This window comes from Amycolatopsis sp. WAC 01376 (assembly GCF_003947415.1).
Classification (GTDB): Bacteria; Actinomycetota; Actinomycetes; order Mycobacteriales; family Pseudonocardiaceae; genus Amycolatopsis.
Window position 1 is genome coordinate 400,164 of record NZ_QHKL01000007.1, and the last position, 57,671, is coordinate 457,834.

At 69.1% G+C, this 57,671-nt stretch carries 42 protein-coding genes and 1 pseudogene (1 of these 43 only partly in view); 26 read left to right on the forward strand and 17 right to left on the reverse strand.

Going from position 1 to position 57,671, the window contains the following annotated elements; genetic code table 11:
* The first annotated feature begins 41 nt into the window (after positions 1 to 41).
* From DMH03_RS32370 to DMH03_RS32400, 7 genes are all read left to right on the forward strand, one after another.
* Complete coding sequence (locus DMH03_RS32370) at positions 42 to 488, forward strand: hypothetical protein (protein WP_125795775.1); 447 nt, start codon at positions 42 to 44, stop codon at positions 486 to 488.
* A gap of 85 nt (positions 489 to 573) precedes the next feature.
* Positions 574 to 1,800: an amidohydrolase family protein gene (locus DMH03_RS32375; protein ID WP_199749104.1), complete on the forward strand. Its 1,227-nt coding sequence runs from the start codon at positions 574 to 576 to the stop codon at positions 1,798 to 1,800.
* 95 nt (positions 1,801 to 1,895) lie between these two features.
* The gene (locus DMH03_RS32380; RefSeq protein ID WP_125795776.1) at positions 1,896 to 2,144 is read left to right on the forward strand and encodes a phosphopantetheine-binding protein; all 249 of its coding nucleotides are present in this window, start codon (positions 1,896 to 1,898) and stop codon (positions 2,142 to 2,144) included.
* Positions 2,141 to 3,697: an amino acid adenylation domain-containing protein gene (locus DMH03_RS32385; RefSeq protein WP_125795777.1), complete on the forward strand. Its 1,557-nt coding sequence runs from the start codon at positions 2,141 to 2,143 to the stop codon at positions 3,695 to 3,697. The genes DMH03_RS32380 and DMH03_RS32385 overlap by 4 nt, the downstream gene beginning before the upstream one ends.
* Positions 3,698 to 3,717: 20 nt before the next feature.
* A complete protein-coding gene (locus tag DMH03_RS32390) occupies positions 3,718 to 6,135 on the forward strand; it encodes a condensation domain-containing protein (protein WP_125795778.1) in 2,418 nt (805 codons plus the stop codon).
* Between the two features lie 13 nt (positions 6,136 to 6,148).
* Positions 6,149 to 7,438 carry an MFS transporter gene (locus tag DMH03_RS32395; RefSeq protein ID WP_199749105.1) on the forward strand — a complete coding sequence of 430 codons (1,290 nt, stop codon included), beginning with the start codon at positions 6,149 to 6,151 and terminating at the stop codon, positions 7,436 to 7,438.
* Positions 7,435 to 8,973 (forward strand): amino acid adenylation domain-containing protein, encoded by a 1,539-nt coding sequence (locus DMH03_RS32400; protein ID WP_370311004.1) that lies wholly within the window; start codon positions 7,435 to 7,437, stop codon positions 8,971 to 8,973. Before DMH03_RS32395 ends, DMH03_RS32400 begins: the two co-directional genes overlap by 4 nt.
* Before the next feature lie 184 nt (positions 8,974 to 9,157).
* On the opposite strand, the gene DMH03_RS32405 is transcribed toward DMH03_RS32400, so the two are convergent.
* From DMH03_RS32405 to DMH03_RS32415, 3 genes are read right to left on the reverse strand one after another with little or no spacing between them, the layout of a single operon-like run.
* A complete protein-coding gene (locus tag DMH03_RS32405; protein WP_199749106.1) occupies positions 9,158 to 10,270 on the reverse strand; it encodes an acyl carrier protein in 1,113 nt (370 codons plus the stop codon).
* A complete protein-coding gene (locus tag DMH03_RS32410; protein WP_125795780.1) occupies positions 10,267 to 10,995 on the reverse strand; it encodes an alpha/beta fold hydrolase in 729 nt (242 codons plus the stop codon). The genes DMH03_RS32405 and DMH03_RS32410 overlap by 4 nt, the downstream gene beginning before the upstream one ends.
* A complete protein-coding gene (locus tag DMH03_RS32415; RefSeq protein WP_125795781.1) occupies positions 10,992 to 14,126 on the reverse strand; it encodes an amino acid adenylation domain-containing protein in 3,135 nt (1,044 codons plus the stop codon). Before DMH03_RS32415 ends, DMH03_RS32410 begins: the two co-directional genes overlap by 4 nt.
* Before the next feature lie 119 nt (positions 14,127 to 14,245).
* Between DMH03_RS32415 and proB the strand changes: the two genes are divergently transcribed.
* The 11 genes from proB (at position 14,246) to DMH03_RS32470 (ending at position 31,285) form a co-directional block, all read left to right on the forward strand.
* On the forward strand, positions 14,246 to 15,358 hold the full coding sequence (gene proB, locus DMH03_RS32420) for a glutamate 5-kinase (RefSeq protein ID WP_158633140.1): 1,113 nt from the start codon (positions 14,246 to 14,248) through the stop codon (positions 15,356 to 15,358).
* Entirely contained in the window at positions 15,349 to 16,599 is a 1,251-nt protein-coding gene (locus tag DMH03_RS32425; RefSeq protein ID WP_125795783.1) for a glutamate-5-semialdehyde dehydrogenase, read from the forward strand. The genes proB and DMH03_RS32425 overlap by 10 nt, the downstream gene beginning before the upstream one ends.
* A gap of 13 nt (positions 16,600 to 16,612) precedes the next feature.
* A complete protein-coding gene (locus DMH03_RS32430) occupies positions 16,613 to 17,782 on the forward strand; it encodes a pyridoxal phosphate-dependent aminotransferase (protein WP_125795784.1) in 1,170 nt (389 codons plus the stop codon).
* Positions 17,783 to 18,437: 655 nt separating this feature from the next.
* Positions 18,438 to 19,238, forward strand: a complete 801-nt coding sequence (locus tag DMH03_RS42455; protein WP_199749107.1) for a VOC family protein — start codon at positions 18,438 to 18,440, stop codon at positions 19,236 to 19,238.
* A 218-nt stretch (positions 19,239 to 19,456) separates the two neighbouring features.
* On the forward strand, positions 19,457 to 20,023 hold the full coding sequence (locus DMH03_RS32440) for a DUF5987 family protein (RefSeq protein ID WP_125795785.1): 567 nt from the start codon (positions 19,457 to 19,459) through the stop codon (positions 20,021 to 20,023).
* Positions 20,020 to 21,615: a GMC family oxidoreductase N-terminal domain-containing protein gene (locus tag DMH03_RS32445; protein ID WP_125795786.1), complete on the forward strand. Its 1,596-nt coding sequence runs from the start codon at positions 20,020 to 20,022 to the stop codon at positions 21,613 to 21,615. The genes DMH03_RS32440 and DMH03_RS32445 overlap by 4 nt, the downstream gene beginning before the upstream one ends.
* A gap of 117 nt (positions 21,616 to 21,732) precedes the next feature.
* Positions 21,733 to 22,677 (forward strand): carboxymuconolactone decarboxylase family protein, encoded by a 945-nt coding sequence (locus DMH03_RS32450; protein WP_199749108.1) that lies wholly within the window; start codon positions 21,733 to 21,735, stop codon positions 22,675 to 22,677.
* Positions 22,674 to 23,489, forward strand: coding sequence for a TIGR03084 family metal-binding protein (locus DMH03_RS32455; RefSeq protein WP_125795788.1), 816 nt, complete (start codon positions 22,674 to 22,676; stop codon positions 23,487 to 23,489). The genes DMH03_RS32450 and DMH03_RS32455 overlap by 4 nt, the downstream gene beginning before the upstream one ends.
* 29 nt (positions 23,490 to 23,518) lie before the next feature.
* A complete protein-coding gene (locus DMH03_RS32460) occupies positions 23,519 to 29,284 on the forward strand; it encodes a type I polyketide synthase (RefSeq protein ID WP_125795789.1) in 5,766 nt (1,921 codons plus the stop codon).
* A gap of 7 nt (positions 29,285 to 29,291) precedes the next feature.
* Positions 29,292 to 29,726, forward strand: a complete 435-nt coding sequence (locus DMH03_RS32465) for a thioesterase family protein (RefSeq protein WP_125795790.1) — start codon at positions 29,292 to 29,294, stop codon at positions 29,724 to 29,726.
* 23 nt (positions 29,727 to 29,749) lie between these two features.
* Entirely contained in the window at positions 29,750 to 31,285 is a 1,536-nt protein-coding gene (locus DMH03_RS32470) for an acyl-CoA carboxylase subunit beta (RefSeq protein ID WP_370311010.1), read from the forward strand.
* Positions 31,286 to 31,301: 16 nt separating this feature from the next.
* Here the strand turns inward: DMH03_RS32470 and DMH03_RS32475 are convergent, their stop codons facing one another.
* From DMH03_RS32475 to DMH03_RS32500, 6 genes and pseudogenes are all read right to left on the reverse strand, one after another.
* A complete protein-coding gene (locus DMH03_RS32475) occupies positions 31,302 to 32,636 on the reverse strand; it encodes a cytochrome P450 (RefSeq protein ID WP_125795791.1) in 1,335 nt (444 codons plus the stop codon).
* Positions 32,633 to 33,628 (reverse strand): enediyne biosynthesis protein, encoded by a 996-nt coding sequence (locus tag DMH03_RS32480; RefSeq protein ID WP_233611755.1) that lies wholly within the window; start codon positions 33,626 to 33,628, stop codon positions 32,633 to 32,635. The genes DMH03_RS32475 and DMH03_RS32480 overlap by 4 nt, the downstream gene beginning before the upstream one ends.
* 4 nt (positions 33,629 to 33,632) lie before the next feature.
* Entirely contained in the window at positions 33,633 to 35,603 is a 1,971-nt protein-coding gene (locus DMH03_RS32485) for a CRTAC1 family protein (protein WP_370311005.1), read from the reverse strand.
* Positions 35,604 to 35,606: 3 nt separating this feature from the next.
* Positions 35,607 to 36,578 (reverse strand): DUF1702 family protein, encoded by a 972-nt coding sequence (locus DMH03_RS32490; protein ID WP_125795792.1) that lies wholly within the window; start codon positions 36,576 to 36,578, stop codon positions 35,607 to 35,609.
* A gap of 26 nt (positions 36,579 to 36,604) precedes the next feature.
* Positions 36,605 to 37,431, reverse strand: a pseudogene (locus DMH03_RS32495) (DUF1702 family protein).
* Between the two features lie 100 nt (positions 37,432 to 37,531).
* Complete coding sequence (locus DMH03_RS32500; RefSeq protein ID WP_125795793.1) at positions 37,532 to 38,872, reverse strand: aspartate aminotransferase family protein; 1,341 nt, start codon at positions 38,870 to 38,872, stop codon at positions 37,532 to 37,534.
* Between the two features lie 261 nt (positions 38,873 to 39,133).
* Between DMH03_RS32500 and DMH03_RS32505 the strand changes: the two genes are divergently transcribed.
* On the forward strand, positions 39,134 to 40,267 hold the full coding sequence (locus tag DMH03_RS32505) for an epoxide hydrolase family protein (protein WP_125795794.1): 1,134 nt from the start codon (positions 39,134 to 39,136) through the stop codon (positions 40,265 to 40,267).
* 9 nt (positions 40,268 to 40,276) lie between these two features.
* On the opposite strand, the gene DMH03_RS32510 is transcribed toward DMH03_RS32505, so the two are convergent.
* The 5 genes from DMH03_RS32510 to DMH03_RS32530 form a co-directional block, all read right to left on the reverse strand.
* The gene (locus tag DMH03_RS32510; RefSeq protein ID WP_125795795.1) at positions 40,277 to 41,851 is read right to left on the reverse strand and encodes a GMC family oxidoreductase; all 1,575 of its coding nucleotides are present in this window, start codon (positions 41,849 to 41,851) and stop codon (positions 40,277 to 40,279) included.
* Between the two features lie 24 nt (positions 41,852 to 41,875).
* Complete coding sequence (locus DMH03_RS32515) at positions 41,876 to 44,764, reverse strand: arabinosyltransferase domain-containing protein (protein WP_125795796.1); 2,889 nt, start codon at positions 44,762 to 44,764, stop codon at positions 41,876 to 41,878.
* Between the two features lie 7 nt (positions 44,765 to 44,771).
* Positions 44,772 to 45,143, reverse strand: coding sequence for a VOC family protein (locus DMH03_RS32520; RefSeq protein ID WP_125795797.1), 372 nt, complete (start codon positions 45,141 to 45,143; stop codon positions 44,772 to 44,774).
* Between the two features lie 75 nt (positions 45,144 to 45,218).
* Complete coding sequence (locus tag DMH03_RS32525; RefSeq protein ID WP_125795798.1) at positions 45,219 to 46,241, reverse strand: alcohol dehydrogenase catalytic domain-containing protein; 1,023 nt, start codon at positions 46,239 to 46,241, stop codon at positions 45,219 to 45,221.
* 8 nt (positions 46,242 to 46,249) lie between these two features.
* Complete coding sequence (locus tag DMH03_RS32530) at positions 46,250 to 47,431, reverse strand: acyl-CoA dehydrogenase family protein (RefSeq protein ID WP_305021791.1); 1,182 nt, start codon at positions 47,429 to 47,431, stop codon at positions 46,250 to 46,252.
* A 224-nt stretch (positions 47,432 to 47,655) separates the two neighbouring features.
* Here DMH03_RS32530 and DMH03_RS32535 point away from each other — a divergent pair, with 224 nt between their 5' ends.
* Both DMH03_RS32535 and DMH03_RS32540 read left to right on the forward strand, forming a co-directional pair.
* Entirely contained in the window at positions 47,656 to 48,096 is a 441-nt protein-coding gene (locus DMH03_RS32535; protein ID WP_125795800.1) for an SgcJ/EcaC family oxidoreductase, read from the forward strand.
* A 24-nt stretch (positions 48,097 to 48,120) separates the two neighbouring features.
* Positions 48,121 to 49,503, forward strand: a complete 1,383-nt coding sequence (locus tag DMH03_RS32540) for an NAD(P)/FAD-dependent oxidoreductase (protein WP_125795801.1) — start codon at positions 48,121 to 48,123, stop codon at positions 49,501 to 49,503.
* A gap of 59 nt (positions 49,504 to 49,562) precedes the next feature.
* Here DMH03_RS32540 and DMH03_RS32545 read toward each other — a convergent pair whose 3' ends face one another.
* Positions 49,563 to 50,324, reverse strand: a complete 762-nt coding sequence (locus DMH03_RS32545; RefSeq protein WP_233611758.1) for a helix-turn-helix domain-containing protein — start codon at positions 50,322 to 50,324, stop codon at positions 49,563 to 49,565.
* A 488-nt stretch (positions 50,325 to 50,812) separates the two neighbouring features.
* On the reverse strand, positions 50,813 to 51,694 hold the full coding sequence (locus DMH03_RS32550; protein WP_233611759.1) for a hypothetical protein: 882 nt from the start codon (positions 51,692 to 51,694) through the stop codon (positions 50,813 to 50,815).
* Positions 51,695 to 51,995: 301 nt separating this feature from the next.
* Here DMH03_RS32550 and DMH03_RS32555 point away from each other — a divergent pair, with 301 nt between their 5' ends.
* The 5 genes from DMH03_RS32555 (at position 51,996) to DMH03_RS32575 (ending at position 56,536) form a co-directional block, all read left to right on the forward strand.
* Complete coding sequence (locus tag DMH03_RS32555) at positions 51,996 to 52,616, forward strand: LuxR C-terminal-related transcriptional regulator (RefSeq protein WP_125795803.1); 621 nt, start codon at positions 51,996 to 51,998, stop codon at positions 52,614 to 52,616.
* A 189-nt stretch (positions 52,617 to 52,805) separates the two neighbouring features.
* The gene (locus DMH03_RS32560) at positions 52,806 to 53,255 is read left to right on the forward strand and encodes an enediyne antibiotic chromoprotein (protein WP_125795804.1); all 450 of its coding nucleotides are present in this window, start codon (positions 52,806 to 52,808) and stop codon (positions 53,253 to 53,255) included.
* 274 nt (positions 53,256 to 53,529) lie between these two features.
* Positions 53,530 to 54,321: a sugar phosphate nucleotidyltransferase gene (locus tag DMH03_RS32565; RefSeq protein WP_255431271.1), complete on the forward strand. Its 792-nt coding sequence runs from the start codon at positions 53,530 to 53,532 to the stop codon at positions 54,319 to 54,321.
* A complete protein-coding gene (locus DMH03_RS32570) occupies positions 54,318 to 55,388 on the forward strand; it encodes a glycosyltransferase family 4 protein (protein ID WP_125795806.1) in 1,071 nt (356 codons plus the stop codon). The genes DMH03_RS32565 and DMH03_RS32570 overlap by 4 nt, the downstream gene beginning before the upstream one ends.
* Positions 55,385 to 56,536 carry a DegT/DnrJ/EryC1/StrS aminotransferase family protein gene (locus tag DMH03_RS32575; protein WP_199749110.1) on the forward strand — a complete coding sequence of 384 codons (1,152 nt, stop codon included), beginning with the start codon at positions 55,385 to 55,387 and terminating at the stop codon, positions 56,534 to 56,536. The genes DMH03_RS32570 and DMH03_RS32575 overlap by 4 nt, the downstream gene beginning before the upstream one ends.
* An 11-nt stretch (positions 56,537 to 56,547) precedes the next feature.
* Here the strand turns inward: DMH03_RS32575 and DMH03_RS32580 are convergent, their stop codons facing one another.
* A protein-coding gene (locus DMH03_RS32580) for an aldehyde dehydrogenase family protein (RefSeq protein ID WP_125795807.1) crosses the window boundary here: on the reverse strand, positions 56,548 to 57,671 show its 3' portion. Its footprint extends 262 nt past the window's final position; 1,124 of the gene's 1,386 nt are visible here — the last part of the coding sequence; the start codon falls outside the window, past its right edge — the gene reads right to left on this strand; the stop codon is at positions 56,548 to 56,550.

Sequence of the window (57,671 nt, forward strand, 5' to 3'; positions counted from 1 at the left end):
ACGGGCGCGGATGCCTCCTGATCGCGTGATACCGTTTCGGCATGGGCGAATTCGATTTCCTCGTAGGCTCGTGGAATGTCCTCAACCGCCGTCTGACAAAGCGGCTGGCCGGTAGCGACGATTGGGTGGAATTCACGGCACCCGCGAAGAGTTGGAGCCTTTTCGAAGGAAACGCGAATGTCGACGAAATCGTTTTTCCCGACGGTGTGCGGGGACTGACCCTGCGGTTGTTCGACCCAGTGGCCCGGAAGTGGTCGCTGAACTGGTCGAGCAGCGACGTCGGGCGACTCTTCCCGCCTGTCATCGGCGAGTTCACCGACGGGCGCGGCGTCTTCTACGGCGAGGACACCGAGGGTGAAACGCCGGTGCGGGTCCGGTTCATCTGGTCGGACGTCACCGAGAATTCGGCCCGCTGGGAACAGGCCTTCTCGATCGACGATGGTGAGAGCTGGGAGGTCAACTGGATCATGACCTTCACCCGTTCCTGACGATCATATTTCCGCGAGCGGCGATCCACGGTGCGCAATCGTCGCCGCGTGACCGAACCGGCCGCGGTCTGCTTCTCTGGCCCGCATGCAGCAACGCATCGAAGCCTCCCAACTGATTCCCGGACGCGGCACGCCGATCATCGACGGTGTCGTGATCGTCGAGGGCGACCGGATCCGCTACGCCGGTCCGCGTGACGGGGCGCCGGCCACACCCGGCGCCGACGTCACCCGCGGGCATACCGTGATGCCCGGAATGTGGGACTGTCACGGGCATTTCATGGGCCTGCGCAGTGCGGACCTGCACGATCTGATGCACGAGCCGATCGCCTTGCGGTCGGCTCGGTGCGTGTCGGACCTGCGGGCCTGCCTCGACTCGGGCTTCACCTCCATCCGCGAGGTCGGCGGTCTCGGCATCCACTTGGTCCGCGCGGTCGCCGAGGGCACCATCGAGGGACCGACGATCTACAGCGCGGGCACGGCCTTGTCGACCACCGGTGGACACGGCGACGTGCACGGCTTCCCTGTCCCGTGGATCAACGACTTCGGCCACCTCGGCGGCGAGTTGAGGCTTGCCGACGGGCCCGCCGAGTGCGCGCGGGCCGCCCGTGAACAGCTGCGCAACAACGCGAAGCTGATCAAGGTGTTCGCCTCCGGCGGGGTTCTGTCCGAAGTGGACCATCCGCACCATCAGCAGTTCACCGACGCCGAACTGGCCGCGATCGTCGAGGTGGCGGGACAGGCCGAGCGGGTGGTCGCGGCGCACTGTCACGGCAAGGCGGGCATCATGGCCGCGCTGAAGGCGGGTGTGCACACCATCGAGCACGGCACCTATCTCGACGAGGAAGCCGCCGCGGCGATGCGCGAGACCGGCGCGATCCTGGTCCCCACCCGCACGATCATGCACCTGCTGCTCACCAGCGATCTGCTTCCCGCCTACGCCAAGCGAAAGCTGGAAGAGGTGGCCGGGCGGCATCTCGACGCGATCGCCTTGGCCCGCGAGGCGGGCGTCACCATCGCGCTGGGCACCGACCTCGCCATGACCGGCCCCGACCGGCCCACCCAATGGGGGAAGGGCGGCATCGAGCTTTCGCTGATGGTGAAGAGCGGTGCCACCCCGCTGGAGGCGATCGAGATGGCCACGGCCACCGCACCCGCCACCCTCGGACCGCAGGCGCCGCGCTCCGGACAGCTGCTGGCCGGCTACGACGCGGACGTGCTCCTGCTGGACGCGGATCCGGTGCTGGACATCGACGTCCTCGCCGATCCGGCCCACGTGACCGACGTCTGGAAGTCCGGCCGTCAGGTGAAGTGAAGGCAACAACGGTAGTAGAACCCGAGTACATCGAGACAACAACCGCGGCGGCGATGGTCTCGGTGACGAAGCCCCGGCTCCATGGAGAAATGCCCATGAGTGACACGATTGTCGATTTCGACGCCATCATCACGCGATATGCGACCTTCACCTTCGACGACTCGACGCCCTTGCTCGACGCGGGGCTGGAATCGCTGGCCTTGCTGCGTCTCGCGGTCGACGTGGCGGGTGACGACGACGCCGAGATCGACGCCACCCGGCTGGTCGATCTGCACACGGTCGCCGATCTGAAGCGCTGGCTGGCCGATCTGGCCGCGGTCGGCCAGGACGGGGGCGCGCGATGACGACCCGCAGACTCTTCGACTGGTTCGACGATTCGGTGGCGGTTCACGGTTCCTCGACGGCGATCGAGGTCGCCGGGCTCACGTTGACCTACGACGAACTGCGGGCCGCCGTCGAGCGGATGGCGGTGCGCCTGGTGTCGGCTGCGGGCAGACGACCGGAGCGGGTCGGCCTGCTGACCTCGCGCAGCCTCGCGAGCTACGTGGGCTACCTGGCGATCCAGCGGGTCGGCGCGGCCGTGGTGCCGCTCAACCAGGGTGCGCCGGTCGCGAGGAACCTGGCGATCACCAAGGACGCCGGCCTGGATGTGACGATCGTCGACGACACGTCCGCCAAGCAGTTGCCGGAGTACCCGCGGCAGTCGGGCATCCCGATCGTCGACCTGACCGGTGACCGGTGGCGTGGCCTGCTGGACGGCGACGAGCCGCTGCCCGAGATCGGTTCCGGCGACGGGGACGTCGCCTACATCATCTACACCTCCGGCTCGACGGGGAGCCCGAAAGGTGTGCCGGTGACGCACGAATGTGTGTCCTCGTTGCTGGAGGACAACATCCGCCGGTTCGGCTTCACCGACGACTGCCGGGTTTCGCAGACCTTCGAGCTCTTCTTCGACGGTTCGATCGTCGAGCTCTTCGCCACCTGGGGGACCGGCGCGACGTTGTGCGTCCCGCAGCACAGCGAAGTGTTCGCGCCGGTGCGCTTCGTCAACGAGAAGCGGCTCACGCACTGGCTTTCGGTGCCGTCGATCATCTCGTTCGCACGCAGGCTGCGGGCCCTCGCCCCGGGCAGTATGCCGAACCTGCGCCGGGGGATGTTCGGCGGCGAACCGCTGAACCTCGAACAGGTCGAGGTGTGGCGGGCCGCCGCCCCCAACGCGACCATCCACAACTGTTACGGGCCGACGGAACTGACCGTCATCTGCACCGGATACGAGGTGCCCGCCGCGCGCGCCGACTGGCCGGTCACCTCGAACCGTTCCATGCCGATCGGTGAGCTCTTCCCGCATCTGGACTATGTGCTGCTCGACGAGGAGCTCCGGGAATGCGAGGACGGCGAGCTGTGCGTGCGCGGCCCGCAGCGCTTCCCCGGCTACCTGGACTCCGACGACAACGCCGGGCGCTTCCTTGCCTTCGACGGCGAGCAGGGCACGGTCTACGACGGTGCCGAGCCGCTGACCCCCGGGCACTGGTATCGCACCGGCGACCGGGTGCGCCGCGAGAGCGGTGAGCTGGTCCATCTCGGCCGTGTCGACGACCAGATCAAGGTCCGGGGCAACCGGGTCGAACTGGGCGAGATCGAGTCGGCGCTGCGACGGCATCCGTCGATCGCCGAGGTGGTCGTGGTGGCGCTCACCGCCGCCGACGGCGAGGTGGACCTGCACGCCGTCTACGCGGGCGATCCCGTGGACGAGAAGGAGTTCGTCCGCCTGCTCGAGGACCTCCCGGTCTACATGCGCCCGAGGGGTTACCACCAGCGCGACAGCATCCCGTTGGCCGCCAACGGGAAGGTCGATCGCAAAGGGTTGACCGAAGAGATCCTGCCGATCGTCCGCTGAACACCGGAAAGGAATTCCCGTTGAACGCTCCCGTCGCGACGGACACCGGCATGTTCCCGGCCAGTGCCCTCATGGAGATGCTGTGGTGGATCCATCAGAGGGCCAGGAACAAGTCCGTCTACAACCAGACCTGGCCGCTGAAAGCCGACCGGCCGCTGGACTTCGACGCCCTGCGGGTCGCCTGGCAGGCCGTGGTGGACCGCTACGAGGCGATGCGTGCGAGCCTGCACCACCGTGACGGCGCGATCATGGTGTCCATTGTGGACCATGTCGACGTCGAACCGCAGTGGATCGCGATCGAGGATCCCGGCTCCGTGCCGGTGGAGCCCCTGCTCAGGTCGATCGCGGGGGAGATCCAGGAGCGGCCGCTCGCGCTGGACGTCGCGCCGGCGGCACGGCTGGTGGCGGTGACCGTCGGAGATCAGTACGAGTTGCTGGTCACCGTCCACCACGCCCTCGTCGACGGATGGGGGATGCAGCTGCTGATGGACGACTTCGCCAAGGCGTACGCGGCGGCTGTCGCGGGTGAGGAGCCGGATTTCGGTGCCGAGCCCCCGGTGTCGTTCCGGGAGCACATCCTCGCCTCGAACGCGGCCCGCACCGACGGCCGCTGGGACGCGAGCCTGAAGTACTGGCGAGAGAAGCTCGACGGCGCGGTGACCACGACCCTGGTCGCCGACCGGCACACCTACACCGGTACCGGCAACAAGGGCGGGATGGTGCGGTTCGTCTTCAGCAAGGAGGCCGTCGACGGCATCGGCGAACTCGCGAAGCGGTACTTCACCACACCGTTCAGCGTGCTGTTCGCCGCGTTCCAGACGGTGCTCGCCCGTGGCGGCGCCGGACCGGAGGTGTGCACGGGCCTGGTCAGCGCCAACCGTATGACGCCACAGGACCAGGCGCTGGTCGGGTATCTGGCCAACGTCCTGGTGACCAGGACCGTCATCGAGGACGGCGACTCGTTCGGCACGGTGGTCGAGCGGGTCCGTGACGGCATGTGGGACAGCCTCGCCCATCAGACCGTGCCGTTCTCCCTGGTGTACGGCGCGCTCACCGAATCGGCGCAGGCCAGGCTGCGGGACGCGATCCCGCTCCTGGTCACCTGGTACGGATCGATCGGTGTCGGGCTGCGCCTCGGCGACGTCTCGCTGAAGCTGCAACGAGCGCCGAACCGAGCCGCGCGCACCGACCTCGGGTTCGGGGTGTTCGACTTCGAGGGCGAGTACGTCGTCGAGTCCGAGTACAACGTCGGCCGGTTCGACCACTCGACGGCGCGGCGCCTGTTCCAGGACATCGACCGGGTCCTCGCGGAGGGTGGACTCGATCCGGAGCTGCCGGTGGGCACCATCGAGGTCGGATCCAGGACCGCGCCCGCCTATCTGGAACACACCATCACGACGGCCGAACCGGACACCACGGAGATGCCTGAGTCCGCGGCGCTCGACCAGGTCCGCAGGGTCTGGACGGAGGTGCTCGGCACTCCACCGGCCGGAGCGGACGAAGACTTTTTCGCCACCGGCGGCCGGTCGCTCAAGGTCGTGCAGTTCGCGTCGGCCATCGAGTCCGAAAGCGGCGTGACGCTGGACATCACCGGGTGGCTCACCGAGCCGACCCCGCGGCGGGCGGCCGAGCAGCTCGACGGCGGCCCCGGCGCCGACGACGGCAGCACTCTGGTCGTCCTGCGGGAAGGCGGTGGCCCGCATCTGCATCTGCTGCCCGGCGCGGGCGGCAGCGTGCGGGACTATCACGAGCTGGTGGCCGAACTTCCGCCGGACTGGCTGGTCACGGCGTCGCAGGAGCGCACGCCGCTGGACTCGATACCGGCGATGGCGGCGAGGTTCCGCGCCGATCTCGATGCCGAGGACCTGCACCCTGATCTGCTCGGTGGCTGGTCGATGGGCGGGCAGATCGCGTTCGAGATGGCGGCGACCGGTCGGGGCGCCCCGCCGCCGGTGGTGCTGCTCGACTCGACACCTCCGGTCCGGCACGGCATCGCCCCCGAGGTGCGGGACGCCGTGGTGTACGAGGTCTTCTCCGAGAACATGGCCGCGACGTTCGGCGCGACCCTCGACGGCACGCCTGCCCGGACCACGCCGGGGGATCCCGAGCTGGCGATGCGGGTGCTGGCCGCCCGGCTGGCCACGGCGAGCGGGCAACCGGTGTCGGTGCCGATGCTCCTCGAGCGCTGGACGACGTTCAACCGGCACACCGACGCGGTCGGCTCGTACCTCAACGAACGGCCGCTCGCGGTTCCCGCGCTGCTCGTCCGGGCGGAGCTGGCCGAGCACCAGGTGGAGCAGTGGACGACGCAGTTCACCGCACCGCCGCGCCTGATCCGGGTCGAGGCCGACCACTACGGCATCCTCCGGGCCCCGGTGATCGCGGAGATCGCCGTCGAAATCGTGCGACTCCGTGCCACCGCAACACAATCAGTGTGACCTTGGAGGAGCTGTGTCCGAGCGACCCTCGACCGTTCCCGCCGTCGCGACCGAGCCCCGGCCGTCGCAGCGGCGCAACGAGTGGCTGCTGATCTCGTTCACCGGGACGACCAACACCGCGGACGCCGTGATGCGGGTGGCGCTTCCGTTGCTGGCCACCACGGTCACCGATTCACCGGCGTTGATCGCCGCGGTGGCGATCATGCTGACCCTGCCGTGGCTGGTGACCGCACTGCACATCGGCGTGCTCGTGGACCGCAAAAACCGGCGCTCGCTGATGGTGGGGGCCGAATTCGCCAGGATGGCCGCGATGGCGGTGATGCTCACCGCGGTCGCGGCGGGCTTCGTCAACCTGCCGCTGATCCTCGCCGTGGCCCTGGTACTGGGTGTCGCCGAGGTGGTCGCGCAGCTGTCCGCGATGTCGATCATCCCGACGGTGACGCCGAAGAGCCGATGGCAGTCGCTGAACGCGCGGCTCACCGCGACCGAATACGTCACGTTCAGTTTCGTGGGCGCGCCGATCGGCGGATTCCTCGTCGCCGCCGGATTCGCCGTGGCGCTGGGCGCGAGCGGCGCGGTGTACCTGTTCGGCGCGGTGCTGCTGACCATGCTGGCCGGCGACTTCGCGGTGAAGCAGGCCAAGGAGCGCCGTCCGGCAAGGGTGGAGATCCGCGAAGGTCTGTCGTTCCTGTGGCAGCACCGGTTGCTGCGGACGATGGCCGCGCTGATCACGGGCATGGCGGGCTGCTGGGCCGCGTGGTACGCGCTCATCCCGGCGTACGCGGTCGGCGGGCCGCTCGGTCTCACGCCCGCGCAGTACGGATTCCTGCTGACCAGCCTCGGCGCCGGTGGAGTGCTCGGCACGGTCCTGGTCGGCCCGGTCAACCGGTTGATCGGCAGACGCTGGGCGATGTTCGTCGACATCATCGGCACGGTGCTGATGGTCGGGGTGCCCGCGGTGGTGCCCGGCACGCCCGCCAGTGTCTGGCCGGTCGGTGTCGCCGCGTTCTTCGCGGGCGTCGGCGGGACGATGTGGACGGTGAACTCCCGCGTGATCAGCCAGTCTCTGGTGCCCAACGAGCTGCTGGGCCGGTTCAGCGCGGCGAGCAGGCTGCTGTCCTGGGGCATGCTCCCGGTGTCGGCGGCGATCGCGGGCGGTCTCGCGGAGCTGTTCGGCTTTCAGGTCGCGTTCGGGGTCTTCGCGGTCGTCTGCCTGCTGATGATCTACCCCTTCCTGAGGGTGATCACGGCCGCCGCGATCGCCGAGGTCGACTCCCCGGCCGGGGAAAGTGGCGGCAAGTGATCGATCCACAAGGGACGATGTACGGCTGGTTCCTCGACACCGTCCGGAGATGCCCTGACGCGACGGCCATCGAGGTCCGTGAGGACGCGCTGAGTTACAGCGAGCTCCGGCTGCTCGTGGACAGGCTGGCGGCCGGGCTGGTGCGGGCGGCGGGCAGGCGCCCGCACGCGGTCGGGCTGCTGGCCGCCCGCAGCCTCGCCACCTACGCCGGTTATCTCGCGGCACTACGACTCGGTTCGGTCGTCGTCCCGCTCAACCCGAAGTTCCCGGCCGACCGCAACCGGACGATCTGCGCGGCGGCCGGGGTGGACGTGGTCGTGGTCGACGAGGCGGACGCGTCGGAGGTGGTGGACGGCACGGGCGCCGTCGCGCTGCCCCTGCTCGGCGATTGGCCCGAGCGGCTGCCCGAGCCGTGGAACCCGTCCTACGACGGCGATCCCGACGCCGTGGCGTACCTGCTGTTCACGTCCGGCTCGACCGGAACCCCCAAGGGCGTGCCGATCCGGCACCGCAACGTGGCCGGCTACCTGGCGCACTGCGTCGAGCGTTACGCGGTCGCGCCCGGCTGCCGGCTCTCCCAGACCTTCGACCTGACCTTCGACCCCTCGGTGTTCGACCTGTTCGTCGCGTGGAGTACCGGCGCGACCCTGGTGGTGCCCTCCGACGCGGAGGTGCTCACCCCGGCCCGGTTCGTCACCGGCAAGCGGATCACCCACTGGTACTCGGTGCCGTCCGTGGTCTCACTCGCCGGTCGGCTGCGCGGGCTGCGCCCCGGCGCGATGCCGGAGCTGCGCTGGAGCGTTTTCGCCGGCGAGCAGCTGACCGTGGAGCAGGCAAGGGCCTGGGCCGCCGCGGCACCGAACAGCGTGCTGGAGAACGCCTACGGTCCCACCGAGCTCACCGTCACGGTCACCGCGTACCGGCTGCCCGCCGATCCCGGGTCGTGGCCGGACACCTCGAACGGCACCGTGCCGATCGGCCGGGTGCACGACGCGCTCGACGCGGTGCTGGTCACCGAGGACGGCCGCGCGGGCGAGGACGGCGAGTTGTGCGTCCGCGGCGGACAGCGCTTCGACGGCTACCTCGACCCCGCCGACGACCACGGCCGGTTCTTCCGCGGCGAAACGTCGTTCGTCGTGGCCGACGGCGCGCCGCGGGACGGCGATTGGTACCGCACCGGAGACCGGGTCCGGCGGGAACACGGCGAACTCGTCCACATCGGACGGTTGGACGATCAGGTCAAGATCCGCGGTTACCGTATCGAACTGGGCGAGATCGAGGCCGTGCTGCGGAAGCATCCGGGAGTGCGGGACGCCGTGGTGATCGCCGTTCCGGCGCGCGGGCAGACCGTGCTGCATGCGCTGCACACCGGCGACCCGGTCGACGCGGGCGAGCTGACCGCCGCCGTCGCTCGCCGTCTCCCCGAGTACATGGTCCCGGCCGCGGTGCACCACGTCGATGTCCTGCCCGTCAACGCGAGCGGCAAGATCGACCGTCGCCGCCTCGCCGCGGAGGTGACCGACGCCGCGCGGTGACCTCCGCGTTTCGGCACCTGATTGCGTTCTTTGCCCTGCTCGTTACCCGCTCGGAAGTCCGTGAGGGCCTCCTTCACTACCTTCAGGGTCGGTAAGGAGGCCCTCACGACCTTGTGCTGAGCTGCGCTGGTGCTTGGGGACGTAACTCGCGTGTTGGGAGGCGGTCCGTCTCTGATCACGCGAGTTACGTCCCTGGGCACGCTCGTCGCGCGAAGGTCGCGCACAGCGAGTCGATGTCCTGCAACGCCTGAGGGGTCAGGTCTTCGTCGCCGAGTACCACCGCCAGCCGTGTCTCGACCCGTTCGATGATGTCGACCAGCCCGAAGGAGTTGTAGTTGGGGAGCTCGCGCAACGTGGTGGCTGCGCGCACGGTGGGCTCGTCGATCCTCAGCACGTCCTGGATCGCGGCGAACACCGCGGCGCGGGCGGTGTGCCGGGCGGCGAGCCGGGCCGCGATGGCGACGTCTTCGTGGAGCAGGAGGCCGAGGTCATCGAGCACGGCGGTGCCGGGGGCACCAGTACGGGATCGGCGCGAGGCCACATAGCTTTTCGAGGCGAGGGTGAGCCAAGCCTTGGCGTGCTCGTCGACCTCGGGGCTCGGCCGGTCGTGCCGGGCGAGCCAGGCACCGTGAAGCAGGCGCGAGCGGCCCAGCAGCCAGATGTCGAGTACCAGGCCGTCGCTGTGGTCCGCCGCGAGATAGGCGTCGATGGCGGGGACGGCGTCGGCCATCGCCCTGGCGTTGACCGCGAGGACGTCGGGCTGCTCGGCGACCGGTTCGGCGGTGAACCGCAAGGCGGTGGCCGTGGGCAGCATGGCGTCCAGTTCGCCGGGGGAGAGCCGCCACACGCCAGGACGGCACGGACCCCACGGCGTCTCGTCGTGATAGGCGTCGACCACCGTGTCCGATGTGGACAGAAGGAACGTGTGCTCGGTGTGGCGGCGGCCGGCATACGGCGTCCACGTCAGGCCGTGCGCGTCGGCGATCACGTACAGCGGGCCGGTTTCGTCGGCCAGCGCCCGCAGCCGGGCGCCGTCGATCCCGTCCCAGCGTCGCTCCACCCGCAGGCCCAGCGTCTCGTGCGCGGCGGCCAGCCGGTAGGGCAATGAGGCGGCCACCCTCGGCCCCGGCTCGAGATCGAACCGCAGCGGGGCGCCGAGCGACAGGTGCGCGCCCGCCTCGCCGTGCCGGTCGGCCAGCACGGCGAGGTTGGCCTGCAGGCAGTCCAGCGCGTCCGCCCGCACCGTCTCCAGCAGCGGCGACCAGAGCCGGTCGTACGTCTCGGCCAGGGAGGTCACGATTCCCGCTCCAGGCCGAGGAACGCGTCGACCTCACCGGTGAGCCGGTCCAGGTGCCGCGGTTCGAACACGTCGTAGTGGCCCGCGTCCAGGGTCGCGGTCCGCAGGTCCGGCGCGAGCTCACACCACCGTCGCAGCGCGACGGTCCGGCCGGAGATGCCGTCGTCGGCGTCCCGGCACATCAGCAGCAGCGCCCGCCCGGGATACTCGCGTTCGGCGGCATACCCGGCGAGCGCGTGCGCCTGTGCCCGGAAGGTGCGCTCCACCCTGGCGACGGTGTGTTCGTCCGGCCGGGGACCGAGGCCGCCCACGATGAGCTTCCTGATCCGTTCGTCGTCCTCGGCCGAGGCGTGGCGGGGCAGCGGCGAACTGTCCACGATCACCAGATCCGGCCGCGCCCCCCGATCGGCCAGCCGCACGCACATCTCCCAGCCGACGGTGCCGCCCAGCGACCAGCCGAACACCAGCGCCGGGGAGCGGTCGCCGAGCGCCGACAGGGCGGACTCGGCCATCGCCGCGATGCTGTCCTCCGGCGGTTCCCCGGGTACCAGCCCGGCCGCGCGCACGGCGTAGACGCTGTAGTGACGGCCGAGGTGGGAAGCCAGTCGCAAGTACGGGTTCAGCCCGCCGCCCGCGCCGGGCAGCATCACGCATACCGGTCGATCCTTGCGGCGTACCAGGGTGACCAGCCTGCTCGGCGGCTCTTCGCGTACGGGCTCGTTCATTGCCGGACCAGCGCTGCCAGCGTCGCCACGGTCGGCGAGCGGAAGAACTCGACCAGCTGCACGGCCACTCCGTACCGCTCCTGCACCTGGCCCACGACGGTGAAGATGTTCAGCGAGTGCGCGCCGTACTCCAGCACCGGGCGGTCCCGCTCGACCTGGGGTACGCCGAGCACCTCGGCCCAGATGTCTGCCAGCTCCCGCTCGAGGTCGTCGGCGTACTCGGCGGCGGGTGCGGGCTCCACCGCTCGCTGGGCGCTGAGCTGTTCGGCCAGCGCCACCAGCGCGGCCCGGTCGGTCTTGCCGCTGCGGGAAGTCGGTACGGACTCGATGTCGACGATCTCCACCGGTGCCATGTACGACGGCAGCCGCTCGGTGAGCGCGGCCCGGACCTGTTCGTGGTCCGGCGCGGCGCCGGGCTCGGGCAGTAGGAAGAGCAACGGGCGTCGATCGATCCCGTCACCGCGCACCGCGGCCACCGCCTGACGCACGTCGGGCAACCCGGTCGCCACGGCTTCCAGCTCGCCGAGCTCCACCCGATAGCCGCGGATCTTGACCTGGGTGTCATTCCTGCCGAGGAAGATCAGCGCACCGTTTTCGTCGCGCACCACGTGATCGCCGGTGTGGTAGGCCGTCTCGCCCGGGGTGAAACCGTCGGGCAGGAACCGTTCGGCGGTGCGCTCCGGGTCGTTGACGTAACCCTCCGCGGGCGAGTGACCGCCGAGCAGCAGCTCGCCGGGGACCCCCGCCGGCGCGAGATGACCGGTTTCGTCGACGACGTACGCGGTCACGTTCGGCAGCGGCAAGCCGATCGGGACGTGGCGTGACCACGACGGGTCGGCCGCGGTCAGCCGCCAGGTGGTCGCGGCGTTGGTCTCGGTCGGCCCGTAATGGTTGACCAGTGTGCACTGTGGATGGTCGGTGAAGAACGCGCGGATCTCCTCGTCCACCAGCAATTGCTCGCCCGACACGCACAGGTATCGCAGCGACGGCAGGTGCGTCCGCACGGACTGCACGAACGGGCGCAGCGCCGCCACCGGAAGGTAGAGATGGGTCACCTCGGTGTCGGCGACCCGGCGCACCAGCTCGGGGAAGTCGCGCCGGTCGGCGGGCTCCCGCGACACGACGGTCGCCCCGGCCAGCAGCGTGGGCAGGATCTCCTGGAACGACACGTCGAAACCGGCGGGCGCGTACTGCAGGAACCGGCTGTCCGCGGTCATGTCCAGCGCGGAGATCTGCCAGGCGGCGAGATTGAGCAGCGGCCGGTGGCCCATGAGCACGCCCTTGGGCAGCCCGGTCGAGCCGGACGTGAACATCACGTAGACCGGAGAGTCCGCCGTCGCGACTGCCGCGCTTTCCACATCGGACTCGAATGCGGCGGCCGGAGCGACTTCGACCCCGTGCAGGGTGACACCGGAGCCGATCACCACCCGGCAGCGGGACTGCCGCACCATGTACGACAACCGGTCGGCGGGCAGGCTCGACTCCAGCGGCAGGTAGGTCGCGCCACGCCGCAGGATCGCCAGTATCGACGTGACGGTCTCGCTGAGGGAGTCCAGCCGCAGCCCGACGACGTCTCCCTGGCCGACCCCGCGATCGGCGAGCCCGGAGGCGATGCGCTCGGCGGTACGGGAAAGCTCGGCGTAGGTGAGCGTGCGGCCGGGTTCGGTGACCGCGACGGCGTCCGGAGTCCGGCGCGCGGTCTCGGCGAACCACTCGTACAGGGTCGGCGACGGCACCTGCGCCGGATACCCGTCATGGCGCCTGCTTCGCACGGCCGAGGCGTCGTCGAACAGTTCGGCGAGGGTGAGCGTGCCGTCGGCCACCGTCCGGCGCAGCGCGGTCCGCATCGAGTTCAGCAGCCCGTCGGCGACCGCGGGCGGGATCAGCTCGCTGTCGTACTCCAGTTCGAGCAGCCACCGGCCGTCGACCAGGGTGGCACCCAGCCACAGGTCGAACTTGGCGGTGCCGTTGCCCGGCTCGTACGCGCCGACCACCGCGCCGGTCCCGGTCGCCGGGTCGAACGTGTCCTGCATGGCGAGCATGCAGGAGAACAGGGGGTTGCGGTCGCTCGGCCGGTCCGGCTGCACCTGTGCCACCAGCTGGTTGAACGGGACGTCCACCGCGGAGCGGCAGTGGTCCACCGCGGCGCGGACGGTCTTGTCGAGGTGTTCGTCGACGGTGCGCGTCCAGTCCACGTCGACGGTGACGGGCAACGTGTTGACGAAGAATCCGCACAGGTCGTACGAGCCGATCGTGCGCCGCGCGGTGAACGGGCTGCCGATCAGCACCCGCGTCACGCCGCCGTGCCGCGCCAGCACCGTGCCGTACACCGCGGAGAACACCACGAACGGGCTGACCCCGAGCCGTTTACAGGTGGCCTGGAACCGCTCTGACTCGGTTTCGCCGAGGGTCCACGAGATCCGCTGTCCGGCGAACTCCGTCCGGTGTGGACGGTCGGGTCGCGGGTACAGCACGAGCGGCGGGACTTCGCGCAGCCGTTCGGCCCAGGTGGTGACCTGTTCGGCCGTCCGCGCCGAACCCGCGGCCCGGTTCTGCGCGTTGAGTTCCTTCACCAGCGCGGCTTCCCGGCTCACCCGCAGCGTTTCCACGTCCATCGGGCCCGCCAGGGCGCGGTCGAGGTCGCGCACGATCGGGCCCATGGAAACCCCGTCGCCGACCAGATGGTGGCCGCAGATCAGGATCGCCGCGGCACTGTCGTCGGTGGCGCGCACGAAACCGAACCGGTGCACCGGTCCGGTCGTCAGATCGAACGGCGCGCGGCCGATGTCCCTGCCCAGCGCGGCGAGTGTGGCGGCGTATTCGGCGGGCGGCACGGAGATCGACTCCAGTGGCAACTCGTCCGCGGTGGGCGGAGGCCGCAGCACGGCGTGCATCTCCGGATGCAGCCGGAACACCTGGCGCAGCGCCGGCTGAACGGTGACCAGGGCGACCAGCGCCCGGGTCACCGTCTCGGCCAGCGGGCCGGCGCATTTGGCCGGATCGAGGTCGAATTGGATGACCTGGTTGTAGATCTGCTTCGTCGGCACCAGGCTGTCCACCACCAGCAGTCCCTTCTGGGACTCGGTGAGGTGGAGTGTCGCCGTGTCGGCCAGCCGGAGTTCTGCTGTCATGCCGAGAGCGTCGCCGGATCCGATGTACCGCCGATGTTCCGGCGATGCAACCGTGCGGAACACCGGCGGCGTATCGCGAGCACATCGGCAGTACATCGACGGCGGTGAGCATCTGCCGCATGTCGACCAACAGCTTGCCCGTCACCGCGCCGCCGACCGAGGACCTGGCGCCGCAGGGGGGCCGGGTGGTGCTCAAGATAGGCACGTCCTCGCTGCTCACGGACGGCAGGCTGGACGCGGTCAAACTCGACAGGCTGTGCGAGATCGTCCACAGAGGACTCATCGCGGGCCTGCACCCGGTGCTGCTCGCTTCCGGGGCCATCGCGATCGGCCGCGGCAGGCATCCCGCGCTGGCCGTGGACGATCCGGCGGCGTTGCAGGTGTCCGCCGCGCTCGGCCAATCTCGGCTGTACTCGGCCGTCGAGGCCGCGTTCGCCGAACGCGGCGTGCAGACCGGGCAGCTGCTGCTCACCCCGCCCGACCTGGTCGAGGACGAGCGGAGCGGAGGTGTCGGGCACACCTTGCACACCATGCTGGCGCTGGGCATGGTGCCGGTGGTCAACGAGAACGACGCGCTCGGCGTGCGCAACAACGACGTGCTCGCCGCGCTGCTCGGCGGCTACCTCCAGGCCGAGCTGCTGCTGTTGCTGACCAACGTGCCCGGTCTCTACGACAGCAACCCGAAGCTGGCCCCCGGCGCCCGGCACATCGAGGAGGTGCCGGTGCTGACGGCCGAGACCGAACGGCAGGCCGGCGGCGCGATCGGAGACGGCGGCACCGGCGGCATGGTGATGAAGCTCGGCGCGTGCTGGATCGCCACGTTCAGCGGGGTTCGCACGGTCATCGCGGAGAGCGCGGATCCCGACGTGCTGGTCGCCGCGCACTGTGGCCGTCCCGCGGGCACGGTGTTCCACCCGCGCGCGGTCACCGGCGCGACTCCCGGCATCGGAACGCTCTGGCGCGCGTTCCGGACCCCGCCGGTCGGGGCGTTGCACTGCACCCCGGCGGGCCGGGAGGTCGTCGTCCGCGGTGAAACCGTGTGCCACCACCACGTCGCCGCCGTCCACGGCACCGTCGCGCCCGGCGACGTGGTCGACATCTGTGACCAGCACGGGCGGCCGCTCGCCCGTGGCCCGCTGAGCCGCGCCGTCGAGCCCGGCCGCCCGCCGACCGCACCCGTTGTCGACGGTGGCGACTACGTACCGATCATGGAGGATCTGCCATGTCAGTGACCGACGTCTGCCGCGCCGCGGCCGAGGCGTGGACCGAGATCAAAGGGCTGACCACCGCGCGCAAGAACGCGCTGCTGCTGGACATGGCCGTCGCGATCGAGGAGCACCGGGACCGGATCGTCACGGCCAACGAGACGGACGTGGCCGCCGCCCGCGACAACGGCGTCTCGGCCACGCTGGTCGATCGCTTGACCCTGACCGAGCGGCGGATGGCGGGTCTGGTCTCGGCCATCCGGACCATCGCCGACCTGCCCGATCCGGTCGGCCAGGTGGTCGAGGGCTGGACAAGGCCCAACGGCCTGCTGATCGAGCGGGTCCGCGAGCCGATCGGGGTGGTCGCGGTGATCTACGAGGCACGGCCCAACGTCACCGCCGAAGTCGCCGCGCTCTGCCTGAAGTCGGGCAACTGCGCCGTACTGCGTGGCTCCTCGATGGCCATGGCGACGAACACGGCGATCATGGCCGCGCTGGACAGCGCGATCGCCCGGCACGCCGACGTGCCAGCCGGTGCGGTCCAGCTCGTCACCGACCCGTCTCATGACGCCGCTCGGGAACTGATGCGCGCCAAGGAGTTCGTCGACCTGCTGGTGCCACGCGGTGGGCCGGAGCTGATCGAGTCCGTCGAGCGCAACGCCACCGTTCCCACGGTGATCGACGGCGCGGGCAACTGCCACGTCTACATCGACCGGTCGGCGGACCTGGAGATGGCCACGGCGGTCACGGTCAATGCCAAGACCTCCCGGCCCAGCGTGTGCAACGCCATGGAAACCCTGCTGGTGCACGAGGAACTCGCCCGGGACTGGCTGCCCGACGTACTCGACGAGCTGTCGGCCGCGGGTGTGGAGATCCGCGGCGACGCGACCGTCCGCGAGGTCTGGCCCAAGGCGGTGGCCGCGCGCGAGGAGGACTGGGGCACCGAGTACCTCGACCTGGTGCTGGCCGTGCGGGTGGTGCCGGACGTGGGTGCGGCGATCGCGCATATCGACCGGTGGGGCACCTCCAACGCCGAGGCGATCGTCGCACGGGACATCGACGTGGCCCGCCGATTCGCCCGCGAGGTGGACTCCGGCAGCGTGTTCGTGAACACCTCGACCCGTTACTCCGACGGCGGCGAGTTCGGCTACGGCGTCGAGATCGGCGTGTCCACGCAGAAACTGCATATCCGCGGTCCGATCGGGCTGACCGCGCTGACCACCGTGAAGAACGTCGTCTGGGGTACCGGACAGACGAGGATCGTGTAGGGGAGCGAGTCCAGTGTCCACTGTCCGAACCGCGTCGCCGATCCGTCCGTCGTCCCTTGTGGACAATGCGGCGCAGGCGCTGTCCATCAAGTACAACAACCTGGTCTACGAGCTGAGCGCGGCCGGGCAGGACATCATCACGCTCTCGCTCGGCGAGGCGTTCTTCGACCTGCCGCTGCCCCGGTTCGACGACCTGGCCGGGCACGGCCTGCATCACTACTCGCACTCCCGTGGGCTGCCGGAGCTGCGGCAGCGGCTGGCCGGATACTGGGCCGGCTTCGACCTCCCGGTCGACCCGGACACCGAGATCGTCGTCACCGCCGGCTCGAAGGTGGCGATCTACATGGTGTTGCTGGCGCTGCTCGAGCCGGGGGACGAGGTGATCGTCCCGGAGCCGTTCTGGCTGAGCTACCCCGAGCAGGTGCGGCTCTGCCGCGGCGTTCCGGTGCTGGTGCCGCACGACGTGAGCGTGTTCGACTTCGGCCGTTACGTCACGCCGCGCACCAGGGCCATCGTGATCAACAACCCGAACAACCCGTCCGGCCGGGTGCACACCGACGCCGAGCTGGAGTTCGTGCACGATCTGGCGGACGCGCGGGGCCTGGTGGTGATCGCCGACGAGGCGTACCACGAGTTCGTGCCGGCGGAGACCCCGTTCCGGGCATGCGGCTCGTTCGACCCGGAGCTGCGGCACACCGTCACGGTCAACTCGATGTCCAAGAACTACGGGGTTTCCGGCTGGCGGATCGGCTACGTCATCGCGCATCGCACGCTGATCGACCAGGTGCTGAAGATCAACCAGCACCTGATCACCTGCGCGCCGACGATCCTGTCCTGGTATCTCGCCGAACACTTCGACGACATCCTGGACATCACCCGTCCGCAGATCCGCCGCGTCGTGGATCTGCGCCGCGAGGTCGCGGGCCAGCTCGCGGACATCGGCATCGAAACCCTGCCCGGCTCGGCGACGTTCTACCTCTTCGCTTCCCTCGGCAGGTCCACTTTGGACTCGATGGAGTTCGCCACCCGGCTGCTGCGGGAAAGCGCGGTCAGCGTGGTGGCGGGCATCGCCTACGGTGAGTCGTGCGACCGGCACATCCGCATCTCCGTGGGCACGGAGTCGCCGTACCGGGTGGCACGGGGCATCGCCGAGATCCGGAACCTGATCGACGCCACGAGCTGACCAGCGCGGGACAGGGGCGTTCGAAGCTCGCACCCGAGCTCTTGGGTCCAGTAGGAGACGCCGCCTTCCGGAACAAGGCCTCGGCTCGCGTCGCGTCGTAGAATCTTCGAACACGCCCCCACGCAGCTGCGCTCGCGGGCTCCACTGCTCCAACTACGGGTGGCAAATCACCGCGAGCGTCTGCGGGAGCTGAAGCCCGATGTAGCAGACCGTGCAGACCTTCAGGGCGAACCCGAGGCCCGAATGGGCCCTCGGCGTTTGCCGATCAGCCTGCGGTCTCCGTCGTCGAGCAAGAAGAACCGCTCCACGCTCCAGGTGACTTATTGAGGGGTAAGGCAAATGTGTCGTGGCGCGGGGGCAGTGTCGCTTCTGCGGGGGCGTTCTCCTGGTAGTGAGGGCCTCTTTGCCTACTCTGACAGTAGTGAAGGAGGCTTTCGCTACCGTGGGATGTGATCCCTGGTGACAGTGGGACGGCTGTGACCTTGGCGGCCGGTCGTGAATCGTGACTCGCGTGCCTGGATGCCGCACCCGGGTGTGCGGAGTCTGAACACGCGAGATCCGGGTCTGAGCACGCGTGTGCGGTGTCGCGTCACCCAGCCCGACTTTGCGGCTACCCTTTGTAAAAGCGGATAAAGGGACCAGGTGAGGAGATCGAATGGCTCTGTCGGACGCGGTCGTGGAGACAAGGCTGCCTGCGAAGGATCTTGATCGCGCGAGGGTCTGGTATGCGGAGAAGCTCGGTTTGGAAGCCGTTGACGAACGCCCCGGCGGTCTGCGCTATCGCTGCGGACCGACGGTGTTCTGCCTGTTCGCTTCCAGGGGTGCCTCCGAGGGTTCTTTCACTCAGTTGGCGTTCGAGGTCGACGATATCGAGGCGGAGGTCGCCGAGTTGCGCGCGCGGGGTGTCGAATTCGAGGAGTACGATTTTCCGGGCTTCCGCACGGTAAACGGGATCATCGACCTCGACGACAACTATCCGAGCCGAGGGGCGGGAGAACGGGGAGCGTTCTTTCGCGACAGCGAGGGCAACATGCTCTCGCTCGGCCAGCCCGTCGGAGCCTCGACGCCGGCATCGGCGGTACCGGCGCTGCGGGGCACGAGTGTCCTGCTCGGCAGTGCCGATCCCTTGTCACTGCGTGGTTTCTACGAGCGCGTGTTCGGGCGTGAACCGGTCGAAGGCTGGCTCCAGCTGGGCAGTATCGGTCTGCTCGTAGACGGCCGGGACGATGTGGCCACCCGGACCACGGAGCCCGGCCGAGTCCTGCTCACCTTCGATACCGACGACGCGAAGACGTTGGCGGACCGGCTTCGGGCGGCAGGTGCGCCGGTGGTCAGTGAGCTGGAGGAACGGGAGGACGGCCTGTTCTGCACGTTCGAAGATCCGGACGGGAACTACGTTCAGGTAATCCAGCTGAACGAGAGCTATTTCGCGCGGATCGGCGCCAGAGAAATCTGACCGCATTCGAAAGCTGTTTTTCCGGCTGCCGACGCCGGCATGGCAATTCCGCCATGCCGGCGTCGGGGAATGTGGCCGAATTGCCCTTCCAGGTTGCCGACAGCGTGGTCGGGAGGGGAAGCGCGAAGCCCAAGGCAACAACGAAGGTGTCGCCGTCCGAGACGGACTGATGTGCTGTTGACGCGTTGATCGGCGGCACTCTCGGCGGAAGGAACTTCATGCCAGGCGACGGGGTGAGCGAAGACGAGCAGACGATGATCCTGGAGGCGTTCGCCGACACGATCCTGCCTGGAGCGAAGCGGTCACCCGGCGACCGGGCGATCGCCGGAGTGTCAGCGACACCGGGTGCGGTGGCCGCGGGAGCGCTGACGCTGCTGTGCACACCTGCCACCGGGGTGACCGCGGGCCTGGAGTTCCTCGTACCGGCCCTCAACCGCCATGCGGAGGAACATGCCGTCGCGAACGGCTGGACGCTCGACGAGACCGTCCCGGCGTTTGTCGCGCTCGACTTCGAGCAGCGTTGCTCACTGGTGCTGGACTTGACAGCCCCTGGTAACCCCGAAAGGGACGGCTGGGTGGCGCTCGCGTTGTTCTGCAACATGGCCTACGACAGCGCCGCGCATCTGCCGACGGCTGAAGCGGTGGCGTCGGGGCATCCCGGTCTGCGGGCGATGGGGTGGGCCGCACCCGACATGGACGGGCTCTGGCGGTTCCACGACTACTCCTACCGGCGCGCGGTCGCCGACCTCCATCCGGGTACCGATCGATCCGGGAACCCGGCATGAGCGTCGAGGAAGAGACCGATGTGGTGGTCGTGGGAAGCGGTTTCGGTGGAGCGATCCCCGCATACCACCTCGCCGCCGGCGGGGCCAGGGTCGTGGTACTCGAACGTGGTCCTTGGCTGGACAGCGACGATTTCGAGCATGACTTCCTGCTCGGCTCGTCCTACACCCGGATCTTCGACTTCGTCGTGGGCGACGGGATGAGCGTGCTCGGCGGCAACTGTGTCGGCGGCGGCAGCGTCGTGTATTTCGCGGCGATGCCGCGCGCGCCGCGGTTCGTCTTCGAGAGGCAGGGCTCGCTTGCACGCAGGCTGTGGCCGTCGGACGTCACCCGGGACTCCCTGGAACCGTGGTACGACCGTGTCGCCGAGGCACTGCCGGTCACCACACAGACGTGGAACGACGTTTCCTACGCGGGTGGTCTGTGGGGCGCCGCCTGTCGGCACGCCGGACGCACGGCGAACCCCACACCGGTCGCCATCGACACCGGCACCTGCACCAACTGCAACTGGATGATGGCGGGCTGCCGGTTCGACGCGAAGCGGAGCCTGCTGACCAACTACCTGCCCGCCGCGGTCGCGCACGGAGCCGAGATCCGTCCCCTGCACGAGGTCCAGAAGCTGGTCCGCGACGGCGACCGCTTCCGGGTGCACTACGACCTCGTCGACGGCGAGGACTACCGGGTGCATCCGGAGCGTGGGGTCATCACGGCCAAACTCGTGGTGCTGGCCGCGGGGGCGGGTGCGACACCCGTGATCCTTCAGCGTTCCGAGGCGGCGCTCGGTGGTCTGCCGTCCGCGGTGGGCCGGTATTTTTCCGGCAACGGCGAGAGGTTGAACACCGCTGTCATCGACGAGGATCGGGTTCGGGAGGTTCTCGGGCTGAGCCGGGACGCGGAGACCGCGTACCGGGCCAACCAGATCGGCAAGGGACCGACAGTCGCCGCTTGGGACCGGCTGGACGCGGAACGACCGGAGTTCACCCGCTACTCGTTGGAGCAGCTGTACTTCCCGCCCGGGCTCGGCACCATCCTCGCCCAGGTTCCCGGTGCGCGGTCGCCGACCTGGTTCGGCCTGCACAAAAAGGAGATGCTCGAACGCTGGCAGTCCTGGCTCACGATCTTCCTGATGACCGAGGACGACAATGAGGGCGTTTTCGGTGCACCTCCCGAAACCGGTAACGCGTACCGGATCTCCCAGCAGATGCTCGGACGCGGAAGCCTGCGCTACGAGCCGACGGCGAACACCAAACGTGGCTGGGACCTTGCCGACGCCGACGTCAAGAACATCCTGGAACGGGACGGTCTGGCGAAGGTGGCGCCTTGGACCAACGACGTCGTCGGCGCCTACACCGTCCATCCGTTGGCTTCCTGCCGCCTGGGTGACGACCCGGAGACGTCGGCCCTGACCTCGGGGCACGAGCTCAGGGGGCAACCGGGCATCTTCGTCACCGACGGTTCGGCGGTTCCCGCCGCGCTGACGGTCAACCCGGCGATGACCATCGCCGCGCTGGCCGAGCGGGCCGTGCCGGGGCTGGTCGACGCCGCACGGGCACGGGATATCCCCGTCACCTACGGCGCGCCGCTGCCCGGCTGAATCACCTCATCGAAGAAGGGGGATCCGATGCGTCATGCCCTTGGCAGGGTTGTCAGTCGTCGGGCACTGGGCGGGCTCCGGCACGTCCGCGTCGTCAGGGAGGATTCGGCAAGCGGTTTGACGGCACGGGTGTACGCGCAGGCGCGGCAGGACCTCGGCATGGTGGCGCCGCCGCTCGCGCTGCATTCCGGCCAGCCGAAACTGCTGGCGGCGTGCTGGACGATGCTGCGGGAAACGCTGGTGGTGCCTGGCGAGTCCGGTCGTGCGGTCAAGGAGGCTGTCGCCGCGGCGGTCTCTTCGGCGAACGGCTGCCCGTACTGCGTCGAGGTGCACGAGTCCGTCCTGAATGGACTGAAGGATGCCTCGCCGAGCGTCGCCGCGGCTACAGCCTGGGGACGTACCTGCGTCGATGCCTCGACCGTCGCACCGCTGCCGGCGCCCAACCGGCAGACCGGGGAAGTCGTCGGGGTCGCAGTGACGTTCGGCTACCTCAATCGGATGGCGAACATCTTCCTCCCTTCTTCGCCGGTACCCGCGCAAACCCCTGGCGCGGCCCGGAAATACGTGCGCGGGACGCTGGGGTGGATGCTCCGCGGCACAGTCGGCGACGTGACGGCGGGCCGGTCTGTCGACTTGCTTCCCCCGGCCCGTCCGACAGCGGACGTCCTGTCCTGGGCCGGCGGAGCGCGCGAGGTGTCCGACGCGTTCGCACGGGCCTCGGCGGAGATCGAGCGAGCGGCTGATCCGGCGGTGCCGCCCGCGGTACGCGCCGCGGTACGGGAAGTACTCGAAGGCTGGACAGGCGGGCCACCTGGGCCGGGTCGCGGCTGGATGGACCCCGTCGTCGCCGAGCTGCCACCGGCCGATCGCGCCGCCGGGAAGCTGGCCCTGCTCACGGCACTCGCGTCATACCGGATCGACGACGACGTGGTCGAGGAGTACCGGCGGGACGCTCCCGGGGACGAGGCCTTGCTGAGCCTCACCTCCTGGGTCGCACTGACGGCGGCCCGACGCACCGGGGAATGGATGACCGCCACGAGCCCGGAGGGATCGCGGGAATGACCGAGATACCGAAGAACGCCGGCCCGATCATCAAGGGACTCATCGCGGACGCCGCCGAGTTCGATGAGCTCGTAGCCGGGCTGCCCGAACAGAGTTGGTTGCTGCCGACGCCGGCGCCCGGCTGGACGATCCGGGACCAGGTCGCGCACGTGTCGTTCGTCTTCCGGCTCGCCGGACTCGCCGCCGCGGACGCCGCGGCGTTCCAGGCGGCGACCGCGAAGCTCGACGGGGGCTTCTCCGCGACGGTGAACGCCGCCCTCGCCGACTATGCCGGACACACCGTCGAGGAGTTGTCCGCCCGGTGGCGGTCCGAACGGGACACCGCGATCCGCGCACTGACGACGGTTCCACCCGGCCGGACCGTGCCGTGGCTGGTCGACCCGCTGCCGCCGGACGTACTCGCCTGTGCGGGGATGATGGAGCTTTTCGGCCACGGGCAGGACATCGCCGACACCCTCGGTATCCGGCGGCGGCGGACCGACCGGCTCCGGTATCTGGCCGGATTCGGTGTGCGTACCTGGGAGTTCGGCTACCGGGCACGCGGGCTGACGCCGCCGGAGTCCGGATTCCACTTCGAGCTGATCGCCCCGTCCGGCGCGGTATGGGAGTTCGGTCCCGACGAGACCGACCAGCGGATCACCGGCCCCGCGGAGGACTTCTGCCTCCTGGTCACGAGGCGCCGACACCGGGACGACCTGGAACTGGTCGCCTCCGGCGCCGACGCGGACCACTGGCTCGACATCGCACAGGCCTACCGCGGGCCGGCCGGACCAGGACGCGAGCCCGGTCAGTTCAGCGGCCGTCCGAGTTGAGCCGGGACCACCAGAGGAGTGCGGACAGGATGAGTGGGGAAAGAATCTCGATAGTGGGCATCGGCCTGACCTATCCCGACGCCGGTTCGCCCACCGAGTTCTGGGAGAACGTCCTGGGTGGCAGGCGGGCGTTCCGCGAGATCCCGCCGGAACGGCTCGACCCGGACGACTACTGGGCCGCCGATCCCGCCGCGCCGGACCGCCACTACGCCCGCCGAGCGGCCGTGTTGCGTGACTTCGAGTTCGACCGCGTGCGATACCGGGTCGCCGGCAGCACCTTCCGCTCGACCGATCTGACCCACTGGCTCGCACTCGACGTGGCGGCACGGGCACTGGAGGACGCAGGCTTCCCCGGCGGGGCAGGCCTGCCCAGGTCCACGACCGGCGTGATACTGGGCAACAGTCTCACCGGGGAGTTCTCCCGTGCGAACGTGCTTCGGCTGCGATGGCCCTACGTACGCCGCACGGTGGCCGCGGCGCTGTCGGCCGACGGCTGGGACGGCGGTGCCGTCGCCACGTTCCTGCACAAGCTCGAAGCCGGCTACAAGGCGCCGTTCCCGGAGATCGACGAGGACTCCCTCGCGGGAGGACTGGCCAACACCATCGCCGGACGGATCTGCAATCACTTCGACCTGGCAGGCGGCGGTTTCGTCGTCGACGGGGCGTGCTCGTCGTCCTTGCTGTCCGTTGCGACCGCTGCGAACGCGCTTGCCGTCGGAGACCTCGACGTCGCGCTCGTCGGTGGCGTCGACCTGTCCATCGACCCGTTCGAGGTGATCGGCTTCGCCAAGACCGGCGCGCTGGCCACCGGCGAAATGGTCGTCTACGACCGGGGCTCGAACGGGTTCTGGCCTGGCGAGGGCTGCGGGATCGTCGTGCTGATGCGTGAACGCGACGCGGTCGCGGAGGGACGGCGGATCTACGCCTCGCTCACCGGGTGGGGTGTCTCCTCGGACGGTAAAGGCGGGCTCACCCGGCCCGAAGCGGCCGGTCATCGGCTCGCGCTTTCCCGGGCCTACGAACGTGCCGGCTACGGAACCGAGACGGTGTCCCTCTTCGAAGGGCATGGCACCGGTACCGCCGTCGGTGACGCGACGGAGATCGAGGTCCTCTCCGGTGCCCACCGCGCGGCCGGTCCGGCCACCCGGCCGGCGGCGCTCGGCACGATCAAGGGCAACATCGGGCATACGAAGGCCGCGGCCGGCGTCGCCGGGTTGATCAAGGCCTCGCTGGCCGTCCACCACCAGGTGATCCCTCCGGCGACCGGGCATCGCGATCCGCATCCGTTGCTGCTGGAGGCTGAAGCCGGCGTGTATGTACCGGTCGAAGCCCGGCCCTGGCCGGAGAACGTCCCCATGCGCGCAGGCGTGTCGGCGATGGGGTTCGGAGGCATCAACTCGCACGTCACCCTCGAACAGGGACCGGGCGTGCACTGGCGCGGTGAGGTCGACGAACGCACCCGTGCCATGGTGGACGGCAGGCAGGACGCCGAGCTACTGCTGTTCGACGCCGACGACCAAGCCGAGCTGCGCACCCGCGTGGACCGGTTGGCCGCCCAGGCCACGCGTTGGGCGGAGGGTGAACTCGCCGACGTCGCGGGCACCCTTGCCGCCGGTCTGTCCGGACGTCGCCTGCGGGCCGCCGTCGTCGCGAGCGGACCTCAGGACGCCGCGCGAGCGCTGGCCCGGCTGCGTGACCGGCTCGACGACCGGCGCAGGGTGATCGAGGACGACGTCTTCCTCGACGACGGAACGCGCGCGCCGCGCATCGCGTATCTGTTCCCCGGCCAGGGGTCCGGGAGGGGCGGCAGGGGAGCCATCGTCCGGCGGTTCGCGTCGGCCCGGCGAATCATGGCGGACGCGGCGCTGCCCGAGAACGGCGACCAGGTGGCCACCGAGGTGGCGCAACCTCGCATCGTCGCCGGTTCGCTGGCGACGATGGAGGTGTTGCGCGAGCTCGGAATCGAGGCCGAGGTCGCTGCGGGGCACAGTCTCGGCGAATTGACCGCGTTGTCTTGGGGCGGCTCGGTAGGGGCGCGGACGGTCCTCGACCTCGCCACCCTGCGGGGCAGGGTGATGGCCGACGCGAGCGAAGGTGACGGAGCGATGGCTGGCCTGGCGACCACACCCGACCGCACCGAACGGCTCATGGCGGGATCGGGCACGGTCATCGCCGGTTACAACGGACCTGAGCAGACGGTCGTCTCCGGTCCTTCGGCGGGGGTGGCGCTGGTCTGCGCCCGTGCCCGCGCCGCAGGGGTGACGGCGATTGCCATCAGGGTCTCGCACGCGTTCCACTCGCCCGCTGTCGAGCCGGCGGCCCGAGCGCTGGCCCGGCAGCTCGCCGAGGTGCGGTTCGGGAAGCTCGACCGGCCGGTCGTCTCTACCGTCACCGGCGAGTACCTGTCCGCCGACACCGACTTGCGTGTGCTGCTGCGGGACCAGGTGGTGCTGCCGGTGCGGTTCGACGAAGCCGCGCGTAAGGCCGTCGCCGGTTGCGATCTCGTGGTCGAGGTCGGTCCAGGGCAGGTCCTCACCGGACTCGTGAAACAGATCGCGCCGGAGACGCCGGTGCTGCCGACGGATTCGGACGGCCGGTCGCTCGCGCCACTGCTGCGGGTGATCGGTGCGGCATACGTGCTCGGCGCACCGGTCGAGGTACCCGCCCTGTTCACGGGCCGCGTGGTTCGGCCGTTCCCGCTCGACCGGGATCCGGTGTTCCTGGCGAGCCCGTGCGAGCAGGCGCCATCGATCGACATCGAGCCGGTGGTGCCGGGCCTCCCGCCCTCATCGGCGGTGCCGTCCGACGGCGAAGCCAGCCAGGGCGGCACGCTGGACGTGCTGCGGAAGCTCGCCGCCGAACGCGTCGAGCTTCCGCTGGAGATCGTGACCGCCGAAACACATCCGCTGGACGACCTCCATCTGAGTTCCATCACCGTCGGGCAGCTCGTCAACGACGTCACGCGATCGCTGGGCCGCCCGCCGCTGGACGGCGTTCCCGGTGTCGCCACCGCCAGGCTGGGCGAGCTCGCGGAGCTGATCGACGACCTCGCGGCGACCGACGCCGACGGGCACGGTCGGCAGGCGGACGAGGTGGCCGGCGTCGGCCCGTGGGTACGGGCGTTCGAGGTGCGTCACGTCGAGGCTCCTCGCCCCGACACCGTCAGTCATGGTCGCGGCCCTGGCGGCTGGACGGTTTTCGCCTCCTCGGACAGTCCACTGGCGGAGCCCCTGCGCGCGGCCCTGGTCGCCGCGCAGCTTGGTGACGGCGTCCTGCTGTGCCTTCCCGCCGCCGGCGGGGTACAGGTCGACCTGTACCTCGCCGCCGCGAAGGCGGTGCTCGCCGCGGAAACGACCCGGTTCGTCGTTGTGCAGCATGGTCGGGGTGCGGCTGGGCTGGCGAAGTGCCTCCACTTGGAACAACCCGCCAGCCCGACCACGATCGTCGAACTTCCCGATGTCATGCCGCCAGGAAGCGAGACAGTGGCCACGGTGGTGGCCGAAGTGGCTTCGACCACCGGGTTCACCGAAGTGCGGTACGACACCGACGGCACCCGCACGGTTCCGGTGCTGTCCGGCGTCGCCGGCGCCGGTTCGGCGAACCCGCCTCTGGGACCGGGCGACGTCCTGCTCGTGACCGGGGGCGGAAAGGGCATCACCGCGGAATGCGCGTTGGCCATGGCGAAAGACCACGAGGTGGCCTTGGCGATCGTGGGGCGAGGTGACCCCGCGACCGACCCCGAGCTGTCCGGGAATCTGCGGCGGATGGCCATCGCCGGCGTCCGGTGCCACTACGAACGCGCCGACGTCACCTCGCCGGAGCAGGTCCACCAGGCGATCCGGCGGCTGACCACCGAACTGGGCGAGATCACGGGACTGCTGCACGGCGCCGGGCGCAACGAACCGGTGATGCTGACCGGGCTCACCGCGGAACGGTTCCGCGCGACTCTGGGGCCGAAGGTCGACGGGCTTTGTGCGGTGCTCGGCGTACTCGATCCTGGCAAGCTGAAGCTGCTGGTCACGTTCGGCAGCGTCATCGGCAGAGCCGGCCTGCGCGGCGAGGCGCATTACGCGACGGCGAACGACTGGCTGACCGGGCTGGCGCTGGACTTCGGCCGCGAACATCCTCAGGTCAGGGTCCTCGCGCTGGAGTGGTCGGTGTGGTCCGGCGGGGGAATGGGGGAGAAGCTCGGCGTCATCGAGGCGCTCAAACGCGACGGTATCGCGCCGATCTCCGTCGACGACGGCATCGAGGCGTTCCGGCGGCTGCTGGTCGATCCGGTCCCGCGGTCCGCGCTGGTCGTCACCGGCCGCGCGGGCGGGCTGCCGACGCTCGGCTTCGAACAAGCCGAACCTCCGTTGCGGCGGTTCACCGATCGGGTACTCGTGCACTACCCGACGGTCGAACTGGTCACCGAGGCGACGCTCGGACCGGACAGTGATCCCTACCTCGACGACCACCTGCTCGACGGGAACAGGTTGTTCCCCGCGGTACTCGGGATGGAGGCGATGACTCAGGTCGCCGCCGCGTTGACCGGTTCGGCCGGGCCGCCTTGCCTGGAGGACGTGGAGTTCGTTCGTCCCATCGTGGTCGGTACCAGCGGCACGACCACCGTCCGCATCGCCGCGCTCGCCCGCGACTCGTCCACTGTGGACGTCTCGATCCGGTCGGAGGACACAGGCTTCAAGACGGACCACTTCCGGGCCCGGCTGCGCTTTCCCCGGCCGGACCTGCCGCGAGTACGGGGCGAAGAGACCGGTCTGCCACCTGTTCCGGTGGACCCCGCCGATCTCTACGGTGGGGTCTTGTTCCAGGGCGAGCGGTTCCGGCGGCTGACGCGTTATCGCAAGGTGGCGGCACGGCACGCGGTGGCGGAGGTCGCCGCCGGGCAGGTGTCGAACTGGTTCGGCTCGTTCCTGCCACAGGAACTGGTACTGGCCGATCCCGGCACCCGCGACGTCATGATGCACGCGATCCAGTGCTGCGTACCCGACGCGACCCTGTTGCCACAGGGAATCGACCGGCTTTGGCTGTCCACACGCGGAGCGCAAGAATCCGGGCACGTGGTGTTGGACGCGCGGGAACGGTCACAAGACGGGGACACCTACGCCTACGACCTCGACGTGTACGGCGAAACTGGCGTACTCGTCGAGCGCTGGGTGGGGTTACGGCTGCGTGCCGTCCGGAGGGGAGACGGCGCGCGCCCGTGGGTGCCGTCACTGCTCGGGCCGTATCTGGAACGCAGCGTCGAGCGGCTGCTCGGCCCTGGCCGGGTAATCGTCGTCGAACCGGACGACGGCTCCGGCGACGATTCCGTCACCGCCCGCCGCGCGCGGACAACCCTCGCGGCGAGCCGGGCGCTGGGCCACGAGGTGGAGGTCACCCATCGGCCGGACGGTAAGCCCGAGGTCCTCGGGACCGGACTGTCGGCTTCCCATGGGGCGGGACTGACCCTGGTGGTCACCGGGGCTCCGCGCCTCGGCTGCGATGTCCAGCAGGTGGCCGAACGGTCTGAACAGGAGTGGGCGAACTTGCTCGGCGACGGGCTTCTGGAGCTGGGGCGCCGGCTCGCGAGTGAAGGTGGCGAGTCCGCCGGGGTGGCGGGTACTCGACTGTGGAGCGCCCTGGAATGCCTGCGCAAGGCGGGTATGACGACCTCGGAGCTCGTTGTCGACGCGGTTCACGCCGACGGCTGGACGACGTTGTCCGCAGGCGATGTCCGCATCGCGACCTGGGTCACCGAAGTGGCAGGCGCCCGGGAAAGGGCCGTGTTCGCGGTACTGGCGGGGAGGTGAGGCGGAAGTGACGGACTACTACGAGATCCGGCACACGGTCGGTTTCGAGGAGACGAACCTGGTCGGCAACGTCTACTACGTGAACTACTTGCGTTGGCAGGGGCGATGTCGGGAGATGTTCCTCAAGGAGCGCGCCCCGTCCGTCCTCGGAGAACTGCGGGCGGACCTCAAGTTGTTCACCCTCAAGGTCGAATGCGAGTTCCTCGCGGAGATCACCGCCTTCGACGAGCTGTCCGTGCGGATGCGGCTCGAAGAGCTGACCCGGACCCAGATCGAGTTCAGCTTCGACTACGTCGCGCTACGGCCGGACGGAGAACTTCTCGTCGCCCGCGGCCGCCAGCGAATCGCCTGCATGCGGGGACCCAACACCGCGACCGTGCCCGCCCAAGTGCCCGACGCGCTGCGTCGGGCACTCGCTCCGTATTCCGCGAGGCGTGGGTGACGGACGAGGTGCCGCCCCGCTCGCTGCGTGAGCTGACCGCGGAGAACGCGGAGCTGAAACGCGCGATCGTGGCCGGTGATCGTGCGGCCGTCCGGCGCCAGCGCGACCTCGGCAAGCACCTCGCGCGCGAACGGCTGGCCATGCTGCTCGACGAGGACTCGTTCACCGAACTCGAAATCCACCGCCGTCACCAGAGCCAGGGGCCGAAGCTCGACGAGAGACGGCCGTTCACCGACGGCGTGATCATCGGTTCCGGCACCATCGAAGGGCGGCGGGTCTTCGTATACGCCCAGGACTTCACCGTTTTCGGCGGATCGCTCGGAGCGGCTCACGCGGCCAAGATCCAGAAAGTGCTCGACCTCGCGACGAAGACCGGAAGCCCGATCATCGGACTGGTCGACAGCGGGGGCGCACGAATCCAGGAGGGCGTGCAGGCACTCGACGGGTACGGCGGGATCTTCCGCCGACAGGTCGCGGCGTCCGGCATGATCCCGCAGATCAGTGTCGTGCTCGGGCCGTCGGCCGGAGGCGCGGCCTATTCGCCCGCACTGGCCGACTTCACCTTCATGGTGCGCGATACCGCCCGCCTCTACCTCACCGGACCGGACGTGGTCGAAGCGGTGAGCGGTGAACGGGTCAGTCACGAGGAGCTCGGCGGCGCCACGGTCCACGGTGAACGTTCCGGAGTCGCCACGGTCGTGCACGCCGACGAGGGCGACTGCCTTGCCGACGTCCGCTACCTGGTGTCGCTGTTGCCGTCCAACAACATGGAACCCGCACCGGTGACGGCCGTCCGCGGCGCGTCCCGTGACATGCGGCCCCGGTTGGCCGAGATCGTGCCTGCCGAGCCGAATCGGCCCTACGACATGAAGGCGGTGATCGGCGAACTCGTCGACGACGGCGAGTTCTTCGAGGTGCACGAGGATTGGGCGCGCAACGTGGTGTGCGCGCTCGCCCGCGTGGATGGCGAAGTCGTCGGAGTGGTGGGGAACCAGCCGATGGTGCTGGCCGGCGTGCTGGACCGGCGGGCGGCGCAGAAGGCGGCCCGGTTCGTCCGGTTCTGTGACGCGTTCGGGATCCCGCTGGTCACCCTGGTGGACGTGCCGGGGTTCCTGCCCGGCACCGAACAGGAACACGAGGGTGTCATCCGGCACGGCGCGCAATTGCTCTACGCCTACTGCGAGGCGACGGTACCGAGGATCCAGGTCGTGCTGCGCAAAGCCTACGGCGGTGCCTACATCGTCATGGACTCCCGGTCGGTGGGCTCCGATCTTTCCCTGGCCTGGCCGACCAACCAGATCGCCGTGATGGGCGCGGAAGCCGCGGTGAACGTCCTGTACGCCAAGGAGAAACCGGCCGGTGATCCGGACCGTGCCCGGCTGCTGGCCGAGGACTACGCCGAGCGGTTCTTGCATTCGCGCTACGCCGCCGAACGCGGCCTGGTCGACGACATCATCGATCCGGCGACGACCAGGGCCTCGATCGCGCGTGGCCTGGTGATGCTGCGCGGCAAACGCGAACCGCGGCCCCGGCGCAAACACGGCAACATACCGCTGTGACCCACACGGCCGCGGCTCAGACCGGGTGCACCGTCATCGACAACCCGCCCCGCACACGCAGCGAAAGCATCGGCTCCGGGACGATCCGGGAGCCGGGGAGCGTCGACAGCCGTAGCTCCCTGGCGATCATCGCCACCACGAAGACCGACTCGAGGACACCGAGGGAGTTGCCGACGCAGAAGCGCGGGCCCGCACCGAACGGGAGGTAGGAATAGCGTGGCCGTCCGCTCGCCCCCTGTGACGCGAAACGCTCCGGGGCGAACCGGTCGGGCTCCGGCCAGAACTCGGGATGCCGGTGCAGCGTGTAGGTGCAGACCACGACATCCGAGCCGGCGGGCACCGAGTACCCGGCCACCTCGTCGTCGTCCACCGCGATCCTCGGCAGCAGCCAAACCGGTGGATAGAGCCGGAGGACCTCTTCGACGACCATGGACGTGTACGTCAGCCGGTGCAGGTCCTCGTACTCCGGTGGACGGTCGCCGAGTACGTCGACGGCCTCCTGGTGTATCCGGTCCGCGACTTCGGGATGCCGGTCGAGCAGCGTCATGGTCCAGCTCAAGGTGCTGGCCGTCGTCTCGTGCCCGGCCAGCAGCAGCGTGATCAGCTCGTCACGGGCCTGCCGCAGACCGGGCTCACCGTCGGCGGAGGCGACCAATCCGCTCAGCACGTCGTCCGCACCGGGCGCTGGTGCGGACCGTCGCCGGGCGATCAGCTCGTCGGCCACCTGGCGCAGTTCGCGGCGGGAACGCCGGAACCGCCGGTGGATCGGCAGCGGCAGCCACCCGGGCACCAGCCCCAGTGTCACCGCCTCGAACATCGCCTGGTCCTGAACGGACTCGAACGAGTGCCGGATCGAACCGAACGCGCCAAGATCCGCGTCGAGCAGGGATCTGCCCAGCACCCCGAGGGTCAGCCGGGCCATCTCGCCGACCAGGTCCACCGGCCCATGGCCGTGTCTGGCGAGCAACCGGTCGACCAGCGCCCTGCCCTCCTCGGCGACGACCGCGGCCTGCAGCGCGATCCGTTTCGTCGAGAACGCCGGTGCGACGGTCCGGCGCTGCTTGCTCCACAGTTCGCCGTCGCTGGTCAGCAAGCCGTCGCCGAGTGTCCTCCGGGCCTCCGCGAGGCCGATTCCCTTGTGGTAGTTGGTGTTGTTGTCGGCGAGGACATGCTTGACGTGATCCGGATGGTTGAAGACATAGAGCGCCTTCGGGCCGATGGCGATCCTCACCGCGTCACCGTAGGCCGACGTCGCCGACCCGATCAGCCCCAGCCGGTCTGTGAACAACTGCCTGAGGAGTCGTGGTGTTGCCGTCCACGGCGGTCCCGGTGGACGGCGGGCGCTCGTCACGTTCGCGCGCCTTCGGTCGCGATCGGAGGCTTGACGACCCCGGCGCCGTGATGTCCCGGCCGTCGTACGGCGAGTTCGGCGGCGCGCTGCTCGGCCGCCTTGTGGACCAGGTGCAACGACCACAGGAACAGACCGCGGATCAGGCAGACCGCGGTCGTCGCGAAGAACAGTCCGTAGGCGATGTGCGAAATCATGAAGAACCCGTAAAGCAGCGCGACGCCGGCGCCGAACGCCACCTGCGCCCCGGGACTGGACGGCGAGGTGCCAGGGTCGGTGACCATGTAGTTGGTGAACAGGACGAACGCGACCCCGGTCATCATTCCGAGCGCCGCCGAGATCGAGGTGTCGAACAGCCATCCGCGGACGACGGCTTGCAGGACGAACACCACGAGCCAGGCGCCGATGAGCCACATCCGGCCGGTCAGCTTCGCGTTGAGCATCGTGCCCGAAGTCAGGATGACGGCGACGATCAGCCAGCCGATCCAGCTGTCCACCCGCTCGGTGAAGTGGTAGGGCGGCGAGATGCTGGCCCAGGGGAACAGCAGGAGGATGACCGAGATGCCGAGGTTGGACGGATTCATGTAATGCCGGAGACGGCCTCGTACCGGTGCCCGCAGTACCCACTTCGCGCTGACCGCGACGAAGACGCCGAACATCATCACGAGGACCTGGTCGTTGACATAGGTCAGCATGTTCAGCGCGAGCCCGGTGATGTGGGCGGGATAGAGGAACTCCAGCAGACCCTTGCCCCCGTTGCCGAGGAACCGCGGAGCGCGCCGGTCGATCCGGGCGGAGACGAGTTCGAGGGCGATCTCGGTGGCGTACGCGGTGAGCAGGGCGATCAGCGGCCATGACCAGGGCTGCTCGAATCCGAGCACGGTGTAGCCGAGGATGTTGAAGACGGTGATCGAGATGGCGAAGCGGCGCAGTGCGACGATCACCTTGGGATCGTGCCGTGGGACGGCGGACTGTTTCTCGGTCGTGTCCGTCATCGGATCACTTCTCCTTCGCCTGCGAACCGAGTTCGATTGTGTGGGTGCCCGGACCGAGCCGTAGGTCCGTCTTCCGTACCTGCCCGGACCGGTCGCGCCACTGAAGCGTCACGGCGACCGGCTCGGCGCCGGTCCCGCCGAGTCCGATGTGGACGTCGTGGCTGCGCTTGCCGGAGTGCCCGCTGCCGCCGTCGACACGGCCGATCAGGCGCCGCCCGTCAGCGGTCGTGACGGTGACCTGGGCGCCGATCACCGGTGAGCCCGCCGACGGCGGGGCGGCAGAGGTCGCGGACGGTTCGTGGTGGAGCCGGAGACGCAGGAACGCGTTGGTGGCGGGACCGGTGTTGCGATAGAAGACCGGCGCGTCCCACTGCCGGGCGATGGCAAGGTCGAGCCTGCCGTCGCCGTCGGCGTCACCGGTGGCGATCCCGCGGGTGGGTACCGGAACCGCGAGTCCCAACCGGTCCGCGATGTCGGTGTACCGGCCGTCAGCTCCCTTCGCGAAGAACCGCAGAGCCTGGTCGCCCGCGAGGTCGTCACCGCTGCGGACGTTGGGCCACCAGTAGGGGTTGTCCAGCAACGCGTCGTTGGCGGTGGCGAGCTCCTGCAGCTGCGGCCACCGGTTCACCCCGCCTTTGACGAACCCGGTCGCCTGCGCGATGGCGGGCACGCCACTGTTGTCGAAGTCGTCGATCTTCGTGTCCCAGCCCCAGCCCGTCCACGCCGTTCCGGCCTGCGCACTGCGGTCGTCGTAGGGGGCTTCACCGGCGCTCAGCCGCGCGCGGAGGTCCTCTTTGTCCTTCGCCGTCGCCATGAACTGGAAGTTGCTCTCCTGGATGCCGAACGACGTGGTGATGTTGCTGACGAACGCGTCGTTCAGGCCGTTGCCGTCGAGGTCACCGAAGTCGACCCCCATGCCTTTGAACGAGTCGTCGCCGAGGCGTTTGGACTTCGGCACGCCGGGTGTCCTTGGCCCGCTCACCGAGCTGAACGCGAAGTGTCCCGGCGTGGATCGGTTGTACAGCAGTCGATCCGGCCCGAAGTCGTTGGCGACGTACAGTTCGGGCAGCAGATCGCCGTCGAGGTCGGTCGCGCTCGACGCCAGCGTCCAGCCGTTGCGTGCTTCCTCGGGAAAGACGTCACGGGGGGCCTTCTCGTACCGCGCGGACGGCGACGCGCCGGACGTGGCGCCGGTCCAGCGGAACAGCAGTTTGTCCCCGCCGTTACCAGCGTGGGACATCGATCGGTTCATCTCGACACCGCCGTCGGCGGCCCCGTCGAGAACCGGGCTGTCGGGAAAATAGTTCCCGATGAACAGGTCGTCGTGTCCGTCACCGTCGAAGTCGCCGACCGTGGCGGAATTGGTGTTCCACTGTGGACCGGCGTACCGGCCGCTCGTGGAGTTCGGGCCCGGCACCAGTTCGGTGGCGCGGTAGGTTCTCGCCGACAGCGTCGGCGTCTCGGACGCGGCGAGGTACAGGATCGCCGTGCGTCCCCAGTAGTAGGCGAGCAGATCCATCCTGCCGTCTTCGTTGAAGTCCGCGGGCACACAACCCATCGGGGCCATCACATCGTTCATCGGCAAGGCGGACGGGTCCAGCGCGAACGGCGCGTACCGGTCGCCGCTCGCGCCCGGCGTCGGTGTCACGATGACCTGATCGGACCTCGGGTCCACGAGGCACAGGTCGTTGGCCAGTCCATCGCCGTCGAGGTCGTTCATCGCGACGGCGGCGCCGACCGAGGAGATCCACGCGCGGATGTGTTCGTAGTCCTTGTTGACCGTGCGGATGTTCTGCTGTCGTGGCGCCGCGGGGAGCGCGATCGACATCGGGGTGAAGGCGTACCTGGCCGCGAGGCGGTCACCTTCCGCCGCGTCGGTGGAGGGCAGCCGTACGACGAGGTAACCGAGCACCATCAGGACGACCGCGATGATGCCGGGGAGCTGCCGCCGAACCCGGCTTGGTTCCGTAGTCACGTTTCAAGACCTTCCCGTGAGGACGAACTCGTCGGCGATACGCCGTCGCCAGACCTCGAAAGCAGGCACGCCGTCGTGCGTGCCGGTGTCGATGGGTCTGGTCCGGCGGCAGACCTCGGCCGCCTCCTCGGGCGTCCTGCCGCAGAACACCTCGGTGGCGAGGCCGGTGTGCGGGACATGCAACCCGGCACTCAGCCGTGCCTCGGCCGCGAAGGCGCTGCCCTGTGCGACATCGGGCTGGTGTTTCCCGGCTCGTTCGAAGAACAGGCGGAGTTCCTCTGTGGACACGCCGCCGGCATAGGTGGCTGCCAGGCCCGCTCCGCTGTACAGGTCGGCGTGCCTGCTGCCTGGATAGGCGTCGATCAGCCGCCCGGCGACCTCGGGGTCGGTGCCCGCGACGAACCAGAGCGCCCGGCCGATTCCCTGGTCGATCACCCGCTGCGCGTAGGACAGGGGAGCGTCAGGCCAGGCGAACCGGTTTTCCCGGTACTGCTCGTGGACGTACTCGCGGGTGTGGAAGTACGCCTGGTGGAAGCCGTAGCCGTCAAGGAGGAGCCAGCGCAGGAGCGGGTCGAGTGCCTCGATCGATGGCCAGCGCAGGCGCGGGAGCCGGGCCAAGGCCCAGCCGACGCCGATGTAGGCCATGTAGAGATGCTCCGTGCCGCGTCCCGCCAAGAACCTGGTCACCCGGCGTCCACGCGGCGGCAGCGCGTCCAGCACGGCGAAACCCATCGCCGCGCCTTCGTAGGCGAAGCCCCGGAAACGTTCCGGAACGGTTTGGAGCCGATCTTCGGCGGCGGTGGTCGACCTCGCCTCGACCGCGGTCCCATAGCCGTCGAGAAAGGTGGAGCCGATTGTTTCGAGCAGTTCTTTGCTGGTTTCGTTCTTTACCTCGAAACCACGTACCGCCATGGTCGACTGCGCGCTGTCCGGGGTGAGTATGCGACGCCTCAGCGTTCGCCAATGGCTGCTCAAAACGGCTCGCTCCTCGGCTTGTTGTTTCAGGATTGACCGTAAACGATCGTCGCAGTACCGCAGCCGGGTTTTCTATGTCCGCCGATGCTCTGTGTGGTGCCTTTCCGGACCGTACAGGCGGTTTCGGCGAACTTTCCGCGGATACGTTTTCGCCACAGTTCGTACGCCGGGGAACTCCCGTCGTCCTCGGAGGAGACCGCGGTCCGCATCGCGAGTTCGACGGCTTCGGTGGAGGGCGGCCCGGACAGCTCGGCGCCGGTCTCGGTGGTGTGTGACGGCAGGTACCCGGCCATGGCCCCTGCGCTGGTGGCGAAGACCGAACCGAGCGCCAGCGAAGGCGCATGCCCGGCCGCGAGTTCGCGGAGTGCCGCGGCGTCGGCAACGGAGCAACCGCTCGCGAACGTCGCGGCGAGCCCGACACCGCTCCACAGGTCGGCGTGCCGGGACTCGGCGAACCGGTTCACGGCCGCGGCGGTGTTCGACACGTCTCCGTTGTGGATGAACCAGAGCGCCCGGCCGAGCCCCTGGTCGAACGCGCGAGGGAAATAGGGCGGACAGCCCTGCCACGGATAGGCCGTGACGGACTCCTGCCGGTCGACCCACCGTCGCGTGTGGAAGTAGGCGAGATCGAGGCCGTAGCCGTCCACAGCGAGCCGTCTCATCGTGGGGTGGAACGGGCCGGGAGCGAGGTCGGGCAGCACTTTCTTCCACAGCGGCCGGGGAAGCCGTGCCATCGCGAACCCGATGCCGATGTACGCGAGAAGGAGATGCGGCTGCCCGGGCCCACCGCGTCGAGGATCGTGAACGCCATCGTCGCGCCCTCATAGGCGAAGCCCCGCAACTCCTGGTCCACCAGCGCCGCCCGGCGAACGTCACGTCGGCGAGCTTCGGCGTGAACAGGAGCCTCCGTACGGAACCGGTGAAGGTGGGCCCGGTGCTGATCGGCAGGGGCCTCAGTGCCCGCCGGTGATCTGTCCGTCGGGGGCGAGCCGGGACAGGACCTCGGTCACGGCACCCGTCGTCCGTGCCGCCTGCTCCTCGTCGAGCACGAGCGGCGGGGAGAGCACGATGGTGTTGCCGTAATCGCGGACCACCACCTGATGCGCCTCACGGATCTCGGCGGCCACCTCGGCAGCCATGATCGGCTCCCGGGTGACCCGGTCGGAGACCAGCTCGATGCCGGCGGTCGCACCCTCGATCCGCACGTCACCGACGACAGGCAGGTCCGCCGCGGCCGCCAGCCCGTCGCGGAACCAGTCGCCGATCCGAGTCGCGTTGACCAACAGGCCTTCCCGCTGGATCAGGTCGAGGTTGGCGAGTCCGACGGCGCAGGCGACGGCGTGGCCGAAGTACGTGTGCCCGTGGAAGAAACCGTCGCCTCCGGTCAGTGCGTCGGCGATCCGGTCGCCGAGCAGCACCGCGCCGAGCGGGACATAGCCGCTGGTGAGTCCCTTGGCCGTGACGACGAGGTCAGGCCGCATCCCGCGCCGTTCCGAGTCGAACCAGCTTCCGGTGCGGCCGAACGCGGTGACCACCTCGTCGGCGATGAGCAGGATCCGGTGTTCGTCGAGGACCTCGCGCACCCGCGGCCAGTAGTCCGGCGGCGGGGTGATCACGCCGCCGCCCGCCATGACGGGCTCCCCGATCATCGCGGCGATCCGATGCGCACCGATACGCTCGATCGTCTGCCGCAGCTCGGCGACGAGGAAGTCCGTCGGGTCCTGGCCGTCGTAGAACTCGGCGCGGTACGGATGCGGCGGCGTGAGCTTCTCCACGTGCGGGAGGTTCGGGCCGACGGCGTGCTGCATACCGTCGAAGCCGGTCGCCGTGCCGCTGCCGTAGGTGGCGCCGTGGTACCCCATCCTCCGGGCGAGGAGCCAAGTGCGTTCCGGCTCGCCTCGCCGGTGGTGATAGAGCCGCGCGGCCTTGATCGCGGTGTCGACGCCCTCCGAGCCGCCGTTGGTGAAGAAGACCCGGTCGAGGCCGGCGGGAGCCAGCTCGGCCAGGCGAGCGGCCAGCAGGATGGACTTGTCGTTGGAGTACACATCGAAGCTCGTGAAGTACTCCAGCCGCGCGAGCTGCTCCGCGGCGGCGTCCGCGATCTCCCGGCGACCGTGGCCGACCTGGCACAGCCAGTTCGCGCCTCCGGTCGCGTCGAGCAGCTCGGTGCCGCGCGCGTCCCAGACGAGACAGCCTTCGCCGCGCACGATCACGTGTCGTTCGGAGCGGGAGTCGCGCTGGTGCGGATGGATGAGGTGACGCCGGTCGAGTGCCTCGAGCGCGTCCGCTGTCATCCGCGCCGTTCCGGTTGGGCTGGAAATCGTCACTGCATACTCCGATCTTCGTCGTGGAACTGCGAATGCGCGGATTCCGCTGACCTTCCGGGGCACCGTCGACGTTAGCAATCCGGCGGCGGCCCACCAGCTCGCAGAATGCTTCGTCATCCGGCACAGCACGTTCGCACACGGAATTCCGCCACGGTCCGCCTTAGCGTGACTGCGAGCAGGGGAACCGGAACGCGGTGTCCCTTCCCGACCGGAGTCGAGGCGAGAACAATGCGTCCTTTTCAGATCGCTGTTGCCCAAGACGAGCTCGACGAAATGGGACGCAGGATCGCGGATACGAGGTGGCCCTCCGAAATCGCGGACGTCGGCTGGGAGCGCGGGGTCCCGCTGGACTATCTCCGAGATCTCGCCGATTACTGGCGAACCGGGTTCGACTGGCGTGCCGTGGAGCGGCGGCTGAACGAGTTCGACCAGTACGTCACGACCATCGACGGCGCCCAGGTCCACTTCCTCCACGTGCGCTCACCCGAAACCGACGCGCTTCCACTGGTGCTCACCCACGGCTGGCCGGGTTCGGTCGCCGAGTTCGCGGAGGTGATCCCGCGGCTGACCGATCCCCGCGCATACGGTGGTGAGGCCGCGGACGCGTTCCACGTGGTCGTGCCATCCATCCCCGGCTTCGGGTTCTCGGGCCGCACCGAGGACGCCGGTTGGAACGCCCGCAGGGTGGCGGGGGCATGGGCCGAGCTCATGCGCGAGCTCGGCTACGACCGGTACGGCGCGCACGGGGGTGACGCCGGTTCGGTGATCTCCCTCGAATTGGGCAAGCTGCGGTCCGTGGATCCGGTGGGTATCCACCTGACCATGCTGCTGACCTTTCCCTCGGGTGCCCCCGGCGAGCTGGCCGATCTGTCCGCTGTGGACAGGGAACGGCTCGGTAGGCTGAAGCGGTTCGACGAGGAACTGTCCGGGTACATGAAGTTGCAGTCCACCAAGCCGCAGACCCTGGCCTACGCACTGACCGACTCACCGGTGGGGCAGCTGGCTTGGATCGCGGAGCGGTACCACGACTGGACCGGCGAACAGCCGCTCGATCCGGACATCCTGCTCACCGCCGCCACGATCTACTGGCTGACGGCGACGGCGGGCTCTTCGGCACACCACTACTACGAGAGTGCCGCCGACCTGCGCGGCGTCGGCCAGGAGAGTGCGCTGATTACCACACCGGTAGGCGTCGCGGTGTTCGGCGAAGACATCCTGCCCCCGATCCGTCGCCTCGCCGAACGGGACCTGCCCACGATCGTCCACTGGTCGGAGTTCGAACGAGGCGGGCACTTCCCGGCACTCGAGCAGCCGGACGAGTTCGTCGCCGACGTTCGCCGCTTCTTCTCCCGCCTACGCTGAGTTCGCCGCCTACGGGTGTAGGGGTTCCTCCGCAGGCAGCGGTTCCCGGCCGCGGATCAGATCCGCGGCCTTCTCCGCGATGGCGATGGTGGGCGCGTTGGTGTTGCCGCGCACGAGCCGCGGCATCACCGAGGCGTCCACAACGCGCAGGCCGTCCACTCCTCGCACGCGTAGTCCGGCGTCGAGTACCGTGCCCATCGCACAGGTTCCGGCGGGGTGGAACAGCGTCTGGGTGTGCCGGCGGGCATGGTCGCGCAGGTCGTCGTCGTAGTCGGACTCCGGAGGGTCGAGCAGTCTCGTGGTGTACCTGCGCAGCGCCGATCCACGGGCGATCGCCAGCCCGGCCCGCAGGCCCGCCACCGCGACGTCGAGGTCTTCGGGCTCGGCGTAGTAGTCGTGGATGATGCGCGGTTTGGCGGTCGGATCCGGTGACACGATGCGGACGCTGCCGCGGCTGCGCGGCGCGAGAACGCAGGCACCGTAGGACAGCGCGTGCCCGGTCGGCGCTTCGAGCCCGCCCGCGAGGAACATCATCGGTGCCGCGTGGAACTGGACGTCCGGTGCGGCCAAGCCGTCGCGTGTCCGGATGAACCCGCCCGCCTCGGGACCGTTGGACGTCAACGGCCCCGTCCCGGAGCGTTCGAACTCCGCCACGTGACGCGGCTCGGCGGTGACCAGCAGGCTGACCGGTTCGGTATGCGCGAAGTTCAGGTTCACCTGGGGATGGTCCTGCAGGTTCGCCCCCACCTCCGGCTGGTCGACCAGCACGCCGATACCCAGTCCGGTGAGAAGATCGGCGGGCCCGACCCCGGACAGCATGAGCAACTGGGGTGAGTTGTAGGCACCCGCTGAGAGGATCACCTCTCGTTCGGCCCGAAAGGACACCCGCTGGCCGAACCGCTCACCTTCCACGCCACACGCTCTCCCGTTCTCGAGCACCACGCGGTGCACCTGAAGGTCGGTCAGCACGGTGAGATTGGAACGTTCCGACACGGGGCGCAGAAATCCGGCGGCGGTACTGCAGCGGCGGCCTTCGCGTTGGGTCACCTGGTAATGGCCGAACCCGTCCTGCTCGGCACCGTTGAAGTCCGTGTTGGCCGCGTACCCGGTTTCCGTGGCCGCCTCGACGAACGCGGTCGTCATGGGATTGCGTGACCTGCTCTCGGACACGGCCAGCGGACCACCCGTTCCGTGGTAGGCGCCGGCGCCGCGTTCGTTGTCCTCCGACCGCTTGAAATAGGGCAGGAGTTCGGAGTAGCTCCAGCCCGGCTGCCGCCAGCCGTCATAGTCGGAGCGGTGTCCGCGGATATAGACCATCGCGTTCATCGAACTCGTCCCGCCGAGTACCCGCCCGCGGGGCAGGTAGATCCGACGGTTGCCGCAGTGCCGCTCGTCGTGGCTGTCGTAGTCCCAGTCGAGGGCGGTACGGAAGAGTTTCCCGAAGGCGTACGGGGTATGGATGTTCTCGTTCGTGTCGGCAGGCCCGGCCTCCAGCAGGCAGACCTCGACGCCGGGGTCCTCACTCAACCGGTTCGCCAGGACGCAGCCCGCCGAACCGGCGCCGACGATCACGTAGTCGTACAAGATCCCTCCAGGCGTTGGTGTTCGTCATCCGAAGCACAGGAACCCGTCCGGACCGTCCGAAGTGGACGGACCAGGCGGCAGTGTGACGGTGCGGGGCAGCGGTCCGGGGGACCAGGTCCCCGGCACGGTGCGCGAGGTGGCGGTGCTGACCGCCGCGTCCGCGGGAAGTGCCTCCGGCGCGTACGGCTCGATGACCTGCAGCTGCCCCCAGTCGGTGGTGGGACGGCCGCGCAGGTAGGTGGTGAGCGTCCGCCGTCCGCCGACGACGTCGAGCCAGCCGGCCGGACCACCCTTTTCCGCGCACGACCACCCGGAGTACCGGAAGGTGGCGTCGCCGTCGATCCGAAAGCGCGGCAGCCTGCCGATCCCGCGCCGCGGTCCGATGACGTCGAGGCACGGGAAGGGGAACGCGGCGGGCCAGTCGATGTACGTGGGCGCGTCCGCGACGACTTCGGTCAACGTGCGTACCCGAGGGACTCTCGGTACACCGTTCGCCCCGGAACCGGAGGTGGTCAGGAACCGGATCCGGTCCGCCCCGACGGCGTCGCCATCGACGGGTACCCGTACTTCGGGGATGCCCGCCGCGACAGAGCGCCGGGTGACACTCGGCCCATTGGGACTCCGGTGACCGAACTCCACGGAGAGGTCGCCGATGTTCCCGGCCGCGATCGGCAGGACGACTGGGAGTTCACCGCTCGACGCCGTGGCGGGCAGCGCGTACCACGGCGTTCCCGCCAGCTCACCATCCACGGGAGTCAGGCTTCCGGTAGACGGATCGGTTTCGACGAGGACGTCGTCGGCCAGACCGCATCCGCCCCTGCCGACGAGGCGTTCGAAGTTGTCCGCCCCAGGGCTGTAACTGTCGTGCTGCCGACCGATCGCGACACCGGCCGAGGTGAAGTGGGCCAGCACCATGGTGGTGGTGACGAGCACGGCCGGCGCCGTCCGGGAACGGGTGCGGGCGGCCGAGGGACTGCCCCGAAGGTGTTCGACGACCACGACGGCGGCGGCTGCGCAGGCCAGGATCACGGCGACGGTCCGCAGCGGGATCGGGCCCACCGCCGGTGCGCCGTCTGTGAACGGGAAACCCCAGCCCGACACGTACCAGGCGGTGTTCGGCCCGGACAGCGCCAGCGCGGCAGCCAGCAAGACCGCGGTGGCGACCAGAGCGGCGTCGCGACGGGTCCGAGTCACCGGGGGAACCCACGTCCTGGTCATCGCGGCGGCGAGCAGGGGGCCGGCGAGGGCGAGGATTCCGAACTGGTGCGAGATCTTGGTCGGGGCCAGCGCGAGAACGGCGAAGGTACCGACCGTGAGACCCAGCAATCTGCGCAACGGCGCCGTCGCCAAGCCGGCGAGCCGACGGCGCCGGATCAGCAGCACCGCGCACACCACGAGCGAGACGATCGTGAGCAAGACCGGCAGCCGGTAAGCGATGGAACCGGCCACGGAGTCGCTGAGCAGGTCGGCGTAGCGCAGATGATCCTCGTACCAGCCGAATGCCGGGCCGAGGTCGAAATGCAGCCGGGTGGCGTCGGCGAGCGAACGCCAGCTCTGGTCCCAGAACACCACGGTGCCGATCACGGTCGCCGCGGCGGCGATCGGCGGAGCGACCGCCACGAACCCGTGCACCCGCACTCGTTCCCGCACCAGACGCAGCAACGGACGGGCTCCGACCAGGAAGGGCAGTGTGGCGAGCAGGCCGGTGGGGCTCGCCGCCAGCGCCGGTCCCGCGCACAACGCGGCGAGAGCGACCGGAAGGGGCCTGCGGGTGGCGATGGCGCGCTCGACCGCCCCGTAGACCAGCGCGGTGAAGAACAAGATCACCGGCTCGGCACGCAAGCCGTCGTTGTACGGCAGCCAGAACGCCAGGAACATGGCCGCGCAGGCCCACCGCGATGCTCCGCCTCGCGTCCGCGCACCCAGCCGCGGCAGCAGGAGGTGATCGATGACCAGCCAGGTCCCGACGCCCATGATGAGTGACGGCAGCCGGAGTACCGGACCTGCCTCGGACAGCCGCGTCAGAAGGGCGTAGCCCTCGTAGAACCAGCCGAAGAACGAGTCCGGTGCGCCGAACCATCGGTAGAAGTTGGGCAGGTAGCCCGCGTTCACGCGATCGCGCACCATGGTCAGGATGTAGCCGTCGTCGGGGGTATGCGTCCCGATCACCCACCACGCCGTCAGCGCCGCCGTGACAACGAGGTCGGATTTCCCCGGGCGCCGCCTGTGGCGGGACGGACGGTGTCCCCGGCCGTCGATTCCTCGCAGGGCGAGGACCGCACCGCCGGTCAGGGTGATCGCGAGCGCGATCGCGATGAGCTTCATCGGTGACGGGCTCGTGTCGAACCGGTTGTCCACCTCCGCGCGAACGGACAGGCCCCGGACGACGTCCTGTGCGCCGTCGATGTCGGAGTAGATCCCGGTCAGCTGAGGACGGTGGTCACCGGAGGCGACCGCGACCGGCGAACCGCCGATCGAGGTAAGCGTCGCGGCAGCGGTCGCGGTGACAGTGATGTCGCAGTCGCCGCCGGGCAGCGGCACGAACGTCTGGGGCTCGCCTCGCGGCCGCACGATCAAGAGGCCGCTGTCGACGCTCAGTGCGAGTCCGGCGATGGCGCCGAAAGGCGAGGCCGGTGGCGTGGTGGACAGCAAAGTGCCGGGGCCGCTCATCCGGCTGTCCAAGGCTCTCGCCGTGGCACAGCCGATCGTGGCGTCCAGCCGCGTCGGGGAGTAGCTCGTCAACGGGGCGTTCACCGCGCGCGTGCCGTGCGCGGTCGGCCACGTCACCGTGGTCGTTGCCTGGGAAACCGGGAGGAACGGGACGGTCAGGGTGACCAGGACCGCCAGCAGACCGGTCGACCCGGCGACGCGGTATCGCGCACCCCGCCGGGTGACCTGTCCGGCGGCGGGCATTCCGTGGTCACCTCTCCTCGACGACGGCGATCACGTTGCCGTCCGGGTCGGTGAACCAGGCGATGTCCGGCCCCCGGCCCCGGAAGATCCCCTTCTCGTCGGTACGAGGTTTGGTGTAGCGCTCGAAGACGACGCCCCGTGCGGTCAGCTCGTCCACCGCCTCGTCGACGTCGCTGACCGGCAGGTACAGCGCCGTGTAGGTGGCGGGCCGGTGGTCCGGCTTGCGGTAGATGAGCACCTTGTGCCCGCCGGGGAGGTGGACGTGCAGCTGGCCGAACTTCTTCGTCACTTCGAACCCGAGTGTCCCGCCGTAGAACTGCTGGGCCTTCTGCAGGTCGTTCACCGACATCCCGCTGAACGCCTGTTTCGTGGTGGGCATGGACATCTCTCCTCGGTGCTCGGTGGATCCGAAAGTGCTGCTGTAAAGGGGCTGTTCGTCCCCGACGGCGTCACGTCAGGGCGTGATCACCGCCCGGAACCGGACCGTGCTCGAAGCAACCCGGTCGACCGCGTGGCTGATCTCGTTGAGCTGGAAGGTCTCCACCTGCGGGACCACCGCCCTCGATGCCGCGAGGTCGAGTGCTTCGCTCAGCAGGTGAAGACCGTTGTGCGTGGCCCCGATCAGCTTGTGGCGCTGGGCGAAGAACGGTGGCCACAGATTCGGCGGGATCGTCAAGCCGCCTGCCGGGTCGATGCCGGCGAGCACCATCCGGCCGTCGGCGCGCAGCCCGTGCAGGCAGTCCGTGGCCGCGGCATACGAGGTTCCCGTCACCAGGACGATGTCGGCTCCTCCCACGTCGCGCAGCTCTTGACCGTCGGCGACCACGATGTCGGCGCCGAGTGCCCTGGCGAGATCGTGCTTGTCCGGTGACCGGGTGACCGCGATGGTCTCCGCGCCGGACGCCTTGGCGAACTGGAGGGCGAGGTGCCCGACTCCGCCAATGCCGAGCACGGCGACGCGGTCGTGCGGACGCGGCTCGGCCGCCCGGAAGGCACTCCAGGCCGTGTAACCGGCGCAGAGAATGGGCGCGGCGAGTTCGTCGGGCAGACCGTCCGGGATGAGCACGGTCGCCTCCGCCGCCGCCACCAGGTACTGCGCCTGACCGCCGGGGACGGTGAACCCGGTCATCGAAGGGGCGGCGCAGTTCAGCGCCGCCTGCCCGCCCACCGGCCGATGAGACCGGCAGTGTGCACAGCGCCCGCAGGTGGCTTGGACCCAGGTGACACCGACGCGGTCACCGGTCCGCCTACTGGTCACGCCCGCGCCGACCTCGACGACGACGCCCGCCACCTCATGGCCGGGGATCGCCGGATCCGTGGCGGGAAAGGGGATGGCGCCGCTAGTGGCCAGGATGTCGTTGTAGCAGATCCCGCAGGCGCGGACCTCCACCAGTACCTCGCCGGGCCCCGGCGCCGGTGTCGGCACGTCACGCACTTCCCACTTCTCGTTCACGCCGGGAATGACCGCTGCTCGCACGAGGTCTCCTAGAGGTAGCGCGTGTTCGGTTCGAGCCCGCACAGCACCCGGCCGTACAGTTCGAGGTTCGTGTCCGGGTGCATGAGGGCGTGCTGGTTGATGGCATGGACGTCGCGTGCCATCCGCTGGATGGGCACCGAGAGGTAGATCGACGAGCCTCCGCTGGCGGAGTCGAGGATGTCGACCGCCTCCTTGGCCAGCAGGCAGGCCTGGCCCATGTCGGCGCGGGCGCGGACGCGCTCGTCGGGTGACCACGGTTCGTCAGCGGCGCTCTTGTGATCGACCACTGCCGCCAACCGGTGGACATGGAACTCCGCGGCGTCGATCTTGAGCGCGGCCTGGGCGACCTGCCGGTGCGTGAGCGGTGCTTCGCGCTGGCTGCTGTAGTTCGTGTAGGTGATCCCGCGGCCGGGCAGCCGGAGGAGGAAGTGCTCCATGGCCGATTTGGCAAGGCCGAGGACAGTGCCGGCCGACGAGACCGACGCCGTCGGCAGCAACGGCGCGCGAAAGATCGGGGACGTGGCGTTGAGCTTGGATCCGTATTGCTCCACCAGCGCGGCGGCGAGGGGAAGCACCCTGGTGTAGGGCACGTGCACGTCTTGCGCGACCGTCGTGACGCTGCCACTCGCGCCGAGCCCGCTGGTGTGCCAGTCGTCGACGATGGTCAGGTCCGACAGCGGAACCATGGCCATGACCGGCTGTTGTGCGCCGTCGGGGGTCGGCGACATCGCGATGGCGACCTGCCATCGGGCGTGCAGGGCGCCGCTGATGAAGCTCCACTTGCCGTTCAGCAGCAGCCCGCCGTCGACAGGTACCGCCGTCCCGGTGGGACTGAGCGTGCCGCAGACACGGACGTCTCCGTCCGCGAAGACCTCGTCCTGTGTCTCGTCAGGGAAGAGGCCTGCCATCCACGTCGTGATCCAGGAGACGGCGGTGACCCACGACGCCGAACCGTCCCCGCGGCCGAGTTCCGTGGCGACGTCGACCATCGTGCGGGCGTCGCATTCCCAGCCCCCGTAGCGGGCGGGGACCCGCATGCGGTACACGCCGGCGTCGGTGAGCGCGTCTATGACCGCATCGGACAGACGCCGGTCCTGCTCGGCGGACGTCGCCTGTTCCCTCAGCAGCGGTACCAGGTTCGCGGCCCGTTCGACGAGCTGCGTGGTCGTCGGCCTGTGGATGGTGTCCACTCTGTCCTCCCTGGATGGTCGGGGCCCTCGGCCCATCGGGCTCATCGTGCTCCGTCGCGGCGAAGAGTTAGACCTCGCGGAATGCCCTTTCGGAAACTGCTCTCTCATAAGGAATCTCGATTCCGCGCAGCGCAACAAGCGAGGTGGTGACCCGATCCGGTGGATGTGACGATGCGATGGTGCCGGGCGCGGGCAAAGATCAGCCGCCGATCAGGGGAGCATTCATGTCCGAAAGCGACGAACAGTCCACTGTGGCCAGTGCCGCCGTCCTGCCGGAACCGGAACGGATGGCGGCGCAAAGCAGCATCCAGCGCGTCGTCGACGCGTGGGCCGCGCACGACGCGCAGGCATTCGCCGAGGCGTTCACTCCCGACGGGAGCATGATCCTGCCCGGTGTCTACGTGCACGGACGCGCTCAAATCCGGTTCTTCATGGCGAGCGCGTTCGCCGTTCCCTACTTCGGTACCCGGGTGACCGGGGCGCCGATCGAGGTGAAGGTGTTGTCCCCCAACGTCGTGGTCTTCGTCAACAACGGAGGAGTGCTCGCACCGGGCGACCGGAAGGTGACATCGGAGCGAGCCATTCGCGCGACCTGGGTGGTCGTCAAACACGACGGACGGTGGCAGATCGCCGTCTACCAGAACTGTGCTGCCGGAACCGCGTGAACCAAGCACGAGAAGGAGAGCGCCATGGGCGATCGAGTGGGACGGCGAGCGGTGGTGCTGGGCGCGAGTATGGCGGGGCTGGTCACCGCACGGGTCCTCGCCGAGGAGTACGAGCGGGTGACGATCATCGACCGGGACGAGGTGACCGAGGTCGAGGACGCGCGCCGCGGTGTACCGCAGGGTGCGCACGCCCACGCGCTCCTGGCGAAGGGACAGCAGACCTTGGAGGCGTTGTTCCCCGGGATGACCGAAGAACTGCGCGCCGACGGCATCCCGATGGTCGACATGGGCGAGATGCATTGGTTCTTCGAGGGCAGGACGTGGCGGCCCGCGACGACGGGGCTCGTCGTGGCGTCGGTGGCGAGGCCGTTTCTCGAGCGCTGGGTCCGGGCCAGGGTCGCCGCGCTGCCGGAGGTCGAGTTCGTCGAACGGTGCGACGTCGTCGGCGTCCGGACGACCCCGGACGGCGGACGGATCACCGGTGCCCGCGTGCGACGGCATGGCGCCGCTTCGGACGAGGAAGTGCTGGAGGCGGACCTCACGGTGGACTGCACCGGCCGCGGCTCCAGGATGCCGGTATGGCTCGAGGAACTCGGGTACGCAAGGCCGGAACAAGAGCAGGTGAAGATCGGGCTCTCCTACACCACCTGCGAGTTCGACTTGCCTGACCGGCCATTGACCGGGAGCCTCTCGCTGATTCCGCTGGCGACGCCGGGCAGTCCACGTGGCGCGTTCTTCGGCAGAGTGGGCGGGGACCGGCACATCCTGTCCCTGACCGGAATGGTGGGCGACTGTCCGGACCCCGGTCTGGAAGGCTTCTTGGCCTATACGCGTTCGTTGCCGGTACCGGCCATCCACGACGCCGTCGGCACGACCCCGCCGGTCGCCGAGCCGGTCACGATCCGTTTTCCCGCCAGCGTCCGTCGCCGGTACGAGCGGTTGAGCCGCTTTCCCGCAGGGGTACTGGTACTGGGCGATGCCGTGTGCAGCTTCAATCCGGTGTACGGCCAGGGGATGACGGTCGCCGCGCTGGAGGCCGTCGTGTTGCGTGATCAGTTGCGCAAGGGACGGGTACCGGAAGCGGGCCGGTTCTTCCGGCGTATCGCGGAGGTCATCGACGCGCCGTGGGCGATGGCGGCCGGGGGCGACCTCAGTTGGCCCGAGGTGGAAGGCAAGCGCACCGCCCAGGTGCGGATGATGAACGCCTACATGGGCAAGCTTCAGACGGCCGCGACCACGGATGGGCGGATCACCCACGCGTTCATGCGAGTGGCGGGCCTGATCGAGCCGCCGACCGCGTTGATGCGCCCCTCGGTGGTCGCTCGCGTGGTGCGGGGCTCACTGCGGCGTTCCGGCCGTGCTCCCGGTACCCGGTCGACCGAACAAACCGGCGCGAAGGCATTCTGAAGCGGAACTCCCGTGCCGAAGGCCAGGATCACACGGATCCCCGGCCTTCGGCACGGGAGTCAGCCGGCATCGTGCTGGGATGTCGCGGGGACACGGTCGAGTATGGCCAGCAACGCGGGGGGGTCGGCGATGCGCCTCGGGCGCAGGTGCACGTCGATCCGCTGGACACTGCCGGGGTGGACGGTGAACGGGCCGTGCACCCCGATCGACGGCACGCCGGCCATGCTGTCGGCGGAAGTCTCCATCGTCGCGCAACGGGCGAGCAGGTACCACGTTCCGGCCGGCACCTGTTCGAGAATGAAAGGGCCCGGTCGCGAGAGAATGGCGCACCCGGCGGGGCTTCCTTCTGGCAGGGGATCAGGGAACAGTCCGACGAACGCCGGACCGATCGTATCCGTCCGGGGCGACAGCAGACGTCCGCAGACCACGGCGGTCTGCTTGCGTGGAGCGGGGCCGTGCCTGCCGAATCGCAACCCCGTCCGGCAGGGCAGGCCGCCGTATTGGCGGTAGACACTGGGCGGCAGACCGACACAACTGGTGAAGCGGTTACCGAACGTGCCGACGCTGGCATAGCCGACCCGGTGGCTGATCTCCATTGTGGTGAGGTCGGTCGACATGAGCAGTTGCTTGGCGTGCTCCAGTCTCAGCGCCGAGAGAAACCGGCCCGGTGAGATTCCCGTGATTCTGTGAAACATTCTTGAGAAGTGGAACTTGCTGTACATCGCGGCGTCGGCCATGTCGCCGATAGTGATCTTTTCGGAAAGTCTCTGTTGCATGAGTAAAATAGCACGATTTATACCCTGTTCGATTTCCTGTTCCACCAACGTCCCTCCTCCGAAGATGGTTTATCCGCATACTTCAAGCCGAATGCGAGGCTTTGGCGGTGCGCGTATTCCGGCTGCTGCGGGCACGCGGAGACCACGTCCGAGGCCCGTCGAGCCCGGCTGCGAACCGATCAATGACGCTCCGTCACGGTGTTCTAAACGGCCGCGGAAGCTGCCCGCCGGACCTGAGGGCATGTCGCCCACATGTTCGACGGGTGGTCACTGTTTTCGCCATGGTTCCCCCCAGAGAATCGCACCTTGATCACACAGTACCGTCCGTCGTAGGGGGCTTTAGCTTCATGTGCTTAGGTAAGCAACGTCGAAGGGCGGTGGCGGTCCGTGAAAGCAGTAGGCCATTTAGCGAGTGGTACATGTGAGTGACCGCAGCCGTTTGGCATCACCCATCTTTCGTAACAGTCGCACCGCGCGAATTCCGAACCAGACACGGATTCGTTATCCGGCAGGACGTCCGGCTCCGCCCGGTGTCAGTCCGGCACGCCGTAGGTGATTCCGGCGGTCTGCAGCAGCGCCAGTCGAAGTTCGGTATAGGTCCGGCCCAGCACGCGGAGGGTCTCCGCGGCCGTCTTGGTGTCACCTGTCACGAGCGGGAATTGGAGCGAACCGATCAAGCGCGCCTGGCGCTCCATGACGCGGGCCGCGGCGGTGCAGCCGATCGAGCCGAACAGGACGGCCGCGTCCGACAGCCGCATCGCCCCGCCGCTGATCTGGTACTCCACCAGGTACTTGTGCTGCATGCGGCCCAGTCCCGACTCGACCATCTCGGCCAGTCGCTCCGCGCTGGCGGCGGAGTCCGGCCCGTCGAGAAGCTCGATCGCCCGGGGAATGGATTCGCGCAGCGCCGAGACGAGGTCGACCTCGCGCTCCCTGCGGAAGTTCGTGCGGGTGGTGTAGGGCTGCACCGGGTAGCCGACCGTGTCTGCGGCCCACGCGGTCAGGAACGCCTCGGTCGGCACGGTTGCGAACGGGTACCCGTGAGGATCGTGCATGAGGATCAAATCGCCCTCGACGCCGAAGACCACCACGTGGTGGTCGGCCCCGATGGGCTGCCCGAGCCCGGGGTGATGGGGAAGCAGTCCCATCTCGACCGGGCCGGCGAGAACCGGATGCGCCGGGGTCGCGTGCCGCAGGATGCTCATCGCTTCGTCGCGCGAGCCCCCCTGTTGGTCGAAGGTCCATCCGAGGAGCTCGAGTGAGGTGCGAATGCCGTCCGGCGGGAGCCAGTCCTTGGCGCAGAAAAAAGGAAGGTCCTGTTCGACCATTCCCGCGCTTTGAATACTCAGCCCGAACGGCGATCCGCCCAGTACCTCCAGTGCCGCGGTCCCGGGACTGTGCGGCTGGATCATCATCGTCAACGCGTCAGAGGCGCAGTATGGTCCGTTTCCGTGATACTTAACCACCATGGAAGGAGTGTGGCTGGATTCTCATTGTCATTAGCCATTCGTATTTGCGCTTGTCTGAGCAATACCGGAGTGAGATGGCTCGGCGGCGATCACGCCGGGGATAGTGTCGGCTGGGATAAGGACCTACCGGCCACTGCCCGCTTGGGCGGACGAAAGGCCGGAAGTCGCCTGCCGAAAACCGACATCAGGGCCCGGCGGCGGTCCTACGGTCCCACTTGGCGCGTGGGCGAGGAATGGGGGAGAGGACATGCCAGACCCGGTCATTGTGGTTATCGATCGAGTCCCGGCGTTCGGGGCCGGCCTGGAGGCGATACTCGCCGGCGATGGATTCGAGGTGGCGACCCCGGTGCGGCCGTCAGCGTGGTTGCGCCGACGCGAGGTCGCGGCCGCGGTGGTCACGCTGCGCGGGCACGAGGACGTCGATCGGCTGCAGGAGCTGAGCGAAGAGTTCACCAGTCTCGTGCTTGTGGCGGTCCTCTCCTCCTCGGCGCACTCGGTGTACGCCACCGCGCTGCGGTCCGGTGCGCACGCGGCGGTCAGCTGGGATTCCGCGCCCGGCGACATCCTCGCGGTGGTCCGTGCCGCGATGGCGGGCCGGACGGTCCTGCCCACTCCGACCGCACGTGCGCTCGCGAAGTCGGCGCAGGACCGGCCACAGGGCACCGGCCTGCGACCACAGGAGGTCCAGTGGCTTCGCGTGCTCGCCGGCGGTGGCTCGGTCGTGCAATTGGCCCGTGTCGAGGGGTATTCGCAGCGGGAGGTCTTCCGCCGGTTGTCGACGGTGTACCGCCGGATGGGCGCCCGCAACCGGCAGGAGGCGATCGCGCTCGCCGGCCAATGGGGGCTACTGGCCCCGGCCTCTCGGTAATTGCGCAATGTGGACAGCCAACCGATTGTCCGGATGGTAAGTGCTTGACCGACCGTCGCTGATCTGGTTAGCGTCGGTGGCAGGTCCGGTTCCGGACTTGCTCGCACCATTCTCACACAGATATCCCACCGCCGGATTCATGCCGAATTCCGGCTGTCCCTCTTCCTTGTCAATCGGAGGTACTAGATCATGTCTTCGCAGAGAACCGGTGTTGTCCGAAAGATCGCACTGATCATCGCCACCGGTTCCGGTGTCGCAGTACTCGGCGCCCTTCCGGCCGCCGCGGCGGCTCCCGGCGCCACCGTGACGCCGTCGTCTGGTCTGCAGAACGGCCAGTCCGTCACGGCGGCGGGCACCGGTTTCCCCGCAGGGGAACAGATCGGCGTCATGCAATGCGGTCCGGGCGACTGGCCGGCGGTCAGCTGTGACTTCGCCGACCGGGTGATCGTGACCGCGAACGCCGGTGGCGGGTTCACCACGCCGGTCACCGTGCGCGCCTCTTACGATGGCGTCGATCCGGTCGAGGGCAAACCCGCGGGCACGGTCGACTGCACGGCGGTCGCTTGCTCGTTGCGCTTCGGAAGTATCACCAACGGTTCCGTCTTCGCGAACCCGGTAATCCTGGGCTTCGGCGCTTAGGTCCGGGTCTCTCGATTCGCTGAGTGCGGGGTCGTGACTGGCGTACGTGCCGTGCCGGAAGTACAGGAAGGGCCCCTTGCTTGCGCTAGGCGCAAGCAAGGGGCCCTTCCTGTACTTGAGAATAGTGATCAGACGGCCCGCGGACATTCGGTCAGGGCAGGGAGGCGCACCTTCGCACCTTACCCGTGCCACTCGCGCTCGATAGCTTGGAACCAACAGAAGATCATGACTCTTCTCGATTACCGGGGTGACGCCGTTGCATGCGATTGTCTTGGTGGGCGGCAAGGGATCCCGCTTGCTCCCGTACACCAGAACCCGGCCGAAGGCGTTGCTCGAACTGGGCGGCCACAGCGTGCTGGAGATCATCCTGCGCCGACTCCGCGCGTTCGGGTTCGACCGGGTGACCCTGTGCGTCTCACATCTGGGCGAGCAGATCCGCGCCGAGATCGGGGACGGTGCGCGACTGGGCCTGTCCGTCGACTACAGCGTCGACGAGCGGCCGCTCGGCACTGCCGCTCCGCTCCGGCTGACGCTGGGATGGACCGGTCCTGCCGTCGTCATGAACGGCGACATCCTGACCACTCTCGACTTCGCGGACCTGCACCGTGCGCACGAACGCACCGGCAGCGTGCTCACGGTCGCCTTCCTGCGCCGCCGGTTCACGGCGGGCGTCGGACTGGTGCGCCTCGAAGAGGATCGCGTCATCGAAGTCATGGAGAAGCCGACTTTCGGCCTGAACGTGTCATCGGGGATCTACGTCGTCAGCCCGTCGGCCCTGGACCATATCCCGGAAGGGCCCGCGGATATGCCCACGCTGATCAACAACCTGATCGGCCACGGCGAGCCCGTACACGGCTACGGCTTCGCCGGGTCGTGGCACGACATCGGCACGCCGGCGCGGTATGAGGAGGCGAAGAAGGCCTTTCAGTCCGAACCCCGCCGCTACCTCGAGCCCGGCCCCCCGGGGGCTACCGAGCACGTCGCGGTGGACGAACTCGCCGCTGTGCGGGACATCGGCCTTCTCGTCGACGGCGGGGGTCACCAGCGGAAGGAGGCACGAGCGTGACGAGTCTCCCGGACGTTCTTGTGGTGTTCGGCGGCTACGGACGGGACTTCGCCGGCGCCGAGCGGATGGCGTGGCGGACGCTGGAGCGGCTGGCCCGGCCCGGTCGACGGGTAGCGGTGCTCACCGACAGCGTCGGCGCGACCGGTGAGCACCGCCCACGGGCTGTGCCGGTGTTCGGCAGTGAAGCCGACTTGCGCCGCGCGTTACCGGGGTGGCGGCCGTCGGTGGTGCATGCCTTCGACCTCGCCCTGCCCGCCTGGGTGGAGGCGGCCGCGGAGCTGGCGGACCGCTATCGGGCCACGTTCGCACTCACGCCCGCGTCGGCCGTCCAGGTGTGGCCCGAGCCTGAAACCGGGGCGGCGCTGTGCCGCCGGGCGGACGTCCTGTTCACCCTCAACGAAACCGAGAACACCGTCCTCACCGGATACGGAGTGCCGCCGTGGCGGATCCGGGCGATCCCGCACGCCGCCGATCTCGTCGGCACCCCGGACGCGAGCGGCTTCCGGCGCCGGTACGGAGTGGACGGTCGGATGGTGCTCTTCGCCGGACGGCGTACTGCCTCCAAGGGGTATCGGCGCCTGCTGGCCGCGACCGGGCCGGTGTGGGAACGCCTGCCGGACACGTGGTTCGCCTTCATCGGCCCGAACGCCGACGCCGACGCCGAAGCGGCGTTCCTTGCCAACGCAGCACCTCGGCTGCTCGATCTCGGCATGGTGGACGAGCAGACGAAGCACGACGCACTGGCGGCCTGCGACCTGCTGTGCCTCCCCACCGTGGCCGATGTCTTCCCACTGGTGTTCGTCGAGGCGTGGACCTGCGGCAGACCGGTGGTGAGCGGCGACTTCCCTGGGGTGGATGACGTGCTCCGGCCCGGTGTGGACGGTCTGGTCGCCGGACCGGGGCCGTCCGGTCTGGCCACGACCCTGATCGACGCCCTACGCGACGAGAAGGGGCTCGCGGCCATGGGACAAGCCGCACTGCTGCGGGCCAGCCGCGAGTTCGGCTGGGACAAGGTAGCGGCCGCGGTCGAGGACGGCTACGGATCGGCGATCGGGAGGACCGGATGAACGACATGCCGCCGCCGTGGCGGGTTACCTTGGCGGACAACACGATCGGCGAACCGGAGATCGAGGCTGTCACCGCCGTGCTGCGCTCCCGCTGGCTCTCCGCCGGCGCGGTGACCCGCGAGTTCGAACACGACTTCGCCGAGCGGCTCGGTGTCCCCGACGCCGTGGCGGTCAGCAGCGGGACAGCGGCACTGCACCTCGCGGTCCTCGGCCTGGGGCTGGGACCCGGTGACGAGATCGTGCTGCCCGCGCTGAGTTTCGTCGCGGCCGCGGCGGTCGCCACACTCCACGGCGCGACACCGGTTTTCGCCGACGTGCGCTCCGAGGCCGACCTCACCGTCGACCCTGCCGACGTGGCTGCTCTGCTCACGGACCACACGAAGGCGGTCGTCGCGATGCACTACGGCGGTTACTCCGCCGATCTCGCCGCGCTGCGGGAGATCACCGCGCAGCGTGGTATCCGGTTGATCGAGGACGCGGCGCACGCTCCCGTCGTCCGTACCGGCGACCGGATGCTCGGTACGGTGGGCGACGTGGGTTGTTTCAGCTTCTTCGCCACCAAGAACGTCACCACCGGCGAGGGTGGGATGGTGGTGGCGGCCGACCGATCGGTACTCGATGAGATCAGGCTGCTGCGCTCACACCACTTGACCCGGTCGACCTGGCAGCGCGCGCAGACCGGGCAAGCCGACTACGACGTCGACGGCGTCGGGCTCAACTACCGTCCCACCGAGATCTCCTCGGCGCTCGGCCGGATCCAGCTCGGACGGCTCGACCGGGATCGAGCACGCCGCCGGGAGCTGGTGGCGGTCTACCGCGACCGGTTGCGGAGGATCCCGGGTCTGGTGATCCCATTCGACGGACGCGACGACGACAGCGCTCACCACCTGATGGCGGTCCTGCTACCGCCGGGCAGCTCGCGGGACGACGTACGGGACACCCTGTCCGCGGCCCGGATCCAGACGTCGGTGCACTACCCGCCGACCCACCGGTTCACCCGCTACCGCTCCGTGGCGAGCAGGGCGTTGCCGATCACCGAGAGGATCGCACCTCGTCTGCTCTCACTTCCCTTGCACAGCCGCATGTCCGACGCTGACGTCGAACTCGTCGCCGACGTGCTGGACACCGCCCTGCCCCGGCCGCGGTGAAACCGTCCATGTCAGCCGCGTAGGTGCAGGACTCTCGGGTGGGTGTACTCCACCAGACCCCAGTAGCCGTACTCGACGCCCATCCCCGACTGCCGGACGCCGCCGAAGGGCACATCCGGCCGGAGGTCACCATGGGTGTTGACCCAGACTGTTCCACAGTCGAGCCCGGCGGCGACCAGGCGCGCGGTCTCTTGGTCGCCCCATACCGAACCGCCGAGGCCGAACTTCGTCGCGTTGGCCCTGTCGACGGCTTCGTCCACTGAGGAGTAGGCGATGACCGGGAGCACGGGACCGAATTGTTCGTCTTTCTCGAGCCGGGTGCCCGGCGGCAGGTTCGTCACGATCGTCGGCGGATAGAAATGGCCGGGGCGATCGAGGGCGACGCCACCGGTGACGATCTCGGCGCCCCCGTGGGCCGCCTCGGTCACGAAGCCGTGCAATCTGGTCAGCTGGGGTTCGCTCACCACCGGGCCGAGGTCGGTCGCTGGGTCGGCTCCCGCCCCGATCACGGTAGCTTTCGCTTGTGTGGCAAAGGCTTCGATGAACGCCGGCCGATCGGGGGCTGGGACGTAGACTCTTTTCACCGCGGCGCAGAACTGGCCGCTGTTGGTCATGGCGCTCGCGTAGAGCCGCTCGGCGGTCGTGGCGATGTCGGCTCCGGGAAGCACGATCGCGGCGTCGTTGCCACCCAGTTCCAGCACGACCCTGGCGAGCCGGGCGGCGGCGGAACGCGCGATCGCCGTACCGGTCTCGACCGAGCCGGTGAAGGAGATCAACCGGACGTCCGGGTGCTCGCACAGGGCGGCACCCAGTCGACCCCCGCCGGTCACCGCCGCACAGACACCCCGCGGCAGCACCTCGGAGAGCAGCTCCGCCATCCGCGTGGTCGCCAGCGGTGTCAGCGGGGACGGTTTGAGCACCACCGTGTTCCCGGCCAGCAGCGCGGGGGCCAGTTTCGTCACCGCCAGGATGAGCGGGAAGTTCGACGGCGCGATCGCGGCGACCACCCCGTGCGGAACGTGCTCGACGGTGATCCGGCTTCCCCCATCGGCGACTGTTTCCGGTTCGAGTGAGAGTGCGGCGGTGTGGTCGAACCAGCCTGCCGCGAGGTCGACCTCGACGTAGGCCGATCGCA

Bases quoted from the DNA above. Each gene is read 5' to 3' on its own strand.
- DMH03_RS32370 (WP_125795775.1), top strand. From the start codon at position 42: ATGGGCGAATTCGATTTCCTCGTAGGCTCGTGGAATGTCCTCAACCGC.
- DMH03_RS32375 (WP_199749104.1), top strand. From the start codon at position 574: ATGCAGCAACGCATCGAAGCCTCCCAACTGATTCCCGGACGCGGCACG.
- DMH03_RS32380 (WP_125795776.1), top strand. From the start codon at position 1,896: ATGAGTGACACGATTGTCGATTTCGACGCCATCATCACGCGATATGCG.
- DMH03_RS32385 (WP_125795777.1), top strand. From the start codon at position 2,141: ATGACGACCCGCAGACTCTTCGACTGGTTCGACGATTCGGTGGCGGTT.
- DMH03_RS32410 (WP_125795780.1), bottom strand. From the start codon at position 10,995: ATGAACGAGCCCGTACGCGAAGAGCCGCCGAGCAGGCTGGTCACCCTG.
- DMH03_RS32415 (WP_125795781.1), bottom strand. From the start codon at position 14,126: ATGACAGCAGAACTCCGGCTGGCCGACACGGCGACACTCCACCTCACC.
- proB (WP_158633140.1), top strand. From the start codon at position 14,246: ATGTCGACCAACAGCTTGCCCGTCACCGCGCCGCCGACCGAGGACCTG.
- DMH03_RS32425 (WP_125795783.1), top strand. From the start codon at position 15,349: ATGTCAGTGACCGACGTCTGCCGCGCCGCGGCCGAGGCGTGGACCGAG.
- DMH03_RS42455 (WP_199749107.1), top strand. From the start codon at position 18,438: ATGGCTCTGTCGGACGCGGTCGTGGAGACAAGGCTGCCTGCGAAGGAT.
- DMH03_RS32440 (WP_125795785.1), top strand. From the start codon at position 19,457: ATGCCAGGCGACGGGGTGAGCGAAGACGAGCAGACGATGATCCTGGAG.
- DMH03_RS32445 (WP_125795786.1), top strand. From the start codon at position 20,020: ATGAGCGTCGAGGAAGAGACCGATGTGGTGGTCGTGGGAAGCGGTTTC.
- DMH03_RS32455 (WP_125795788.1), top strand. From the start codon at position 22,674: ATGACCGAGATACCGAAGAACGCCGGCCCGATCATCAAGGGACTCATC.
- DMH03_RS32460 (WP_125795789.1), top strand. From the start codon at position 23,519: ATGAGTGGGGAAAGAATCTCGATAGTGGGCATCGGCCTGACCTATCCC.
- DMH03_RS32480 (WP_233611755.1), bottom strand. From the start codon at position 33,628: ATGACGGACACGACCGAGAAACAGTCCGCCGTCCCACGGCACGATCCC.
- DMH03_RS32500 (WP_125795793.1), bottom strand. From the start codon at position 38,872: ATGACAGCGGACGCGCTCGAGGCACTCGACCGGCGTCACCTCATCCAT.
- DMH03_RS32505 (WP_125795794.1), top strand. From the start codon at position 39,134: ATGCGTCCTTTTCAGATCGCTGTTGCCCAAGACGAGCTCGACGAAATG.
- DMH03_RS32515 (WP_125795796.1), bottom strand. From the start codon at position 44,764: ATGCCCGCCGCCGGACAGGTCACCCGGCGGGGTGCGCGATACCGCGTC.
- DMH03_RS32520 (WP_125795797.1), bottom strand. From the start codon at position 45,143: ATGCCCACCACGAAACAGGCGTTCAGCGGGATGTCGGTGAACGACCTG.
- DMH03_RS32535 (WP_125795800.1), top strand. From the start codon at position 47,656: ATGTCCGAAAGCGACGAACAGTCCACTGTGGCCAGTGCCGCCGTCCTG.
- DMH03_RS32540 (WP_125795801.1), top strand. From the start codon at position 48,121: ATGGGCGATCGAGTGGGACGGCGAGCGGTGGTGCTGGGCGCGAGTATG.
- DMH03_RS32550 (WP_233611759.1), bottom strand. From the start codon at position 51,694: ATGATGATCCAGCCGCACAGTCCCGGGACCGCGGCACTGGAGGTACTG.
- DMH03_RS32555 (WP_125795803.1), top strand. From the start codon at position 51,996: ATGCCAGACCCGGTCATTGTGGTTATCGATCGAGTCCCGGCGTTCGGG.
- DMH03_RS32560 (WP_125795804.1), top strand. From the start codon at position 52,806: ATGTCTTCGCAGAGAACCGGTGTTGTCCGAAAGATCGCACTGATCATC.
- DMH03_RS32575 (WP_199749110.1), top strand. From the start codon at position 55,385: ATGAACGACATGCCGCCGCCGTGGCGGGTTACCTTGGCGGACAACACG.